Source organism: Bradyrhizobium sp. LTSPM299, from assembly GCF_000938235.1.
Classification (GTDB): domain Bacteria; phylum Pseudomonadota; class Alphaproteobacteria; order Rhizobiales; family Xanthobacteraceae; genus Bradyrhizobium.
This window is the reverse complement of sequence record NZ_JYMU01000081.1, coordinates 115,344-173,014: the sequence shown is the minus strand read 5'-3', so window position 1 is coordinate 173,014 and position 57,671 is coordinate 115,344. Positions and strand designations below refer to the sequence as shown.

50 protein-coding genes (2 of these 50 cut by a window edge) are annotated in these 57,671 nt (G+C 63.2%); 33 read left to right on the top strand and 17 right to left on the bottom strand.

Annotated elements, in window-relative coordinates; translation table 11 throughout:
• Together UP10_RS35620 and UP10_RS35615 are read left to right on the top strand one after the other, a co-directional pair.
• On the top strand, window positions 1-389 hold the final stretch of the coding sequence (locus UP10_RS35620; protein ID WP_044591849.1) for a TraB/TrbI/VirB10 family type IV secretion system protein. The gene continues 835 nt to the left of window position 1, outside the view; the window shows 389 of its 1,224 coding nt (coding positions 836-1,224); its start codon lies off the left edge, out of view; it ends in the stop codon at window positions 387-389.
• Between the two features lie 8 nt (window positions 390-397).
• On the top strand, window positions 398-649 hold the full coding sequence (locus tag UP10_RS35615; protein WP_044591848.1) for a DUF2274 domain-containing protein: 252 nt from the start codon (window positions 398-400) through the stop codon (window positions 647-649).
• Window positions 650-695: 46 nt separating this feature from the next.
• Here UP10_RS35615 and UP10_RS35610 read toward each other — a convergent pair whose 3' ends face one another.
• Window positions 696-1,640: a LysR family transcriptional regulator gene (locus UP10_RS35610; protein ID WP_044591847.1), complete on the bottom strand. Its 945-nt coding sequence runs from the start codon at window positions 1,638-1,640 to the stop codon at window positions 696-698.
• Window positions 1,641-3,276: 1,636 nt separating this feature from the next.
• Between UP10_RS35610 and UP10_RS43550 the strand changes: the two genes are divergently transcribed.
• From UP10_RS43550 to UP10_RS35595, 3 genes are all read left to right on the top strand, one after another.
• The gene (locus UP10_RS43550; protein ID WP_197086981.1) at window positions 3,277-4,497 is read left to right on the top strand and encodes a YadA-like family protein; all 1,221 of its coding nucleotides are present in this window, start codon (window positions 3,277-3,279) and stop codon (window positions 4,495-4,497) included.
• Between the two features lie 68 nt (window positions 4,498-4,565).
• On the top strand, window positions 4,566-5,243 hold the full coding sequence (locus UP10_RS35600) for an outer membrane protein (RefSeq protein WP_082077429.1): 678 nt from the start codon (window positions 4,566-4,568) through the stop codon (window positions 5,241-5,243).
• The gene (locus tag UP10_RS35595) at window positions 5,243-5,992 is read left to right on the top strand and encodes an invasion associated locus B family protein (protein ID WP_156180588.1); all 750 of its coding nucleotides are present in this window, start codon (window positions 5,243-5,245) and stop codon (window positions 5,990-5,992) included. The genes UP10_RS35600 and UP10_RS35595 overlap by 1 nt, the downstream gene beginning before the upstream one ends.
• A 70-nt stretch (window positions 5,993-6,062) precedes the next feature.
• On the opposite strand, the gene UP10_RS35590 is transcribed toward UP10_RS35595, so the two are convergent.
• The 3 genes from UP10_RS35590 to UP10_RS35580 all read right to left on the bottom strand — a co-directional run bounded on the left by UP10_RS35590 (window position 6,063) and on the right by UP10_RS35580 (window position 10,302).
• Window positions 6,063-6,491 carry a GlcG/HbpS family heme-binding protein gene (locus tag UP10_RS35590; RefSeq protein WP_044591843.1) on the bottom strand — a complete coding sequence of 143 codons (429 nt, stop codon included), beginning with the start codon at window positions 6,489-6,491 and terminating at the stop codon, window positions 6,063-6,065.
• A gap of 3 nt (window positions 6,492-6,494) precedes the next feature.
• A complete protein-coding gene (locus tag UP10_RS35585; protein WP_044591842.1) occupies window positions 6,495-9,461 on the bottom strand; it encodes an FAD-binding and (Fe-S)-binding domain-containing protein in 2,967 nt (988 codons plus the stop codon).
• Window positions 9,462-9,570: 109 nt separating this feature from the next.
• A complete protein-coding gene (locus UP10_RS35580; RefSeq protein ID WP_044591841.1) occupies window positions 9,571-10,302 on the bottom strand; it encodes a GntR family transcriptional regulator in 732 nt (243 codons plus the stop codon).
• Between the two features lie 132 nt (window positions 10,303-10,434).
• On the opposite strand from UP10_RS35580, the gene UP10_RS35575 reads away from it, so the two are divergent.
• The 5 genes from UP10_RS35575 to UP10_RS35555 all read left to right on the top strand — a co-directional run bounded on the left by UP10_RS35575 (window position 10,435) and on the right by UP10_RS35555 (window position 16,082).
• Window positions 10,435-11,637 carry a pyridoxal-phosphate-dependent aminotransferase family protein gene (locus UP10_RS35575; RefSeq protein ID WP_044591882.1) on the top strand — a complete coding sequence of 401 codons (1,203 nt, stop codon included), beginning with the start codon at window positions 10,435-10,437 and terminating at the stop codon, window positions 11,635-11,637.
• A gap of 117 nt (window positions 11,638-11,754) precedes the next feature.
• Window positions 11,755-13,038 carry an MFS transporter gene (locus UP10_RS35570; RefSeq protein WP_044591840.1) on the top strand — a complete coding sequence of 428 codons (1,284 nt, stop codon included), beginning with the start codon at window positions 11,755-11,757 and terminating at the stop codon, window positions 13,036-13,038.
• 154 nt (window positions 13,039-13,192) lie between these two features.
• A complete protein-coding gene (locus UP10_RS35565) occupies window positions 13,193-14,389 on the top strand; it encodes a pyridoxal-phosphate-dependent aminotransferase family protein (protein ID WP_044591839.1) in 1,197 nt (398 codons plus the stop codon).
• Between the two features lie 31 nt (window positions 14,390-14,420).
• Entirely contained in the window at window positions 14,421-15,218 is a 798-nt protein-coding gene (locus tag UP10_RS35560; protein WP_044591838.1) for an enoyl-CoA hydratase/isomerase family protein, read from the top strand.
• 162 nt (window positions 15,219-15,380) lie between these two features.
• Window positions 15,381-16,082, top strand: a complete 702-nt coding sequence (locus tag UP10_RS35555) for a glutathione S-transferase family protein (protein ID WP_044591837.1) — start codon at window positions 15,381-15,383, stop codon at window positions 16,080-16,082.
• 6 nt (window positions 16,083-16,088) lie between these two features.
• On the opposite strand, the gene UP10_RS35550 is transcribed toward UP10_RS35555, so the two are convergent.
• From UP10_RS35550 to UP10_RS35535, 4 genes are read right to left on the bottom strand one after another with little or no spacing between them, the layout of a single operon-like run.
• Window positions 16,089-17,075 carry an alpha/beta hydrolase family protein gene (locus UP10_RS35550; protein ID WP_044591881.1) on the bottom strand — a complete coding sequence of 329 codons (987 nt, stop codon included), beginning with the start codon at window positions 17,073-17,075 and terminating at the stop codon, window positions 16,089-16,091.
• Between the two features lie 45 nt (window positions 17,076-17,120).
• Complete coding sequence (locus UP10_RS35545) at window positions 17,121-18,047, bottom strand: GIN domain-containing protein (RefSeq protein WP_044591836.1); 927 nt, start codon at window positions 18,045-18,047, stop codon at window positions 17,121-17,123.
• A gap of 18 nt (window positions 18,048-18,065) precedes the next feature.
• Window positions 18,066-18,638, bottom strand: a complete 573-nt coding sequence (locus tag UP10_RS35540; protein WP_044591835.1) for a DUF1700 domain-containing protein — start codon at window positions 18,636-18,638, stop codon at window positions 18,066-18,068.
• Entirely contained in the window at window positions 18,638-18,961 is a 324-nt protein-coding gene (locus UP10_RS35535; protein ID WP_044591834.1) for a PadR family transcriptional regulator, read from the bottom strand. The genes UP10_RS35540 and UP10_RS35535 overlap by 1 nt, the downstream gene beginning before the upstream one ends.
• Window positions 18,962-19,351: 390 nt before the next feature.
• Between UP10_RS35535 and UP10_RS35530 the strand changes: the two genes are divergently transcribed.
• The 5 genes from UP10_RS35530 (at window position 19,352) to UP10_RS35510 (ending at window position 24,662) form a co-directional block, all read left to right on the top strand.
• Window positions 19,352-20,299, top strand: coding sequence for a Bug family tripartite tricarboxylate transporter substrate binding protein (locus UP10_RS35530; protein WP_044591880.1), 948 nt, complete (start codon window positions 19,352-19,354; stop codon window positions 20,297-20,299).
• A 148-nt stretch (window positions 20,300-20,447) separates the two neighbouring features.
• On the top strand, window positions 20,448-21,323 hold the full coding sequence (locus UP10_RS35525; RefSeq protein WP_044591833.1) for an S-methyl-5'-thioadenosine phosphorylase: 876 nt from the start codon (window positions 20,448-20,450) through the stop codon (window positions 21,321-21,323).
• Window positions 21,320-22,423: an S-methyl-5-thioribose-1-phosphate isomerase gene (gene mtnA / locus UP10_RS35520; RefSeq protein ID WP_044591832.1), complete on the top strand. Its 1,104-nt coding sequence runs from the start codon at window positions 21,320-21,322 to the stop codon at window positions 22,421-22,423. The genes UP10_RS35525 and mtnA overlap by 4 nt, the downstream gene beginning before the upstream one ends.
• A gap of 67 nt (window positions 22,424-22,490) precedes the next feature.
• On the top strand, window positions 22,491-23,033 hold the full coding sequence (locus UP10_RS35515) for a tripartite tricarboxylate transporter TctB family protein (RefSeq protein ID WP_044591831.1): 543 nt from the start codon (window positions 22,491-22,493) through the stop codon (window positions 23,031-23,033).
• Between the two features lie 123 nt (window positions 23,034-23,156).
• Complete coding sequence (locus UP10_RS35510) at window positions 23,157-24,662, top strand: tripartite tricarboxylate transporter permease (RefSeq protein WP_044591830.1); 1,506 nt, start codon at window positions 23,157-23,159, stop codon at window positions 24,660-24,662.
• 14 nt (window positions 24,663-24,676) lie between these two features.
• On the opposite strand, the gene UP10_RS35505 is transcribed toward UP10_RS35510, so the two are convergent.
• Together UP10_RS35505 and UP10_RS35500 are read right to left on the bottom strand one after the other, a co-directional pair.
• On the bottom strand, window positions 24,677-27,010 hold the full coding sequence (locus UP10_RS35505) for a xanthine dehydrogenase family protein molybdopterin-binding subunit (protein WP_044591829.1): 2,334 nt from the start codon (window positions 27,008-27,010) through the stop codon (window positions 24,677-24,679).
• 61 nt (window positions 27,011-27,071) lie between these two features.
• Window positions 27,072-28,265, bottom strand: a complete 1,194-nt coding sequence (locus UP10_RS35500) for a CaiB/BaiF CoA transferase family protein (protein WP_044591828.1) — start codon at window positions 28,263-28,265, stop codon at window positions 27,072-27,074.
• A 394-nt stretch (window positions 28,266-28,659) separates the two neighbouring features.
• On the opposite strand from UP10_RS35500, the gene UP10_RS42385 reads away from it, so the two are divergent.
• From UP10_RS42385 to UP10_RS44865, 3 genes are all read left to right on the top strand, one after another.
• Window positions 28,660-31,977, top strand: a complete 3,318-nt coding sequence (locus UP10_RS42385) for a S8 family serine peptidase (RefSeq protein WP_050043964.1) — start codon at window positions 28,660-28,662, stop codon at window positions 31,975-31,977.
• Between the two features lie 116 nt (window positions 31,978-32,093).
• On the top strand, window positions 32,094-32,780 hold the full coding sequence (locus tag UP10_RS35490) for an acetyltransferase (protein WP_245322102.1): 687 nt from the start codon (window positions 32,094-32,096) through the stop codon (window positions 32,778-32,780).
• Window positions 32,781-32,787: 7 nt separating this feature from the next.
• Window positions 32,788-33,705, top strand: a complete 918-nt coding sequence (locus UP10_RS44865; RefSeq protein WP_044591827.1) for a glycoside hydrolase family protein — start codon at window positions 32,788-32,790, stop codon at window positions 33,703-33,705.
• 17 nt (window positions 33,706-33,722) lie between these two features.
• Here UP10_RS44865 and UP10_RS35480 read toward each other — a convergent pair whose 3' ends face one another.
• Window positions 33,723-34,373, bottom strand: a complete 651-nt coding sequence (locus UP10_RS35480; protein WP_044591826.1) for a class I SAM-dependent methyltransferase — start codon at window positions 34,371-34,373, stop codon at window positions 33,723-33,725.
• Window positions 34,373-35,392, bottom strand: coding sequence for a glycosyltransferase family 2 protein (locus tag UP10_RS35475; protein WP_050043963.1), 1,020 nt, complete (start codon window positions 35,390-35,392; stop codon window positions 34,373-34,375). The genes UP10_RS35480 and UP10_RS35475 overlap by 1 nt, the downstream gene beginning before the upstream one ends.
• Before the next feature lie 398 nt (window positions 35,393-35,790).
• Here UP10_RS35475 and UP10_RS35470 point away from each other — a divergent pair, with 398 nt between their 5' ends.
• Window positions 35,791-36,678, top strand: a complete 888-nt coding sequence (locus UP10_RS35470; protein WP_044591825.1) for a right-handed parallel beta-helix repeat-containing protein — start codon at window positions 35,791-35,793, stop codon at window positions 36,676-36,678.
• A 72-nt stretch (window positions 36,679-36,750) separates the two neighbouring features.
• On the opposite strand, the gene UP10_RS35465 is transcribed toward UP10_RS35470, so the two are convergent.
• Window positions 36,751-37,521, bottom strand: coding sequence for a WbqC family protein (locus UP10_RS35465; protein ID WP_245322101.1), 771 nt, complete (start codon window positions 37,519-37,521; stop codon window positions 36,751-36,753).
• 78 nt (window positions 37,522-37,599) lie between these two features.
• Here UP10_RS35465 and UP10_RS35460 point away from each other — a divergent pair, with 78 nt between their 5' ends.
• The 4 genes from UP10_RS35460 to UP10_RS42375 all read left to right on the top strand — a co-directional run bounded on the left by UP10_RS35460 (window position 37,600) and on the right by UP10_RS42375 (window position 41,251).
• Window positions 37,600-38,517: a class I SAM-dependent methyltransferase gene (locus tag UP10_RS35460; protein ID WP_050043967.1), complete on the top strand. Its 918-nt coding sequence runs from the start codon at window positions 37,600-37,602 to the stop codon at window positions 38,515-38,517.
• A 397-nt stretch (window positions 38,518-38,914) separates the two neighbouring features.
• On the top strand, window positions 38,915-39,424 hold the full coding sequence (locus UP10_RS35455; protein ID WP_044591823.1) for a tetratricopeptide repeat protein: 510 nt from the start codon (window positions 38,915-38,917) through the stop codon (window positions 39,422-39,424).
• 43 nt (window positions 39,425-39,467) lie between these two features.
• Window positions 39,468-39,989: an acyltransferase family protein gene (locus UP10_RS42380; protein WP_050043961.1), complete on the top strand. Its 522-nt coding sequence runs from the start codon at window positions 39,468-39,470 to the stop codon at window positions 39,987-39,989.
• Between the two features lie 152 nt (window positions 39,990-40,141).
• On the top strand, window positions 40,142-41,251 hold the full coding sequence (locus tag UP10_RS42375; protein WP_156180578.1) for an acyltransferase family protein: 1,110 nt from the start codon (window positions 40,142-40,144) through the stop codon (window positions 41,249-41,251).
• A 21-nt stretch (window positions 41,252-41,272) separates the two neighbouring features.
• On the opposite strand, the gene UP10_RS35445 is transcribed toward UP10_RS42375, so the two are convergent.
• Complete coding sequence (locus UP10_RS35445) at window positions 41,273-41,824, bottom strand: prepilin peptidase (RefSeq protein ID WP_044591822.1); 552 nt, start codon at window positions 41,822-41,824, stop codon at window positions 41,273-41,275.
• A gap of 27 nt (window positions 41,825-41,851) precedes the next feature.
• Complete coding sequence (gspD, locus tag UP10_RS35440) at window positions 41,852-44,170, bottom strand: type II secretion system secretin GspD (RefSeq protein WP_502692373.1); 2,319 nt, start codon at window positions 44,168-44,170, stop codon at window positions 41,852-41,854.
• Window positions 44,171-44,355: 185 nt separating this feature from the next.
• On the opposite strand from gspD, the gene UP10_RS35435 reads away from it, so the two are divergent.
• From UP10_RS35435 to gspM, 9 genes are read left to right on the top strand one after another with little or no spacing between them, the layout of a single operon-like run.
• Window positions 44,356-46,044, top strand: coding sequence for a GspE/PulE family protein (locus UP10_RS35435; protein WP_044591820.1), 1,689 nt, complete (start codon window positions 44,356-44,358; stop codon window positions 46,042-46,044).
• A 4-nt stretch (window positions 46,045-46,048) separates the two neighbouring features.
• The gene (locus UP10_RS35430) at window positions 46,049-47,260 is read left to right on the top strand and encodes a type II secretion system F family protein (protein ID WP_044591875.1); all 1,212 of its coding nucleotides are present in this window, start codon (window positions 46,049-46,051) and stop codon (window positions 47,258-47,260) included.
• Window positions 47,261-47,285: 25 nt separating this feature from the next.
• Window positions 47,286-47,744 (top strand): type II secretion system major pseudopilin GspG, encoded by a 459-nt coding sequence (gspG, locus tag UP10_RS35425; RefSeq protein WP_044591874.1) that lies wholly within the window; start codon window positions 47,286-47,288, stop codon window positions 47,742-47,744.
• Window positions 47,707-48,207: a prepilin-type N-terminal cleavage/methylation domain-containing protein gene (locus UP10_RS35420; RefSeq protein ID WP_044591819.1), complete on the top strand. Its 501-nt coding sequence runs from the start codon at window positions 47,707-47,709 to the stop codon at window positions 48,205-48,207. The genes gspG and UP10_RS35420 overlap by 38 nt, the downstream gene beginning before the upstream one ends.
• On the top strand, window positions 48,179-48,583 hold the full coding sequence (locus UP10_RS35415) for a prepilin-type N-terminal cleavage/methylation domain-containing protein (protein WP_044591818.1): 405 nt from the start codon (window positions 48,179-48,181) through the stop codon (window positions 48,581-48,583). The genes UP10_RS35420 and UP10_RS35415 overlap by 29 nt, the downstream gene beginning before the upstream one ends.
• 14 nt (window positions 48,584-48,597) lie before the next feature.
• Window positions 48,598-49,302 (top strand): prepilin-type N-terminal cleavage/methylation domain-containing protein, encoded by a 705-nt coding sequence (locus UP10_RS35410; RefSeq protein WP_245322099.1) that lies wholly within the window; start codon window positions 48,598-48,600, stop codon window positions 49,300-49,302.
• A complete protein-coding gene (locus tag UP10_RS35405; RefSeq protein ID WP_245322098.1) occupies window positions 49,299-50,240 on the top strand; it encodes a type II secretion system minor pseudopilin in 942 nt (313 codons plus the stop codon). The genes UP10_RS35410 and UP10_RS35405 overlap by 4 nt, the downstream gene beginning before the upstream one ends.
• A 2-nt stretch (window positions 50,241-50,242) precedes the next feature.
• Entirely contained in the window at window positions 50,243-51,313 is a 1,071-nt protein-coding gene (locus tag UP10_RS35400) for a PilN domain-containing protein (RefSeq protein ID WP_245322097.1), read from the top strand.
• Window positions 51,310-51,870 (top strand): type II secretion system protein GspM, encoded by a 561-nt coding sequence (gene gspM, locus UP10_RS35395; protein ID WP_044591814.1) that lies wholly within the window; start codon window positions 51,310-51,312, stop codon window positions 51,868-51,870. Before UP10_RS35400 ends, gspM begins: the two co-directional genes overlap by 4 nt.
• 8 nt (window positions 51,871-51,878) lie before the next feature.
• Here the strand turns inward: gspM and UP10_RS35390 are convergent, their stop codons facing one another.
• Complete coding sequence (locus UP10_RS35390) at window positions 51,879-55,493, bottom strand: autotransporter outer membrane beta-barrel domain-containing protein (protein ID WP_044591813.1); 3,615 nt, start codon at window positions 55,491-55,493, stop codon at window positions 51,879-51,881.
• A gap of 363 nt (window positions 55,494-55,856) precedes the next feature.
• Here UP10_RS35390 and UP10_RS35385 point away from each other — a divergent pair, with 363 nt between their 5' ends.
• On the top strand, window positions 55,857-56,537 hold the full coding sequence (locus tag UP10_RS35385; protein WP_044591812.1) for a hypothetical protein: 681 nt from the start codon (window positions 55,857-55,859) through the stop codon (window positions 56,535-56,537).
• Between the two features lie 18 nt (window positions 56,538-56,555).
• Here the strand turns inward: UP10_RS35385 and rffA are convergent, their stop codons facing one another.
• Window positions 56,556-57,671: the 3' portion of a dTDP-4-amino-4,6-dideoxygalactose transaminase gene (rffA, locus tag UP10_RS35380; RefSeq protein WP_044591811.1), read on the bottom strand. The gene runs 27 nt beyond the window's last position; 1,116 of the gene's 1,143 nt are visible here — the last part of the coding sequence; its start codon lies beyond the right edge, outside the window; the stop codon is at window positions 56,556-56,558.

The following is a 57,671-nucleotide window of genomic DNA, read 5'->3' as shown; positions in this document are numbered from 1 at the left end:
GCCAATCCCGTGTCCTATTGGTTTGGACGCGCCTGCTGTTGCCGAATGGGCGGTCAATCGTGCTCGAACGTCAGCCAGGTTCCGACTCTGCTGGCTATGCCGGCTTGAACGACGATGTGGACAATCACTGGGGCGACGTGTTCAAGGCGGCAGCCCTTTCGACGCTCCTCAGCGTTGGTACTGAACTTGGATCTGGTTCAGATAGCAGCAACAGCAGCGGCAGCATTATCCAGGCACTTCGGCGTGGGGCCAGTGACTCCTTGAATCAGGTCGGCCAGCAGGTTGTTCGACGGAGTCTGAACATCCAGCCGACCCTTACAATCCGGCCCGGGTTTCCGGTTCGTGTGATCGTCAATCGCGACCTCGTCCTTGAGCGTTACAGAGGGTAGAAGTAAAGATGCCGAAACTCAAAATTGGGCTGCTTGCTGACGACAAGCCGGTCAAGCTATCACTAGAGCTGCCTGCGGCAATACATCGCGATCTTCTTACGTATGCTGATATCCTCGCCCATGAGAGCGGACAAGTGATCACTGATCCAACGAAGCTGATTGCGCCGATGCTGGCGCGCTTCATGTCCACGGACCGCGCATTTGCGAGATCACGGCGTCAGCGGGAGAGGGCAACTCCGCATCGCCGAGAGATCGCCTAGACGTTTGCAATTCTTGTTCCGCGCTCGTCGTCCGGTTCGATGGCAACTACACCTGATAGCGTTCGCGGAGCAGGCTGAGAAAGCTGAGCAAAGCAGGATTGTCGTTCTCCGTGCTCCATTGCGCCGAGTAGGCGATCGTGCTTGGACCCGTTCCGTCGCGGATTTCGCGATAGGTCAAACCCGAAAAAGTGATTCCCGCCTCACATTCGGCGACGAGGCTAATGCCAAAGCCAAGGCTCACGAGGCTTTTGACGATTGGGAGGCCAACGGACTGAACCGTGATATTTGGGCGTTCAGCAGGCGACGCTAGTTTGGTTGTAAGAAGGTCCTGGAACTCGCGTCCCATATCACACTGGCTCAAGAGAACAGTTTCGTTTCGCAGGTCGGTCCAGTAAATGGCTTGTCTCTGAGCGAGTGGATGGGTTTCAGCCAGCGCGACCATGACGCGTTCGTCCCAAAGTGGCAGCGATATCGTGTCGAGCGATGGCGACCCGTGCGTGATGATGGCAACATCCAGCGTTCCATTTCTGAGTGCGTTGGCCAAATATGCTTGCGATCGTTCAACCATGCAAAACTTGACTTCAGGAAATCGCTTAGCAAATTCAGCAATGGTCGCACGCAGATTGCCCGCTGAAAGTGATGAATAGAAGCCAATCGACAGGTATCCTGCCTCGCCACTGCCAGCTCGGTGCGCCGTTGTGATGAGGGTATCCATTTGCTCAAGGATCGAACGGGCCATCCGTAGCAAGTGTCGACCCGCCAGAGTTGCACGTACTCCTGCACTCGTTCGTTCAAATATAGTTATTTTTGCTGCGTGCTCCAGCTGATGAATGCCGCGGCTCAATGTCGATTGGCGGAGAAGCAAAGCATCCGCTGCCTTACGAAAGCTTGCATGAGTTGCGGCTGCAGCAGCAAACCGGAGATGACGTAACTCAATGACCTCGTCCGACCGTTGATGGCGAGCATATTTCTTGGCAGCGTTACGGTTCATGGTCGTGTCGCTCTCCTCGCCACCGAAATCTGGAATCGGAGCTCGCCAAGAGTATCCGATGAAATGCTCATTGACGCCCCTCCCAAATGTGAGGTGCGGCAGAGTGGACAGCCAGTTAAATAGCGGGAACTAGTCCGGTCGACGCCGGGAATGTTTGAATGCCCTGAACACATTCCGGGGGCCATTCATCACCTGGTGTAGCCATTTGGCCGTGAACGGGCATGCTGTTGGTGGCGCCGGAGCCAGCCCATCATGCTCCAACTCGAGACGGTTGAGCACCATCATCAGTGCAACATCCACGAAGCCTCGTGACGGCTCGTCGATCAACGCTGAGTTCAGGTGCAGACATGTCACGTTCGCAAAGCGTCGGCGCCGATGTTGCCAGAGGAATCGAGCAGCCGTGAGGCCGTGCTCACCCGCCAACTTTATCGCAGCTCTGACAAGGTGAATTGAACGAGCCCTCGAGATCGTTGTCGCGCTGGCCTTTTCCCAATTCGTCTTTGTCCCGCGGTGACGGTTTCGGACCAAAATATGGTTCAAACAGCTGCCCAGCGAAGGCTGCGTCGCGTCGCGGTGTTCATGGCATGTTGGGACGGATTTTTGTGAAAGAGCAGAGCTGTTTCCCGACGCAGCTGGCGACCTTCAGGCCTAGAGCGGCGTTGCCCAAATCGAATCGGTGCTTCGCCGACCGTTTCTCTTTCGACGCCAATCTACGATCAATATCAGTCCTTCATTGCGATCAGCCAAACGCTGCTTTCTCTAGTCACTCTATCGGAGGGCCATTCGTGCCCTTGTCGCTGGAGATAATGGTGGCGCTTCATTCTGTCGACCCAGAGGCGATCTCGCGGGACGCACGCTTGCGGCGCGGCACGCTTGGTCCTCCAATTAGCGACCATCTCAAGGGGGTCTCGAGCGTCGAGGTGATGCTCAATCCGGGGAGTTGTCGACCGATCGACCGATCGCCTGATGGTTTGACGTACACCGGTGAACGTCTCTCGGCGCCTGACGGTGAAACACATTGTTCGGCTGGCTGCACATCAACTCGGTGGCGAAGGTCGCCCTGGCAGGCGCTTCCACATCTTAGAGCGCGAGCTTCGGCGCTTCGGCCCTCTGGTCGAGTGGTGAACTCCGCACGCTTTGCTGTTGCACCGACTCCGCCGACAGAGACTGGCGCGACACGAGTCCTCGTGGGTCGGCCAGTGCGGAACAGAGAAAGGGGAGGTGATCGGAAGGATAACTAACGACGACAAGGTGCGAGGGCCGCCGGCCAGGGCGGCCCTCGCACCGGCAAAAAGCGCAAGCGCTCGTGCGGCCTGACGCAAGAGACGGTCAACGCCACGAGTCTAGCGCTGATTCATCCAGAAATTACGCATGGAGATTCGTGGAAATGAGACGAGGATTTGGCGCCTTTGCAGCCGGCACGGTGGTGGTTGCGCTAGCGGGTCCATCGAACGCACAGACAGCAGTCCCGCCGGTGGTGGGGGTGTTCGGTTGTGTCGGTCCGGCTAGCGGTGGGCACGATTACCGAAAACTAGACAATGTAGCGCCTTTGCAAGGTGCGCCCGGTCTGACGCCGACTTTGGACAGCGTTACTGGCTCGGGAGGAGGCGGATGCGTCGGGACATACTTTCCGACCTTGGATTCAGTTCAATCCGCGATCAGCACCCTAAGCCGGAACGCTGTTTCCGGCGGATCATCGGCAAACGCAGACAAAGTCGGGAAGTCTGTCGCATCCACGCTGGGCGGAACGACAACATACGATCCGACGACCCAGCAGGTCAGCGGTTTCTCGGCGCTGGTGAACGGCACGCCCTATTCGACAGTGACCGACGCCATCGTCGGCGTCGAGAGCCAGATCAGCCAGCTCGGAGCAACTGGTCCCGTGCAGTACTCAAGTGCGGGTGCACCGACGACCCCAGGGAGGGCAGCATCGCAGGATGCGACTCTGGTCGGCGGAACGGCCGGCGCGCCGGTCAGACTACACAACCTTATGGTTGCTGCCCCGTCGAGCACGTCAACGGATGCGGTGAATGGTTCGCAGCTCTACGCAACCAACCAGGATATCAGCAATCTAACGAACTCGATCGCCAACGGGACGATCGGGCTTGTGCGGCAAATCGGCGGACCGAACGGTATGATTACCGTCGGCGCCCAGACCGGCGGCGCGCCCGTAAGCGTCGGCGGGACCGCACGCAACCGTGTTCTGACCGGTGTCGCGCCTGGCGCGGTGAACGCGCGCTCCGTGGATGCTCTCAACGGCTCTCAGCTCTTCGCATCTGTAAGTTCGGTGGCAAATGCGCTCGGCGGTGGATCGACCGTCAATCCGGATGGCACAGTCTCTCGGCCAGCCTATGTGGTCGGCGGAAAGACCTATGGCAGCGTCGGGGACGCGCTGACTGCCGGTACCGCAGACTCGATCCAATACGACGTGGCCAACGGCGCGAGACAAAACTCGATTACGCTTCAAGGTGGCTCATCTGGGCCGGTGGCGATTCACAATGTTGCGGCCGGCGCTGCGCCGACCGACGCCGTGAACGTCCAGCAGTTGAACGATGGTTTGGCTTCGCTGAATCAGAACAGCCGGGCCTATACGGACCAGCGGGTTGGGCAGGCGATGGCCTTGGCACGCGATGCGGGCGCAACGAGCGCGGCACTGGCCGGTCTTAACCGCGTCGATCTCAAGACGAAGCAAGGCGCGCTCTCCATGGCCGTCGGCGGCTTCAGCGGAGCAACCGCATTCGCGGTTGGCTACGACTATCGCCTCACGCCTGTGCTGCAGGTTCACGCTGGTGGCTCATTCGCTCCGAACACGAGCGCGACGAGCTGGAACGCTGGCGCGTCGTACATCTTCGACTGACGGACGAAAGGTGCGTCGAGAGCCGACGCGCCTGCGAACCTTCTTCACACAACTGCGGAGTTACTCGAATGAAGCGAATTGCTTTTGGCGTCGCGGCCGTCGGTCTCGCGATCGGACTACTTACCCCAGCCATGGCCGCGGACATACCATCGCCGGCCTCCAGGAAATCGACCGCCGTTTATGTGCCGATCGACGACGTGATCGCGCGATGGACGGGCTTCTATGTTGGCGCGGGTACCGGCGCCGACTGGCTGGGTAGCAGTGTCTACACCGATCAGGGGCGCGCCTGGCCGGGCGGTCGCATCTTCGCTGGCTACGATCGCCAGTTCGGCAAGTCGTTCGTGGCCGGCCCGTACGCCGACCTCTCATACAGCGGAGCGCGCGCCGGCGTCACGCCGGACCTGGCGTCCGTTGGAGCGACTGGACTAGCCCGGAATGAGTGGGGCGGCGATCTCGGCGTTCGGGCGGGGTGGCTGGCGACCTCAAAGGTCTTGTTCTACGGCGAAGGCGGCGTATCGCTCGCACCCCTGCGCATGAGCTATGGCGAACCGAAGGTAGGCCCCGCCTGGTCCGCAAACCGTACAGCGTTGGGCTGGTACGCTGGCGGAGGCGCTGAGGCCTTCATTGCCAGCAAGGTCACGCTACGCGCTGAGTACCGCTATGGCGAACTGAACGCTGGATTGGGCGCACCCGTGCGCAGCATGCGCGACCAGACCGCGCTGTTCGGTATCGCTTGGCGGCCGTGATGCGCGCTCTTGCCTTCCTTCCCGTCATTACGCTGGCGATCGTCTTATGCCCGGGTGCGATGGGCGGCGACGCGAGGCCGCCTGCGCAGCCGGCTGGGGTAGCATTACCTCCAAGCCAGTCGGTGACAACGCAGGCGGCCCGCGAACCGTCGCAAATCGGTTCGCTCGGATTCGAATGGGCAAGTGTGTTCCAGCCGGGCGCGCAGGTTGCGCCCGGCGACTATACCCGCACCATTCGGCCGTTCCTGGACTGGACACAGATCTGCGACACCGTGCAGGGCGGGCGCCGCCTTTGCTACCTCGAGACTGTCGCCCGCGAGGCCGGCACCATGCTGAGCTGGCGGATTGCAATGACGAAGGACGGACGATCGATGGCACTCGTTATTCTGCCGCCAGGCAGCAATAGCGATGACGGCGCGACGGTCGAGTTCGGCGGCCTGGCGCGCGTAGCGAAACCGCTCACTTGCGACAAGCTCGTCTGCGTCGCGACGTTCCCGGTCGACGGCCCGACCGTTGGGCTGCTGGCGCGTGAACCGAGCGCCACGATTTCATTCAGGCGGGGCGCCCAGCCGGTCAGGCTCACCGTGGGCCTCCGCGGTATGGGCCAGGCGCTGTCGGATCTGATGCCTCGTCCCGAAGCCGCTCAACGACAGGCGACGCCACGGGTCGCCGCACGAAATGCCGCACCGAAGCGGGCGAATGCGAACCCCGCGAAGGCAGCTGGATCGCCCTGGGAGACCATGCGATGACAGAAGAGACCTCGGACGACGTCTCGCCGATCGGCAGCCTACCAAATGATCGGAATTTGGACGGGCTCCGTTATCCAGCATTGGCCTTCAGGCCGGCGGCTGCGATGCCGGCAAGGGCGCAGATCTCGTCATTGTCCGACGTGTCGCCGCTGACGCCGACCGCGCCGAGCAGGGTGGTTCCGTCGAGGATCAACACGCCTCCGGGGACCGGCACCAAGCGTCCCTGCGCCAGCGTATTCACGGAGTCGATGAAATAGGCCTGCTCCTGCGCGCGCTGAAACAGCGCTCGTGATCCCATGCCCAGCGCCAGTGCGCCATAGGCCTTGCCATGCGCAATTTCACCCCGCATCAGGCTGGTGCCGTCCTGCGCAGCTGTGACTTTCACGGCGCCGCGGGCGTCAAGGATCGTGATCACAAGCGGTTTGAGTTTCTTCTCGATCCCCTTGGCCAGCGCGGCATCGAGGATCTTGCGGGCAATGTCGAGGGTGAGTTCGGCCATGGGTTATTCCTTTGCGGGCGACAGATTGTTGGAACCGGATTTCGCACAATTAAGGCTCATCGCCAATACGCGTGCGACGTGAAGCGGGGTGCGGCCGCACCCGTCCTTGATCTGGTGCCGGCAGGAGGTCCCGTCGGCGACAATCAGCGTCGCCGGATCGGCGCGCCTGATAGCCGGCAGCAGCGATAGCTCGGCCATGTCGATCGAGGCCTGATAGGTCTCGGCGCCATAGCCGAAAGCGCCGGCCATGCCGCAGCAGCTCGATTCGACAGTTTCGACGTCGAGGTCGGGCACGAGACGCAGCACCTTCTCGACCGGCCTGAAGGCGCCGAACGATTTCTGATGACAATGACCGTGGACCATGGCCTTTGCGGCGACCGCCCCGAGCGGCAGGCTGAGGCGGCCGGCCTCGGCCTCACGCACCAGAAACTCCTCGAACAACAGCGCCTGCGCACTGACCTGTTTTGCGTTCGGATCCGACCGCAATGACAACAGTTCGTCCCGGAGCGTCAGAAGGCAGCTCGGTTCAAGTCCGACGATCGGCACGCCACGCGCGGCGAACGGCGCGTAGGTCGCAACCAGTCGGTCAAGCTCGGCGCGTGCCTGGTCAACGAGGCCCGCCGACAGGAACGTTCGCCCGCAGCACAGAGGGCGCGTGCTATCCGAAGGACGCGGCAAGTGCACCCGATATCCGCCGGCGATCAGCACCTCGAGCGCTGCATCGAGATTCTCACGCTCGTAGCCGCGATTGAATGTATCGGCAAACAGCACAACTTCGCGATCGTCAGGAGGACCAAACACCGCGGCGTCGGATCGGAACGTGTCGCGACGAAACGCCGGCAGCGTGCGCTTGGCGCTGATGCCAACAAATGTCTCGAATAGCGAACGCAACAGCGGGCTGTTGTTGCGCCAATTCGCGATTGGCGCAAAGCGAGACGCCAGATCCAGATAGCGGGGCAGATAACCCACCAACCGGTCGCGCAGCGACAGGCCATGTCTTGTCGCGCGCGCTGCCAGAACTTCGATCTTCATCTTGGCCATGTCGACGCCGGTCGGGCATTCGTGGCGGCAGGCCTTGCAGGACACGCAGAGCTTGAGCGTCTCCATCATCTCGTCGGAGGCCAGCGCATCCGGGCCGAGCTGACCGGAAATCGCGAGCCTCAATGTGTTGGCGCGGCCGCGGGTGACGTCCTTCTCGTTGCGGGTCGCGCGATAGGACGGGCACATCACGCCGCCTTCAAGCTTGCGGCAGGCGCCGTTGTTGTTGCACATCTCGACCGCGCCCTGGAAGCCGCCACCGCCGCCGGGATAGGCCGACCAGTCGAGCACCGTCTTCAACTCGCCGACGCGATAGTCGGGCGAGAAGCGAAACAGCGAGCGGTCGTCCATCTTGGGCGGATCGACGATCTTGCCCGGGTTGAGCGTGTTGCCGGGATCGAAGTGCGCCTTGACCTCGCGGAAATCGGCAACGATCCGCGCGCCGAACATCGCCTCGTGAAACTCGGAGCGCATCAGGCCGTCGCCGTGCTCCCCGGAGTGCGAGCCCTTGTACTCGCGCACCATCTCGAACGTCTCCTCGGCAATGGCGCGCATTGCCTTGACGTCCTTTTCGAGCTTGAGGTTGAGCACCGGGCGCACGTGCAGGCAGCCTTCCGAGGCGTGCGCGTACATCGTGCCGCGGGTGCCATGCTTGGCGAAGATGGCGTCGAGCCGCTCGGTATAGTCGGCGAGATGCGGCAGCGGCACTGCGCAATCCTCGACAAAGGAGACCGGCTTGCCCTCCTGCTTCATCGACATCATGACGTTGAGCCCGGCGGCCCGGAAATCGGCGATGCCGGTCTGCAGCGCGGGCTCGACGATCTCCACCACGCCGCCCCATTTGCGCTGCGGCTGGTCCCAGCCGAAGCCGAGATCGGCCATCAACTCGCCGAGTTGCTTGAGGCGGGCGAGATTGTCGGCCTGATCCTCCTCCGCGAACTCGACCACCAGGATCGCGTCCGGATCGCCGCGCACGGCCGCGGAAATGATCGGTTGGAACATCGCGATCTCGCGGCCGAGCGCGATCATGGTGCGATCGACCAGCTCCACCGCGATCGGCCGCAGCTTGACCAGATGCTGTGCCGCGTCCATCGCCTCATAGAAGCTGCCGAAATGACAGACGCCAAGCGCCTTGTTGCGGATCACCGGCCACAGCTTGAGCTCGACCTGCGTCGTGAAAGCCAGCGTGCCCTCCGAGCCGACCAGCAGATGCGCCAGATTGTTCGGCGCATTGCGCGGCACCAGCGCGTCGAGATTATAGCCGCCGACCCGGCGCTGCACTTTCGGGAATTTGTCGGAGATTTCGGCGGCCTCGCGTTTGCCGAGATCGAGCATGTCGCGGAACAGCTTCAGGCCGCCTTCGGGTGAATTCACCTGTGCAAGGTCACGCGGCACCTCGCCGAAATGCAGCAGCGTGCCGTCTGCGAGCGCCGCGTCCATCGACAGCGTGTTGTCGCGCATGGTGCCGTAGCGCAGGGAGCGGCCGCCGCAGGAATTGTTGCCGGCCATGCCACCGATGGTGGCCCGCGAGGCGGTGGAAACGTCGACCGGAAACCACAGCCCGTGCTTCCTGAGCTGGCGGTTGAGATCGTCGAGCACGATGCCGGGCTCGACGATGCAGGAGCGGTTCGCCACATCGAGCGAGATGATCCGGTTCAGATGCTTGGAGAGATCGACGACGATGCCGTCGTTGACGGTCTGTCCGCACTGCGAGGTGCCGCCGCCGCGAGGGGTAACAATTCGTCCATCGTCGCGCACGATCGCGAGCGCCTGCAGCGCCTCGTCCATCGTCCGGGGGACCACCACGCCTTCAGGCATGATCTGGTAGAACGAGGCGTCGGTCGCGTAGCGCCCACGGTTGAAGGCATCGAAAAAGACGTCGCCGGTCAGGTGTGACCGCAGGCGCTGTTCGAGCGATGAGGCGTTCTTCATCCCAAATCCGCGGTGATCCGAGAGGGCTATTCTAGCGCTCTCCAGGATTGTACATTCTTTTGCGTGGCTAGTTACATTATGAATTCAAAATCGGCAAGCTAGATCACCCTCACGTCGAGGCCGGTTCGGCTCCGGCTTCGCTCAGGTGCTCGATGGCGGCCGCCCGCTTGTTGCGCAGATGCTGGAACAGGATGTCGCTCAATTCGCTGCCGGCGCGTCGGCGCAGGGCGTCGAGGATGGCTTCGTGTTCGCGCATCGCCTCGGCCCAGCGCTGCCGCTTGCGGGCGAAATTGGCGGAGTAGCGGACGCCCCGAATGCGCCCGGCGAAGTTGCCGTAGGCGGTCTTTAGCGTCTCGTTGCGCGCGGCCGCGACGATGCTCTCGTGGATTCGTTGATTGACTTGAAAATAGCCGTGCATGTCGCGATGCAGATAATGGCCATACATCTCGTAATGCAGCTGCTCGATCGCGCTGATTTCCTCGTCGGTGATGGCCTCGCAGGCCAGTCGCCCAGCCAGGCCCTCAAGCCCGGCCATCACATCGAACAGCTCTTCGAGGTCGCGCTCGCTGAGTTGGCGCACCCGCGCGCCGCGATTGGGCAGCAGTTCGATCAGCCCCTCGGCGGCCAGCACCTTGAGTGCTTCCCGTAGCGGCGTCCTCGAAATGCCGAGCATCTCGCAGAGCTGCCGCTCGGGAACACGCGCCCCCTCTGGAATGTTGCCTTCGACAACATAGTCGCGAAGCCGCAACAGGATCTCCCCGTGCAGGGAGGCCTCCTGGCGGTCACTGCCGGCGGCCGGCTCGGCGATTGGAGTTCCGGCTTCGGGAATCGTGGATTTCATATTCACCACGGTAATTTAGCAGCCTGATCGCGTCGACGTCCACAATCGAATTATAAATATCTATTGAAAAGACAAAAAATGAATGCAAAATATCTTCGTCAGCTCGCCAAAATGCGCCGATGGGAGGTTTTCATGCATCAAGGACGCCATTTCCTGCAGATTCCAGGACCGAGTCCGGTCCCCGACCGCGTTCTTCGCGCCATGGACACGCAGGTCATCGATCACCGGAGCGCCGAGTTCGCCGAACTCGGGCGTGCCGTGCTCGAGGGCAGCCAGAAGATCTTTCAGACCGCAGGTCCGGTGGTGATCTTCCCGTCATCGGGGACCGGCGCCTGGGAAGCCGCGATCGTCAACACGCTGTCGCCGGGCGACAAGGTCCTGATGGTCGAGACCGGCCATTTTGCCACCCTGTGGCGTCAGATGGCCGGGCGCTTCGGCATCGAGGTCGACTTCGTTGCAGGTGATTGGCGCCGCGGTGCCGATCCCGCCCAGATCGAAGCCAGGCTCGCGGAAGACACTGCGCACACCATCAAGGCGGTGATGGTCGTGCACAACGAGACCTCCACCGGCGCGACCAGCCGCATCGCAGACATCCGCGCGGCGATCGACCGCGCCTCGCATCCGGCGCTGATGATGGTCGACACCATCTCCTCGCTCGGCTCGGTCGACTATCGGCACGACGAATGGAAGGTCGATGTCAGCGTCAGCTGCTCGCAGAAGGGCTTTATGCTGCCGCCCGGCCTCGGCTTCAACGCGATCTCGGAGAAAGCCCGCGCCGCGTCGAAAGCCAACCGGATGCCGCGCTCCTACTTCGATTGGGAGGAGATGTTGAAGCCCAACGAGAAGGGCTTCTTCCCGTATACGCCGGCGACGAACCTGCTCTATGGCCTGCGCGAAGCCATTGCGATGCTGCTGGAGGAGGGGCTCGACAACGTGTTCGCCCGCCATCAGCGGCTGGCCGCGGCCACGCGCGCCGCCGTCACTCAATGGGGCCTCGAGGTGCTCTGCCAGGAGCCGTCCGAGTTCTCGCCGGTGCTGACCGCGGTGCTGATGCCGCCCGGGCATGACGCCGATCAGTTCCGCAAGGTTGTGCTCGACAATTACAACATGTCGCTCGGCTCGGGCCTGTCAAAGGTCGCCGGCAAGGTCTTCCGCATCGGGCATCTCGGCGAATGCAACGAGCTGACGCTGCTCGGTGCGCTGACCGGCGTGGAGATGGGCTTGTCGGCCGCCGGCGTCCCGCACCGCTCGGGCGGTGTCGATGCCGCGATGAAGTCGCTCGAGCAGCGGACGCAGAGCAATTCGTCGCCGCCTCTGAAAGTGGTCAGCACCTAAAGCATGATCCGGAAAAGTGTGAAGCGGTTTTCCGAAAAGATCATGCTCAAACGATAAGGCGTTACGGTATCGCGAACGCACATAATTCAGAACATCGCGAATTCGGGAAGGGACACCATGAGGCTTCGGTTCAAGGCGACGCACGTCGTGCTGGCGCTGCTCTGCGTGATGTATTTCATCACCTATGTCGACCGGGTGAACATCGGCACCGCGGCAGGCGATATCCAGAAGGAGCTCGGTCTCAACAATACCCAGCTTGGTCTGGTGTTCTCGGCCTTCGCCTATCCCTATTTGCTGTTCCAGGTGATCGGCGGCTGGGTCGGCGATCGTTTCGGTCCGCGCAAGACCTTGTTCTGGTGCGGGATGATCTGGGCGGCGGCGACCATCATGACCGGCTTCGTTCATGGTCTCGCCGCGCTGTTTGTCGCGCGTTTTGCGCTGGGGTTCGGCGAGGGCGCGACCTTCCCGACCGCGACACGCGCGATGCAGTATTGGACGCCTGCGAGCCGCCGCGGCTTCGCACAAGGGCTCACCCATTCGTTCGCGCGGCTCGGCAACGCCATTACCCCGCCAGTCGTCGCGCTGCTGATCCTCTGGTTGACCTGGCGCGGCGCATTCGTGGTGCTTGGTTTCATCAGTCTGCTGTGGGGCATCGCCTGGCTCTGGTACTTCCGCAACGAGCCGAAAGACCATCCCTCCATCACCGCGGCCGAACTCGCGGTGCTGCCGGCGCGTCCGCAAGGCGAGAGGCCGACGGTGCCGTGGGGGCCGCTGCTGCAACGGATGTGGCCGGTGACGCTGACGTACTTCTGCTACGGCTGGTGCCTGTGGCTCTACCTCAACTGGCTGCCGCTGTTCTTCAAGAACAACTACAGTCTCGACATCAAGAATTCGGCGCTGTTCGCATCGGGCGTATTTTTCGCCGGCGTCATCGGCGACAGCCTCGGGGGCGTCATCTCCGATCGCATCCTCGTGCGGACCGGCAATGTGCGCCTGGCGCGGCTCAGTGTCACGATCGTGGGATTTGCCGGCGCGCTGCTGTCGTTGCTGCCGATCCTGTTTTTTCACGACATCACGGTCGTTGCAATCTGCCTGTCGGCCGGCTTCTTCTGTGCAGAACTCGTGATCGGCCCGATGTGGTCGATCCCAATGGACATCGCGTCGAAACATTCCGGCATCGCGTCGGGGATCATGAACACCGGGTCGGCGTTCGCGGCCATCGTCTCGCCGCTGGTCGCCGGCTTCGTTATCGACGCCACCGGGAATTGGTACCTGCCGTTCCTGATGTCGATGGGGCTGTTGCTGCTCGGCGGCTTCTCCGCGCTGCTGATGCATCCCGAGCGGCCGTTCGATGAGGCCGAGGAGCTGGCCTCCTCGGGAAAGGTGGTGGCCGCTCAATAAAGCCGCCGGCGCGCGCCGGCGGAGGGGCCAAGAGGGGCTTGGGATAGGGTCTTTGGATATGCATGACGGCCTCCCGTCCGGCGGGGGACAAACCCAGCGAATAGTGATATGCGAGCGGCTCAACAAGCCCACTGCAAGACCGGGAAGGACGCCTATGACCGTGCACTCTGGAAGGCATTTTTTGCAGATTCCGGGACCGACCAACGTGCCGGATCGGGTGCTGCGGGCGATGGATATGCCGACCATGGATCATCGCGGTGCGGAGTTTGCCGAGATCGGCTTTGCGGTTCTTGCCGCGATGCAGCGCGTGTTCCGCACCAAGCAGCCGGTCATCATCTATCCCTCGTCCGGGACCGGTGCCTGGGAGGCCGCGATCGTCAACACCTTGCAGCCGGGCGACAAGGTCCTGATGTGCGAGACCGGGCAGTTCGCGGTGCTGTGGCACGGCATTGCCGACAAATTCAAGCTCGACGTCGACTTCATTCCGGGCGACTGGCGGCATGGCGCCGATCTCGAACAGATCCAGGCGCGGCTGTCCGCCGACAAGGCGCACAAGATCAAGGCGGTCTGCATGGTCCATAACGAGACCTCAACGGCATGCGTCACCTATCCGCGCGACGTGCGCAAGATCATGGATGATCTCAAGCATCCGGCGCTGCTGATGGTCGACACCATCTCCGGCCTCGGCTCGCTGGAATACGAGCACGACGCCTGGGGCATCGACGTCTCCATCGCCGGCTCGCAGAAGGGACTGATGCTGCCGCCGGGCCTCGGCTTCAACGCCGTCTCGGAGAAGGCGCTCGCCGCGGCCAGGGCCAATCCGGCGATGCGCTCCTATTGGGACTGGCAGGAGGTCATCAACATCAACAAGGCCGGGACCTGGCCCTATACGCCGGCGACCAACCTGCTGTTCGGCCTGAGAGAGGCCGTGAAGATGCTTGAGGAAGAAGGCCTCGACAACGTCTTCGCCCGTCACAAGCGCCACAGCGAGGCGACGCGCGCAGCCATCAAGAATTGGGGCCTCGAGACGCAGTGCCAGGAGCAGGGCGCACATTCACCGGCGTTGACCGCGGTGCGGGTGCCCGAAGGGCATGACGCCGACCATTTCCGCAAGGTCGTGCTTGATAATTTCGACATGTCGCTCGGCACCGGCCTCAACAAGGTCAAGGGCAAGGTGTTCCGGATCGGACATATCGGGCACTTCAACGATCTGATGCTGATGGGTACGCTGTCGGGCGTCGAGATGGGCCTCGATCTGGCCAAGGTGCCGCATCGCGCCGGCGGCGTGCTGGCGGCGATGGACGTCCTGAAGGGACGAGAGGCCGTGCAGAAGCAGGCCGCCGTTGCCTGACATTGAATCCTCCAAACAGAAAGAGCGAGACATGAACGCGCCCGTCACTCCAACCGAAGACCTGACCTACTCCGTCGAGGACGGGATCGCGCGGATCACATTCAACCGGCCGCAAGCGCGCAACGCGCTGACCTTCGCGATGTACGAGCAGATGGCGTCGATCTGCGAGGCCATCAACCAGGATCATGCGATCAAGGCGCTGATCCTGACCGGCGCCGGCGACAAGGCATTTGCCTCGGGCACCGACATCTCGCAGTTCCGCGCCTTCAAGACCGCGCAGGATGCGCTCGACTATGAGGCGCGGATCGACCGCGTGCTCGGTACGCTCGAGCAATGCCGCGTGCCCGTCATTGCGGCGATTGCCGGCGCCTGCACCGGCGGCGGTGCGGGCATCGCGGCCTGCTGCGACATCCGCATCGGCACCGAGGCGACCCGGATCGGCTTTCCGATCGCGCGCACGCTCGGCAATTGCCTCTCGATGTCCAACATCTCGCGTCTGGTGTCGCTGATCGGTCCGGCGCGCACCAAGGATTTGATCTTCAAGGCGCGCCTGGTCGAGGCCCCGGAAGCACTGGCGCTCGGGCTGCTCAACGAAATCGTGCCCGACGTCGCGACCTTGCAACGCCGCGCCGAAGAGACCGCAAAGCTCGTCGCCAGCCATGCACCGATCACGCTCGAAGTGACCAAGGAAGCGGTGCGCCGCATCCGCCGCACGCTGTCGCGTGACGAGGGCGAGGACCTGATCCTGCGCGCCTATATGAGCGAGGATTTTCGCGAGGGCATGGACGCGTTCCTCAACAAGCGGGCGCCGAGCTTCAAGGGCAAGTAGCGGCCGCTGGGTCCAATCGATTCCAGGCGCGCGCTTTGCACGCCTTGGAATGACATGGGTAGCATCGGGCCAGGCCGTGGACCCACAAAACCGTAGACGTCGGCGTTTCCGACTGACCACTTTTGAAGTAGCCTGTCGCCATCTCGAACGTGACGGGCCACCATGCTTACGCTCTATTCCTATCCGCCGTTGTTCGGCGTCGCCGACAATAATGGCTACGGTCTGAAGGTATTCGCTTTTCTGAAGCTCGCCGGCGTGCCGTTTCGGCACGAACACATCTTTGATGCGTCAATGGCGCCGCGCCAACAGTTGCCCTATATCGTCGACGGCCACGACAGCGTCGGCGATAGTGAGACCATCCTCGCCTATGTCACCGAAAAATACGGAGTGAAGCTGGATTTGGCGCTGACGCCGGCGCAGCGCACGACCAATCTCCTCGTCACACGTACGCTCGACGATCTCTACTGGGTGATGTCCTATTCGCGCTGGAAGGACGAGCGCTACTGGCCCCAGTTCCGCGATGCGCTCAAGCGCGAGCATCCCAGCCTCACCGATGACGGGTTGATGAAAGCCAAGGAGTTCAACGCTCAGCGCTATTATTACCAAGGCATTGGCCGCTTCGAGGCCGGCGCCGCGATGGCCCGCGGGCTCGCCGATCTCACCGCACTCGCGAACTTGATCCCGAGGCAAGGCTATGTGCACGGCGACAGACCGACGACGATCGACGCCGGCATGTATGGCTTCGTCGCCAACATCTACTTCTACGACATCGAGACGCCGTTGAAGAGATTCGTAGTCTCGCACGAGGGGCTGGCACAACACTGCCGTACCATCCACGCCGCAGTCAGTGCACCGTCACCGTAGTCGGCCTTACTCCGCTGGCCGGATCAGCCATTTCCGGAAGAATGCGAGCACGTCGCCGTTGAATTCTGCGTGGAACGCGACGCGGTCGAAACCCGGCGCATCGACGCAGATTTCGGGCCGCGCCCTGAGCAGCGCTGGTGGACAGGGCGCCAGGAATGAGAAATGCCAAGAGTTCGGAACCACGCGATATTCGTGCTTGGCAAGAAGATTTGCGTCCGCGGCGGCCACATCGCGGGGAAGCACGCCGTCGCCGCCATACTCCGAGGCCCACAACTGGACCGGCACCTTGACCGCTGAAAGGCTTTCCGCGGTGAAGGTGATGGCGAGCGGATCTGCGATGACGGCTGCCTTGATCCGCGAATCGTGCGCGAGGGGCTGCGCGGGATATTCGCCTCGTGAGATCTGCGCGCAGGCGTGGCTCGCCGAATGTTGGCAGAAGGCGGTGGCTTTGGCCCAATCCGAATTGGCGCCGATCACTACCAGGCCGGTGTAGCCGCCCCGCGAAAAGCCGAACAATCCGATCCGTTCGCGATCGATGGCCGCGCTGAACGGCGATGCGACCAGCATGAAATCGAGCAGGCGCTTGATGTCTTGCGGTCGCTCGACATAAACGGACAGGTCGTCCGAACGGCTCAGATCGAAGGAGTTGTCGCCGGGATGACTGATGGCGGCAACGATGAAGCCGGCGTCGGCGAGCACTTCACCGATGTCGTGATGGCCGGCGAAGTTACCGCCCCTGCCGTGCGAGACGACGACCAGCGGCATCCTGCTGCCGAACAACGGGCAATCCTTCACGCCCGGCAAGGCAAAAATGTCGAGACGAACTACTCCCGGGGGTTCGGCGCAGGGAGACCAGATTGCGCCGTGAATGGCCGGGCCATTGGCGTCGGCGGGAATATCGAACGATCGCAGGCCGGCGGCCTGCGCCAGGGTTGCGGTAAGGCAGAAGCCGACGGCGGAAAGCAATCTGCAAACGTGGCTGGAAGCGTGCATCGGCATCTCCTCCGTATTTCGCTGGGCTGCCTGGTTGCAACAAGCCTACGGCAGCTGCTTGATCTCTCCTGAACCTGATACGTGCGAATTAATCCGCGCCACGGCGCCATGCAGTTTGACGACGGCACTGCCGGAGACCGAGATATCGGCATCCTGGCGCGGCGCGAGATCGACGTCGGTGCTGCCGTGGATTTGCGCGCTGGCTCGTTCGGTGATCAGCCGGCCAAGGTCGGCGCGGCCGGAGCCGGCGGACTCGAGCGACACCTCGCGGGCCGCTCCGCTGGCGGTGACGACGCTGCTGCCGTGCATGGTGATGCGCAGCACATCCTGCTTGATGTCGGCGAGCTTCAGATCAGCGCTGCCCTTCATGTTCACGCTGGTCTTCTGGGCGACGAGCCGGCCGAGGTCGGCGCGGCCGGAGCCTGCGGACTCGAGCGATACCTCCTTGGCCTCGCCGCTTGCCGTCACAGTGCCGCTGCCGTGCAGGGTGATGCGCAGCGCATCCTGCTTGATGTCGGACAGGTCGAGTTCGCTCGAGCCGTTCAATGTCCATGCCGCGACCGCGGGGCCGGCGAACTGGACGACGAGATCGCCCGCCGGAAAACAGTCGACCAGGCGGTCCCACTCCACCGTGTCCCACTCCAGCGTGCCATCGCGCAGGCGCACATGGCTGACTAGGTCCGCGTCGCCGCTGACGCTCGCCTGTGGCTTGGGTGAGGGCTGGTAGTGGACCTGCGCCGGAATATTGATCTTGACGACGTCGCTGCCGAGCCACCCGAGATCGACGGTGCGGCGCTCGCCCGAACCGGCCTTTTTCGTCGATGGCAGCGCCGCGCAGCCTCGCAACGTGCCGGCCCAGGATCGGGAATCACCGTCGATCCAGTCCGTTGCTGAAATCAGAATCGTGAATATCCCGCACGCCGCTGCAATGCTCAGTGACACCGCCGCGATCCCCGCAAGACGTCTGTTCATGACGCACCTCCTACCTTGTTAAGCCAGATCCTGTTCCGGCTTGAGCAGCCGGTAGTGCAGCCGGGCGTAACTCCCGAGCATCTTCACCACGCTGTTGAGCGCCAGCAGCAGCAGCGCGCCGCCCCCGACGCTGCCGGCGATCAGCCCGATGCCGGCGACCGCGCGCAGCAGCATGGCGGCGATCGAAGCGAAATGCCCGAGCTTGACGAGGCTCAGCAGCAACCCGACGCCGACGATGCCGAGCACGACGATGATGAGGCCCGTCACCAGCATGATCAGCATTGCCGCGAACAGCAGCGGCAGCAGGAACAGAATGTCGACCGTTGCCAATCCGCCCAGCGCCAGCAGGGCGGTGGCGGAATTACCCAGGCTGCGATGATTTTCCCAGTGGCGCAGCCCGGTTTCGGCGCGCAGTTCGCGCGCCAGCCGCCGGGGGTCGCCGAGCGCCGCAGCCACCTCGGCCTCGCTTCGCCCGGAGGCCTCGGCTTCGTCGAAATAGGACATGTAGTCGGCGAGGATATCGTCGATCTCCCGCGCCGGAAGTCCGGCGAGCCCATCATTGAGAATGGTCAAGAAGGCAACGCGGTTCATCAGCGTTCTCCCAGCAACTGGTTGACGGCATCGGTGAACGTCCGCCACTCGCGTTTCTGCGCTGCAAAGGCAGCGCGGCCGGCCGGGGTCAGCCGATAGTATTTGCGCGGCGGGCCGCTGTTCGATTCAGCGAGCCGGGTTTCGACGAGCCGGTCGTCCTGCATGCGCCGCATCAGGGGATAGATCGTTCCCTCTCCCATGCCGACGCCGGCCGCGAGCGCGCTGGCAATCTCGTAGGCATAGCTCTCGCCGCGCGCCAGCAGCGCCAGCACGCACAATTCGAGCGCGCCTTTCTTGAGCTGGACCTGGTTCTGTTCGGTCATGGCAGTCGCGCGGTTGGCTTGGTTCGCAGACAGTCTATTACAAGGTATCTGTTATTGCAAGGTACAAGTTTATGAAAGGTAGTCCTCGGAGATCGCGAGCGCAGCCAGAGCGATGACGTTTCCTTAGTGGGAAGGAAAAAATGCTTTCGCAGGGACGATATCTTTGCGCGGAGACCTTCCCGCGATCACGTAAGGGGAAGCGCGCGAACATGACCGCCAGCCTCATTCCAAAGTCATGCGCGATACGGTAGTTCGCAGCTTGAACTCATCGGCATTATCCGCACACAATGACGGCAACCAGCCATCCTTGCGGGTTTTATCAGCCCGAACAAATGGATAGGGAAGAAACACGTGGGACAGATTGTGAAAACCACGGCCGCCATTGCCGCGATGCTGCTCAGCACGCCGGCCTTCGCCGCTTGGGAACCGAGCAAGCCGGTCGAGATCGTGGTCGCGGCCGGCGCGGGCGGCGCGTCTGACCAGATGGCGCGCATGATGCAGGCGGCGATCCAGAAGAATAATCTGATGAAGCAACCGATCGTGGTCTCGCTGAAGGGCGGCGCGTCGGGTGCGGAAGCGCTGATGTACATGAAATCCAGCGAGGGCGATCCCAACAAGGTGCTGATCGCCTATTCGTTGATCTACATGCTGCCGCTGTCGGCCAAGATTCCGTTCGACTGGCACGAGCTCACGCCGGTGTCGGTGATCGCGCTCGACCAGTTCGTCCTTTGGGACAATGCGTCGGGCCCTAAGACGGTGAAGGACTTCATCGCGGCGGCGAAGGCCGCCAGCGCGCCGTTCAAAATGGGAGGCACCGGGTCCAAGCGCGAGGACCATGTGCTGACCGTTTTCGTCGAACAGAAGACCGGCGCAAAGTTCTCCTATCTGCCGTACAAGTCCGGCGGTGAGGCTGCGACCCAGCTGGTCGGCGGCCACACCGAGTCCAACGTCAACAACCCCAGCGAAAACCTTGAGGTCTGGCGCGCCGGCCAGGTCCGCGCGCTTTGCGTGTTCGACAAGGAGCGCATCTCCTACAAGACCAAGGTCACTGAGACGCAGTCCTGGAACGACATCCCGACCTGCAAGGAAGAAGGGCTCGACGTTCAGTATCTGATGCTGCGCGCGATGTTCCTGCCGGGTAAGGTTACGCCGGAGCAGCAGGCGTTCTATGCCGACCTGTTCCAGAAGGTCACGCAGACGGCCGAGTACAAGGACTACATGGAGAAGCAGGCGTTGAAGCCGATCTTCCTCACCGGCAAGGACATGCTGGAGTTCCTCGAGGACGACGACAAGCTTAACGCCACGCTGATGAACGAAGCAGGTTTCGTCGCAAAATAACTCGCCCCGCTATGGCGGCAATCGCTTTACCTTCAGCGCGGAATGGCCTTGCAACTCGCCGACACGCGGTGATTATTGCGCCGCATTATGGTCGAGCGTGCGGGGTGCCCAATCGGCTGTCGCCGCCGCAGGACCGAGAGGAGCGATCATGACCAAAGCCGTTCTCGGGATCATCGGCGGATCCGGAATTTACGACCTGCCGGGTCTGGAAAACGTCCGCGAGGAGACGATTCTGAGCCCGTGGGGCGAGCCGTCGGCGGCGCTGCGGCGTGGCGAGATGGCGGGATTGCCGATCGTGTTCCTGCCGCGGCACGGCAAAGGGCATGCCTTGTCGCCGTCTGATATCAACTACCGCGCCAATATCGACGTCTTGAAGCGGGCAGGGGTCACGGACCTGGTCGCGCTGTCCGCTTGCGGCTCGTTCAAGGAAGAGTTGCCACCGGGCACCTTCGTGCTGGTCGACCAGTTCGTCGACCGCACTCACAAGCGCGAGGGCTCGTTCTTCGGAAAAGGTTGCGTCGCGCATGTTTCGATGGCGCATCCGATATCGCCGCTTCTCGCGGCGCATCTGGAGGCTGCAGCCGAAGCCGAGGGCATCAATTTCGCGCGCGGCGGCACCTATCTCTGTATGGAAGGACCGCAGTTCTCTTCGCTGGCGGAAAGCCTGACCTACAAGGCGCAGGGCTATTCGGTGATCGGCATGACCAACATGCCGGAAGCCAAGCTCGCCCGTGAGGCCGAAATCTGTTACGCCAGTGTGGCGATGGTCACCGATTTCGATTGCTGGCACCCGGCCCACGATGCGGTGACGGTGCAGGATATCATCCGGGTGCTGAGCTCGAATGCCGAGAAGGCAAAGACGCTGGTCGCACGTCTGGCGCAGGATTTCCCGCGCCAGCACGAGCCGTGTCCGATCGGCTCCGACCGCGCACTGGATACCGCGCTGATCACGGCGCCCGAGGCGCGTGATCCGGAGCTTCTCGGGAAGCTCGATGCCGTCGCCGGACGGGTGTTGCGGTCGTGAAAGTCGACGGACAGCATTTTCGCAGCATCTGGCTCGAGCCCGATGGCTGGTCGGTCGGCGCGATCGATCAGCGGCGGCTGCCGCACGAGTTCATTGTCACCAGGATCACGACTGCTGACGAGGCCGGCGAGGCGATCCGCTCGATGCTGGTCCGCGGCGCGCCGCTGATCGGCGCCACCGCCGCCTACGGCATGGCGCTCGCGATGCATGACGATGCCTCCGACGCGGCACTCGAGCGCGCGGGCAAGATGCTGATCGCGACCCGGCCGACGGCGATCAACCTGAAGTGGGCGCTCGACGAGATGCAGCACGCGCTTGCGCCGCTTACGGCCGCGGCGCGCGCGGAGGCGGCTTACGTCCGCGCACGTGAGATCGCCGACGAGGACGTCGCGATCAACAAGGACATCGGCCGCCACGGCCTCGGCCTGATCGAGGCGATATCAGCGACAAAGAAGCCGGGTGAACGGGTCAACGTCCTGACGCATTGCAATGCCGGCTGGCTTGCAACCGTGGATTGGGGAACGGCGACGTCGCCGATCTATCAGGCGCATGATCGCGGTATTCCGGTTCACGTCTGGGTCGACGAGACGCGTCCGCGCAATCAGGGCGCCTCGCTCACCGCGTGGGAACTCGGTCATCACGGCGTGCCGCATACAGTGATCCCGGACAACACCGGAGGTCATCTGATGCAGCATCGCATGGTCGATCTGGCCATCGTCGGGACCGATCGGGTCGCGGCCAATGGTGACGTCTGCAACAAGATCGGGACCTATCTGAAAGCGCTCGCCGCGCACGACAATGGCGTGCCGTTCTATGTTGCGCTGCCGTCGCCGACCATCGACTTCAGTATCGATGATGGCATCAGGCAGATTCCGATCGAGCAGCGCGCGGCGAGCGAAGTGACGCACCTCACCGGGCGCACCGCGGATGGACGGATCGAGACCGTGCGCGTGGTTCCGGACGGTTCGCCGGTCGCCAATTTCGGTTTTGACGTGACGCCTGCGCGGCTGGTGACCGGATTGATCACCGAGCGCGGTGTGCTCAGGGCGGACCGTGCTGCACTTGCGAGTGCGTTTCCCGAACGCTCTGCCGCCGGCTGAAGGTTACATTGACGCCGGTAACACGGGCACTGTATCCAGCGTGCCAGCCTTGAGCAGATAAACCTCCATGTCCAAGACCGATATTGAAATCGTCGTCGACGATCCGACCACGCCCAAGGCCAACTCGCCTGCGGTCGTCAGTACCGGCGTTGTCGACGTCGTCGTGTCGCTGCTGCTGCTTGCGCTCGCGATAACGCTCGGATGGGACAATTGGCGCGCTGGCGCGTCATGGGACTCGACCGGACCGCAAGCGGGCTATTTTCCGTTCTATCTCTCGGTCATCCTCTGCGCCGCCAGCCTCTACGGTCTCGGCGTCGCATTTGTCTCGCGCCGCGAAGCCGCTGAACCCTTTGTCACCCGCGCCCAGCTTCGCCGGGTGATGGCCGTGTTCGTGCCGACATTCCTGTTCTGCCTCGCCACGCAATTCCTCGGGCTGTATGTCGCGAGCTTTCTCCTGATCGCAGGCTTCATGCGGCTGGTCGGAGAGATCGCGCTGTGGAAGTCGCTCTCGACCGCCTTCATCTTCACCGCCGTGATGTTCGTGACCTTCGACATCGCGTTCGACGTCATCATGCCGAAGGGCCCGCTCGAGGCGGCGTTCGGCTACTAAAGCATGATCCGGAAAAGTGTGAAGCGGTTTTCCGAAAAGATCATGCTCAGACAAGGAGCTAAACCGCGATGACGATTCACCCCAATCTCATCGCGCTTTAGCTGATCGACAGGATTTCGAGATATGGAAGCCTTCGGTCTCTTGCTGCACGGCTTTGCCGTGCTGCTGACCTGGAAAACGCTGCTGCTGATGATGGTCGGCCTCGTGCTCGGCATCTTCGTCGGCGTGCTGCCCGGGCTAGGCGGACCGAATGGCGTTGCGATCCTGCTGCCGCTGACCTTCACGATGGACCCGACCTCGGCCATCGTGATGCTGTCCTGCATCTATTGGGGAGCGCTGTTCGGCGGCGCCATCACCTCGATCCTGTTCAACATCCCCGGCGAGGCCTGGTCGGTCGCGACCACATTCGACGGCTATCCGATGGCGCAACAGGGCCGGGCGGCGGAAGCGCTCACCGCGGCGTTCACCTCGTCATTCATCGGCTCGCTGGTCGCCGTGCTCCTGATCACTTTCCTGGCGCCGATGATCTCGTCGTTTGCGCTGAAGTTCGGCCCGCCGGAGTTCTTCGCCGTCTATCTCCTGACCTTCTGCTCATTCGTCGGCCTCGGCCGCGAAGCCAAGCACAAGACTGTCATCTCGATGTCGCTCGGGCTTCTGCTCGCCGGCGTCGGCATGGACACGGTGTCGGGCCAGCTTCGCATGACGTTCGGCTCGGCCGACCTGCTTCGCGGCATCAACTTCCTTGTCGCTGTGATCGGTCTGTTTGGCATCAGCGAGATCCTGCTGACCATGGAAGAACGTCTGGCGCTGCGCGGACACGCCGCCGGCATCAGCCTGCGCGTGGTGCTCTCGGTCTGGAAGGACCTTCCGAAATACTGGGTGACGCTGTTGCGCTCGTCCCTCATCGGCTGCTGGCTCGGCATTACGCCGGGCGGTGCGATCGCGGCCTCGTTCATGGGCTACAATCTCGCCAAGCGCTTTTCCAAGGACCCGGAAAGCTTCGGCAAAGGCCGTATCGAAGGCGTGTTCGCGCCGGAGACCGCGGCGCATGCCTCGGGCACCGCTGCGCTGCTGCCGATGCTCGCGCTCGGCATTCCCGGCTCCGGTACCGCGGCGATCCTGCTCGGCGGGTTGATGGTGTGGGGCCTCAATCCCGGGCCGCTGTTGTTCGTCGAGCACAAAGACTTTGTCTGGGGCCTGATCGCTTCGATGTATCTCGGCAACGTCGTCGGCCTGGTGCTGGTGCTGACCACCGTCCCAATTTTTGCCTCGATCCTGCGTGTGCCTTTCGCCGCCGTTGCGCCGATGATCGTGGTGTCCTGCGCGATCGGTGCCTATGCGATCCAGAATGCGATGTTCGACATCTGGCTGATGCTGAGCTTCGGTGTCGTCGGCTATATCTTCAAGAAGATCGACATCCCGCTCGCGCCGTTCACACTCGCATTGGTGCTCGGCAGCCGCGCCGAGGACGCGTTTCGGTTGTCGATGATTGGATCGGGTGGCGACATGACGGTGTTCTGGTCGAACGGTCTCGTCGGCTCGATCACGACGCTTGCGATAGCGCTGTTGTTCTGGCCCGTCATCGACTGGGCGGTTGGCAGCGTCGGACGACTGCTGCGACGAAGCTAGATTGGGCCGCTTGTTCATTCAAGCGGCCCATCTGGCGATCGCAGCCGTGCCGTCTGGATCGCTTGCCAGACGCGGCAGGGCGTTACGGGCATGTCGAGATGGCGCACGCCAAGCGGCCCCAGTGCGTTCATCACGGCGTTCATGATGGTGGGGGGTGCCGCGATAGCACCGGCCTGACCGCTTCCTTTAACGCCCAGCCGGTTGGCGTGGCTCGGAAAGTCCGACGTCAGCCGGCCCTCGAATGAAGGAATATCGCCGGCGCGGGGCAGCGCGTAATCCATCAGCGAGCCGGTCAGAATCTGGCCGGTCTCCGCATCGAAGCAGGCGTGCTCGAATAGCGCCTGGCCGATCCCCTGAACCACGCCGCCATGAACCTGCCCCAGCGTCAGGCGCGGATCGAGCAGGCGGCCGTAGTCATCGAAGATGGAATAGCGGTCGAGCGTCACGTGGCCGGTCGCGGGGTCGATCTCGACTTCGGCAACATGGCAGCCGTTGGGAAAGGTGTAGCGGTCGCAGAGGTGGGTTGCCTGGTACACGAGGCCCGGCGCGAACTCGTCACGGGGCATCTGGTACGAGGCTCGCGCCACATCGTCGAGGCTGATCTCCTGGCCGGTCGTCGCCACCCGCAGTATGCCCGCCTCGTAATGGACAGCGTCGACGGTAGTCTGCAGCAGCCGCGCCGCGAGTTTTCGGCCGTTTTCGATCAGGCCTTCGGCCGCCATCACCAGCGCGGTGCCGCCCTGGTGCATGGAACGTGCGCCGCCATGCCCGCCGCCGCGGTCGAGATCGTCGGTGTCGCCCTGCCGGAATCGAAATCGCTCGATCGGCAGGCCAAGCGCGTCGGCTGCGATCTGGGCGTAGGTGGTCTCGTGGCCCTGGCCGTTGGAGTGCGTGCCGACTTTCAGATCGATCCGGCCGTCTTCGCCGAAACCCAATTCGGCCACCTCATTGGGTTGGCCGCGCGCGGTTTCGAGAAAGCAGGCATAGCCGAGCCCGCGCAGCAGTCCGCCCGCGCGCGAAGTTTTCCGGCGCGCCTCAAATCCGGTCGTGGTGGCGATGGCGTGATCAATCGAGTAGGCAAAGCTGCCTTGTTCGACCGTAAGCCCCATTGCGCTCGGATGCGGAAAGCGACGAAAGATATTCTTGCGCCGCAGTTCTAGCGCATCCATTCCGAGCTCGGCGGCGGCGATGTCGATCAGGCGCTCGATCAGGTAATTCGCCTCGGGCTTGCCGGCGCCGCGATAGGCGTCGACCGGCGTCGTGTTGGTGAACACGCCCCTGGTCTCGAACGCGATCAGCGGGATGTCGTAGACGCCGCCCATCGCGCTCGCCATCGCCATGGTCGGCACGAGAGGCGCCACCGTTGAGACATAGGCGCCGAGATTGGCCAGCACCCTGGTTTCGAGCGCCAGCAACCGGCCATCGCAATCGAGCGCCAGGCGGGCGTGGGCGATGCTGTCGCGGCCATGCGCGGAGGCAAGGAAATCCTCGCTGCGGTCTCCGATCCATTTGACAGGACGGCCGAGGCGACGTGCTGCCCATAGCACCAGCACCCATTCCGGATAGAGCACGTTCTTCATCCCAAAACCGCCGCCGACGTCGGGAATGCTGACGCGTAGCTTTTCACGCGGGATACGAAAAACGGAGTCGGCGAGCTGGTCGCGGATCCCATGCGCGCCGGCGGCCGAGGCGGTCAGGTGCATACGGTTGCTGGCGGCGTCGAATTCGCCGAGCGCGCCGCGTGTTTCCAGCGGCGCGGCCACGACGCGGTTGTTGATCAATTCGCATTCCACAATATGGGCGGCGCTACGGATCGCTGCTTCGACCGGGCCAATCTCGCCGCGGTTGAACTGGAATGCGATGTTGTTGGTCGCCTCCGGCCAGATGCGCGGGGTTTCCGGCAGAACCGTATCGGCCAACGCGATCACCGGCCGCAGCGGCCGATAGTCGACGACGACGGCCTCGGCGGCGTCGCGCGCACTTTCGGCGTCTTCCGCGACCACGAAGGCGATGGGCTCGCCGACATAGCGAACCGTATCACGCGCCAGCGCGTGATACGGCGGGATCACGAGCGGCGTGGTCATCGGAATATGGGTCGCCGCACAAGGCAACGAGCCGATATCGTCGGTAGCCATGTCCATTCCGGTGAGCACGGCCACAACGCCTGGTATTTGCTTGGCCGACTCGCTCTGGATAACAACGATGCGCGCGTGCGCATGGATCGAGCGCACCACCATGCCGTGAAGTGCGTTTGGCGCCGCATGATCGGCGATGTAGTGGCCGCGACCTCTCACGAAGCGCTCGTCTTCGAGGCGGTTGATGCTGCGCCCCAACAAAGGTTCGGTCATGGGACGGTCGCATCCGATAGGCGCGTGCTCGTTGGATTGCAGCCGCTCACGAGCGGCTTTCTCACACCACCTTGCGCTGCCTGAGCTCGGCGATCTCGTCCTTGTCGAAGCCGAATTCGGCCAGCACTTCCTCGGTCTGCTCGCCGAACTCCGGCGGTCGTGCGGCCATTTTGCTTGGCGTCCGCGACAGCGTCACCGGTTGTCCGACCAGCTGGATATGCCGGTTCTCGTCATTGGGAACGTGCTGGGCAATGCCGAGATGCTTGACCTGGGCATCCTCGAACATCTGGTCGATGGAGTAGATCGGTCCGCAGGGCACGCCGGCCTCGTTCAATTCCTTGACCCAGGTCTCGGTGGATTTTGTCTGGGTGAGCTTGTCGATGGTCGCATTCAGCGCATCGCGGTTCTTCGAGCGCAGGGGAGCAGTGACGTAGTCGGGATGGTTGAAAAGCTCGGGCGCGCCGAGAGCCTGCGCGCAGCGTTCCCAGATCCGCCCGCCTGTCGTTGCGATGTTGATGTAGCCATCGGACGTCTTGAACACGCCGGTCGGGATCGAGGTCGGATGATTGTTGCCGGCCTGCTTTGCCACGTCCTTTTCCATCAGCCAGCGCGAGGCCTGGAAATCCAGCATGAAAATCTGCGCTTGCAACAGCGATGTCTGCACCCACTGGCCCTCGCCGGAGACGTCGCGTTCCAACAGCGCGGTCAGGATTCCCATCGCGCAGAACAGTCCGGCGGTGAGGTCGGCGACGGGAATGCCGACCCGCATCGGTCCTTCACCGGGCGCGCCGGTGATCGACATCAGCCCGCCCATGCCCTGCGCGATCTGATCGAAGCCCGGCCGCTTGTGATACGGGCCGTCCTGCCCGAACCCGGAGATGCTGCCATAGACGATCTTCGGGTTGATCCGGCGCAGGCTGTCGTAATCGATGCCGAGCTTTGCCTTGACGTCGGGACGGAAATTCTCGACCACGACATCGGCCTGTTCCGCCAGGCGCTTGAACACGGCCAGACCCTTCGGGTCCTTCAAATTGAGGGTCATCGCGCGCTTGTTGCGATGCAGGTTCTGGAAATCGGATCCTTGGCGGGCGCCGCCGAGCTGCTCGCCGCCGGCATCCTCCAGCAGCGCATCGATCTTGATGACATTGGCGCCCCAATCCGCGAGCTGGCGGACGCAGGTCGGTCCGGAGCGGACACGGGTCAGATCGAGCACGGTGAAACGGGACAGGGCTTGGGACGCGTGCGGAAAGGGCATTGAGAACACCTCTTGTTTGGCGGGCCACTCCGGAAATCGGTTCGGTCTGACTTAGACAATTTGCCAAGCCTTTCCAACTGTTAGGCGTTGGAATTGCCCGGAAACGACCGATTCGTCGGGGCCCGCTCCCGGATACGGCTGGGTGGACACGATAACCGCAAATCTACGGCGGCGTCGACCGGGGGCACCGGGCCTGTGGCTGGCATTTGACCAAGCCGCGGCTGCAGGTTGACCCGTGCGCTTTAATGATTTTCCAATGCTGTTTCTGCAAAATTGCAGGAGACGAAATGTCATTGGGCCATGTTATTCTCGACCCCTCTTTGGGTGATCCATCCAAGAAGCCCGCAAGGGACCAAATGAGGCAATTCTTTTGAGTAAGATTTTCGGCTAAGCGATGAAGCGCCCTCACGACGGTTTCGACGCGTTCGGCGACAATTTCCTTGCGAACTGGGACGGCTTGGATCCGACCGGGGACGCGATGGATTCGTCGGGGTCGATGACACCAACTACGCCTGTCGCCGGGACGCTGCTCGCCCATTCTACTCCGGCCCAGGTGCTTGGCGGCGAGGTCTCGGACCTGAATGCAGGTTTGGCAGCGCTGACCCAGCCGGCCGCATCCGCCTTTGAACCGATCGCGACCTTGGCCAGCTTGGCCAATCCGATATCGGGGACGGGCGGGGGCGCCACAAGTTCTGCCGTCAGTTCGGGGGGCGCCACCGCGGCGCAGGTTCAGCAGGCTCTGAACGAGAGCGGTCTGAGCGTCAACGGCTCCGGTATCAAGGTCGGCGTGATCTCGGACAGCTTCAACAATCAGGGCGGCGCCGCCGCGGACGAGGCCAGCGGTGCGTTGCCGTCCGCCGCAAATATCCAGGTGCTGGAGGACCGATCGTCGGGCGGAACCGACGAGGGCCGCGCGATGATGCAGATCGTGCATGACATCGCGCCGGGCGCCAGCCTTGCGTTCTACACCGCCGATATCAGCGAGCAGGATTTTGCCAACGGCATCCTCGCGCTTGCGGCCGCCGGCTGCAAAGTGATCTGCGACGACGTCAGCTATTACGACGAGCCGTTTTTCCAGAATGGCGTCGTCGCGCAGGCCATTCAGACCGTAGAGGCCGAGGGCGTCACCTACATCACGGCCGCCGGCAACAATGCCAGCAACGCCTATCAGGCGGCATGGACGCCGATTTCCGGCGTGTTCGACGGATACGGCTTCGCGGACGCCGAGAGCTTTGGCGGCAGCATGGCGCTGAACATCACGGTCACCGCCAGCGCAACCAATCCATCTCCGCTGTTGCTCGAATGGAACCAGGCCTACGGCTCGGCCACGGCCGATCTCGTTCTGAACGTCTTCCAGAACGGAATCTATCTGGGCTCGATGTCGAACAGGTCCGTCGGCTCGTCCACCAATCCGTGGACAGCACTGCAGTTCACGGCTTCCGGCACTTACCAGATCGTGATCGACAACCTCTCGTCGATACCCAATTCCGATCCGACCTTGATCAAGCTGATCTCCGCCGCCGACGGCCTGCCGGTCACCATCAGCGGCGCCAACGGCGGCACGGTGTACGGGCATGCGATGACGCCCGGCGCGATCACTGCGGGTGCCGTCAGCGCGGCCTCGACGCCGGCCTTCGGCACCAGCCCCGCGCAGAGCGAAGTATTTTCGTCGTCGGGCGCCGGAACCGAGCTGCTGTTCGCCAACAATGGCACGGCGCTGTCGTCGCCCGATCTGTTGAGTCCGGTCGTCGTTTCGGGGCTGGACGACATCGCGACGACGGTTTCGGGGAATCTCAGCGACTTCTACGGCACCTCGGCCGCATCGGCGAGCCTCGCCGGCGTTGCGGCGCTGATGCTGGCGGCCGACCCGAATCTCACGCCGGCGCAGGTCGAACAGATCATGGAGCAGACTGCGCTTCCGATGGCCAATTCGGCCGTCAGCGGAGCCGGTCTGGTGCAGGTCAACGCGGCAGTTGCCGCGGCGATGGCGCTGAACCCTGTTGTGATCGAGGCGTTCGGATCGACCGAGCTGGTGCGGATCGCGAATGTCTATGACCTCAATCCTGTCGGCGGCGGTACCGGGCCGACGCTGAAGTATCAGGGGGCAGCGATCACAGTTGGCGAATTTGCCGGCTGGTCGCCGATCGGCGCTGAGGCGACGTCAACCGGATATGATGTCGCCTGGAAGCTTGCCGGGGCAGATCAATATACGGTCTGGGCCACTGACGCCAACGGCAATGACACCGTCAAGCTGGTCGATTCCGTCTCCGGCAGGAGCGCAGCGCTGGAAGCGCTGGAGGCGACTCTCCATCAGGATCTCAATGGCGATGGTGTGATCGGCATTGTTTCGATGACGATCGAGTCTCAGGGATCCACGAGTCTGGTGCAGGTTGGAAGTGTATACGATCTCAATCCCGTCGGCGGCGGCACCGGGCCGACGCTGAAGTACCAGGGATCAGCGATCACAGTCGGCGAGTTTGGCGGCTGGTCGCCGATCGGCGCTGAGGCGACTTCAACCGGATATGACGTGGCTTGGAAGCTTGCCGGGGCGGATCAGTATACGGTCTGGGCCACCGACGCCAACGGCAATGACACCGTCAAGCTGGTCGATTCCATCTCCGGCAGCAGCACAGCGCTGGAGTCGCTGGAGACGACCCTCCATCAGGATCTCAATGGCGATGGTGTAGTCGGTATTCCCTCGACAACGATCGAGTCTCAGGGATCCACGAGTCTGGTGCAGGTTGGAAATGTATACGATCTCAATCCCGTCGGCGGCGGCACCGGGCCGACGCTGAAGTATCAGGGGGCAGCGATCACAGTTGGCGAGTTTGCCGGCTGGTCGCCGATCGGCGCTGAGGCGACTTCAACCGGATATGACGTGGCTTGGAAGCTTGCCGGGGCGGATCAATATACGGTCTGGGCCACCGACGCCAACGGCAATGACACCGTCAAGCTGGTCGATTCCGTCTCCGGCAGCAGCACAGCGCTGAAATCGCTGGAGACGACCTTCCATCAGGATCTCAATGGCGATGGTGTAATCGGCATTGTTTCGACGACGATCGAGTCGCACGGATCAACGAGTCTGGCGCAGGTTGGAAATATCTATGACCTCAATCCTGTCGGCGGCGGTACCGGGCCGACGCTGAAGTATCAGGGGGCAGCGATCACAGCTGGCGAGTTTGTCGGCTGGTCGCCGATCGGCGCTGAGGCGACTTCAACCGGATATGACGTGGCTTGGAAGCTTGCTGGGGCGGACCAATATACGGTCTGGGCTACCGACGCCAACGGCAATGACACCGTCAAATTGGTAGATTCCGTCTCTGGAAGCAGCACGGCGCTGGAATCGCTGGAGACGACCTTCCAGCAGGATCTCAATGGCGACGGCACGACAGGGATTCCCGCGAATCAATCTAGCGTATATCCCGTGCAATCGTTCGCGCCTGCGGCACTGACAGGCGAGCCGCTCAGTGGCAGCTCCTTCTTTTTCCGCGCCGAGCCTGTTGTGAATACCATCGATGCCGACCTGTTGGGATTCATTGGTTCAGTTCCCAGAGGCAGTCAGCCGTCGGCATTTTCGGAGATTGCCGCTTTGGATGCGCCATCGCCGGCGGACCACCTGGGGCATGAGTTCTTCGGCGGCCTTGGCGATCTGAGTACGGCGGCGAACATCAAGGTCGCCGATCTACATTCGAGCGCGACACTTATCCACTGAGTCGAAGAGCGGATTGCTTTGGCTGAAACCCGCCGGTACGATCATACACGCCAAAATCCGCCGAACCGACCCTAGGGCATGGGCGAACCGCGAATGTTGCGCTACAAGCATTTCCCATGATGGCACACGACCGATCGAAAAAGCACCGGATCGTCGTTTTTGGCATCGGCGAAATCGCCGAGCTAGCGGACTTCTACTTCACGCATGATTCCGAATACGAAGTGGTAGCGTTTACCGTCGACAGTGCGTTCCTCAAACAGACGGAATTTCGCGGGCGTCCAGTGGTGGCATTCGAGCGGGTCGACGAGGAATTCGCGCCCCAGGAGTTCGGGTTTTTCGTCGCCGTAAGCTACGCACGGATCAACGCAGTACGCGCCGAGAAGGTCGCTGCCGCGCGTGCCAAGGGATATCGGCTGGTCTCCTATTTGAGCAGCCGCGCTACGGTATTTCCTGATTTTCAACTCAGAGAGAACTGCCTCATTCTCGAAAACAACACCATCCAGCCCTTCGCAACTGTGGGTGCGAACGCCACGCTATGGAGCGGCAATCACATCGGTCACCATTCCAGGATCGAAGATGATGTCTTTCTCGCATCGCACGTTGTGGTATCCGGCGGAGTAACGATTGGGCAGGGGAGCTTCGTCGGGGTGAACGTCACGATCCGTGATCACGTTACGATCGGGAAGAAGTGTGTGCTCGGCGCCGGCGCGCTCGTCCTGGAAGATCAGCCGGACCTTGCGGTGGTGGCGCCGCGCGGATCCGAGCGATCACCGGTACCGAGCACTCGTCTCCGAAGCCTGTGAGAGCGGGATGCCCTGGAAGCGCCTTGGTCGTGTTTTTGCACCTGATGGCCAACATGCCTTCGCGCGCAGCCACGCCGCGCTGCCGGTGCCCATGCATCTCGACGGGGATATTTTCCGCGTGTTCTACAGTTCGCGAGATATCGAGAGGCGGTCATACGTCGGATGGGTCGACGTCGAGGTATCGGAAACGCCGCGTGTTATGCAGGTGGCGCGCCAACCTGCGTTGTCGCCGGGTGAAGACGGCACCTTCGACGACAGTGGAGTCGGAATTGGCTGCATCACGGCAACCGATGACGGCTTTGCGCTATACTACATGGGATGGAATTTGGGCGTTCGCTCGCCGTGGCGCAACGCGATCGGTCTGGCGCGATCGCGAACACTGCAAACGCCGTTCGAGCGATTTTCGCCGGGACCTATCCTCGATCGGTCGCCCGAAGACCCTTACACGCTGTCATATCCTTGCGTATTGCGATTGGCTCCCAGAGATTGGCGGATGTGGTACGGTTCAAACCTGAGGCCAGCGGTCGGGAATGCTGATATGCAGCATGTGATCAAGATGGCCCGATCGAACGATGGCATTCGTTGGACGTGTGACGGTGCAACCAGCCTCGGATTCGCGAACAACGATGAATATGCGCTGGCCCGGCCAAGCGTTGTCAGATGCGGCGACAGATTGTTGATGTGCTTTGCTTGTCGCGGGGACCATTATCGCGTCGGAGCCGCATCAAGCAGCGATGGAATAAATTGGACCCGTCTCGATGCAGTTCTCGGACTTCTCCCCTCTTCCAGCGATTGGGACGAGGAAATGACATGTTATCCGGCGCTGTTCTGGCATCGCGACCGGTTATGGCTCGCCTACAACGGCAATGCATATGGTGCGACCGGATTCGGTCTTGCGGTGTGGGACGGCGCCTTGCCGATTTAAACGCCCGCTGGTCGGGCCTATTCGATCGGTGGTGCAGAATGTCGGATCAGGACCGTAAATTCGTAAAGGCCATAGTCCTGCAGGAGGGCAACAGAACGGCCATAGCGCGAGAGGCAGTGCGCTAAGGTTTCTACGGGATCGGCATAATACAGGTTCGGCCGGCGGCGATCTGCATCGCTCGACAGACTCAACACGTTGAAAGCAAAACCCCGCCGCCCGCATTTTGCGAGCAGATCGATGGTGTGGTGCACATAGCGTGTCCAGTCATCCCTTGCGAAGTCGCCCCTGACGTTGAAAACGCCGCTGGCAATCGCGAAGTCTGCGGTTTCCGTGGGGACGGCTCCGATCCTCCATTCGTTGTCAGTGGTCTCGCCATAGAGTTCGCGCGCTTTTTCGATCATGGTTGGCGCGATGTCGTAACCAACGAAGCGGCCGTGATGGCCGTTGGCGCGGAGGAACCCAAGAAAATCTCCGAAACCGCAGCCGAGGTCCATCACGCTCGCGGCCGGATCTCCGTCGAGCAGGCGAAGAAACTGGCGGTGCCGCAGTTGATGTGAATCAACTCCGTTCCAATCGACGCCCTGCGGCGTCGCTCCGTACACCTTGAGCTTTGAAGCATAATAGGACGCAACTTCCGGCAAAATCCTGGACTGAACGATGTCGTTCATCAACGAAAGCTCTCGTCTGGGCTGGACGTCGGGGTTCGGGGCTCGATGATATTGTCAGGCGGATCGCGCGTGACGTCCGTCTTGTGGACTCGGCGTATGACAGTGTACGGCCGCCGCTTCGTCTCCGCCATAATATTGGAGATATAGATGCCGAGTATTCCGAGAATGAGGGTGATGAAACCGCCCAGAAACCAGATCGAGATGATTTCCGAGGTGAAGCCGTTCACGCCGATGCCCGAGGTGAAATACCGGGCGAGGTAATAGAGGATCACGACAACGGAGAGGCCAAAAATCGCGATGCCGGCAAACAAAATAAGATAGAGCAATCGCGTGGACGTCGTAGTCACATGTTTGACCGCCATTTCGATCCGTCGCCAGGTCGAATAGGTTGACGGGGAAAGGGATAGTTTACCGACGGTCAACGGCTGCTGTCGAAATCCCGTGATGTCCCACAGGTGAGCTATCAGGAAGTCGCGATCGCGGTGTCGTACCAGCGCGCGAACATACGCGCGCGTCATCAACCGCGACGTGACGAGATTGCGGGGGAGGGGATGATCGCTCAGCGCGGCGACCAAGGTGAAGAAGGCCGCGCCCGTAAAGCGCTCGATTAGCCCTCCGCGTCGGCTTTGCTGTACGCCGTAGACGACGTCGCAATCGCCTTTCGCGAAGCGTTGGTAGAATAGCTTGATATCCTCGGGCTTCTCTTCGAGGTCACTGTCGATAAGAAATACCAATTCTCCGTTGGCGTAACCGAGGCCGGTCATCATCGCTTTGTGGTGGCCAAAATTGCGAGCCAGATCGACAATGACGACGCGCGGATCCTTGCGTTGCAACTCCAACGCAACGTCGAGGCTGTGGTCGGGAGAGCCATCATTCACGATGATTAGCTCGATGTCAGGGAAAAGCTCCCCTGCGGTTTTCATCGTCCGATGATAGAACTCTTCGATCGTCGAAGCCGACCGGTACAACGTTGTCACGACGGAGATTTTCACGATTCTCTCTTGCGGATCGCCAGACATTAGAAGTTCCAGTAGCGTGCGGCGGCTGGCTCGGTCCGGGCCGGATTGTCTGGCACAGGCTCCGTCGCGTTCCGCGGCTTCGTCGCATTGCAACGTCCGCGAGTTGGATTAAAAATCGCACAAATCGGTTGAACCGGTTTGTTGCCGAGGGGACATACTCTCAGGGAGGGGGCGCCTACTGCTTGCATGCTCAGATTTCCGTAAGACCCCACGATTGGCCACATCTTTAGTTGCTCTGTGTGGCGGGATACTGCAAATAGCGTAACTTAGAAAGTGCACGACCTTGGATGACCGGTACGCGTTCGGTAGTGCGGCGCGTGGATTTCTAGTCGTTGTTTCTTCTCTCATTTTTCTCGCTTTTTCTGCCAGAAAACTCAATTAGGACAAGGAGGTAGGTCATGTATCGGTTTCGTTCACTTGCTCTTTTGGTTGGATTGTTGCTTCCCGCAGTCTTATCGGCTCCTGCCCATGCCCAAGCGACCAGGACGTGGGTTTCGGGTGTCGGCGATGACGTCAACCCGTGCAGCCGCACCGCACCCTGCAAGACGTTTGCCGGTGCCATTTCGAAGACGGCGGCGGGCGGTGAAATAAACTGCCTCGATCCGGGCGGTTTTGGTGGCGTCACGATCACCAAGGCGATGACCCTCAACTGCACAGCGACCCTTGGTTCGATTCTTGTGGCCGGCACGCCGGGCGTCACGATCAATGCTGGTGCAACCGACCGGGTCACTTTACGCGGAATCCAGATCCAGGGACTCAATCAGACTCCGGCGCCCGGAACCATCGGCGTTCGAATCATTGGTGCAGCTGTGGTCTCGATTGAAGACTGTGTGATCACCGCGTTTGGGCAGCAGGGAGTTTCCGATGCGCGAACAGCCGGTAACACCAAGCTTCTCATCAGGAACACCATTATCAGTAACAACACATCGACCGGTGTTGCCGGTGTCGCAACAGGCCCCAACAACATCGAGCTTGAGAACGTGAGCTTGATCAACAACCTCTTCGGTGTTGCTGCAGGCACCGGCAACAATATTGTGGCCAAGCGGTCGGTCTTCTCCGGCAACACGAGCGCAGGGGTCGAGGCCGATTCGGGAGGGTCTGTCAGCGTCGACGACAGCGCGATCAGTGGCAACACGACGGGTATCCTGGGCACCGGCAATCTCCGCGTGTCGAACTCCGATATCGTCTTCAATGGAACTGCGTTCGGAGGGGCTTCTGTGACGTACGGGAACAACAGGGTCGTTGGTACGCTCGGAACAACTCCGACGCCCGCGAGTCAGCAGTAAGGCATTTAGGTTCTTTCCCAATCCTGCGAGCAAGTGATCCTGAAGCCTCGGGCCCCTTCGGCCCGAGGCCTATTATTTCGCGCGAAGATTGTCGTCGGCTTGGTCCCCGGCAAGCCTCCTCAGGTATTGCGGCGCTTCCGGACCGGTGTTGAACAGCAGATCCAGCACCGTGACCGCATGTTCGAAGCCGCCGTGAAGCTGCGGGTACTCGTGATACCCCTCGTAGCTCATCCATTCCGCCGTGATCCCGGCATCGGCGAACATTGCCTCATCGAAGTACCCTCGCGCAGAGGGACCGCTAAGATAGCGGTTTGCGCCGGCCGCGCGAGCGATTCCCAATAGCCGTTCAGTCTTTGTGCCTTCCACCGGATAAATCGTATCGACGACAATACGGGTTCTGAATCCGAAAAGCGTCGCGATATTGCGAAGGAAGATCGCGTTGACGTCGGTCAACCGCGATTGCTGGTCAGCAGCCTCGTACCAGCTCCTTACCAGGGGCGCGAACTGCTCGAAGAATGTCGCGTGCTTGTAGGCATGCTCGATCGCGTGCCAGTGCTTGTCAGCCCACTTCTTTTCGATCTCGACCTCATTGATCGGCTGTTCGAACCGTCCCTTGGTGATCACCGGGATGGTGAGCCATTGGGGGCCGTTAGCGGTCTTGATCAGGTTGCGGTTATGCCAATGCCGCTTTGCGTACTGCACGCTGTCGAATATCACGTATTCGTCGCATTGCCCGATCAGGTCGAAAAAACCCTTCCAGGGAATGTAGCAGGATTGGATGATGCAAACGCGCACGTGTGACTTACCGGGAAATTGATGACGCTGATCGCTGCTGGCCAGCAATCCTTTCGATGCTTATAATCATCCGATGGTCAAATTACCAAATATCCCGATCATTTTCGACTGTTGCGCTCGTTCATCATGACCGCTTCAGTTCGCCCCCGGCGGCGGTGTCTTGCCTGCGCGGCCGGAGAGGATCTGCCTGCGAACGAGCCTGTTTGGCCCCTCGGTTGGCAATGTCGAGCCTGCGGGCACCAAGTTGCCGAGCAGGACGGGATTCCGACTTTTGCGCCGGAGCTTGCCGACACGATCAGCGGTATGGATCCCAAAAATTTCGAGATGCTTTCCAAGGTCGAGGCCGAGCATTTCTGGTTTGTCGCGCGCAATGAGCTCATTGTTGGCCTTATCGACAAGTTTTTTCCTGACGCGCGACGCTTTCTCGAGATTGGCTGCGGCAACGGAGCCGTACTGAGCGCTGTGGCTCGATCGCGAGACTGGGAGCGTCTGGTCGGCTCCGAATTGCACCCGTCGGGGCTGGCCTATGCGCGGCAGCGCATGCCGACCGGCGTCGAGTTCGTCCAGATGGATGCGCGCAACATCCCAGCCGTCGGCGTATTCGATCTCACCGGCGCCTTCGATGTGATCGAGCATATCGCCGACGACGAGGGCGTGCTGCGCGGGATGCGTGCCGCGACGCGTACCGGAGGCGGCATTATCATCGCCGTGCCCCAGCATCCCTGGCTGTGGAGCCACGCGGATGACATCGCCTATCACCAGCGGCGCTACCGCCGCGGAGAACTGGAAGCCAAGCTTCGCCACAACGGCTTCGAGGTGCTGTTCTCGACATCCTACACCTCCGTCCTGCTGCCGTTGATGATCGTGAGCCGTCTCAAGAGCCGCGGCAAGGGTGGCAACGACGACATCGAGCGGGAGTTCACGCTGGACCCGCGGATCAATGGTCCGTTGACCGCCGTCCTTCGCGCCGAGGTTCGTCTGACCCTGGCTGGATGGCGATGGCCGGCCGGCGGCAGCCGCGTCGTGGTTGCCCGCGCGGTGTGAGCCCAACCGGATTGAGCGAAGAAGCGGTCGTGAGGGTGGGACGGGGGACATCTATACACTGATTTGCGATTTCGATAAACCGAAATATTTTTGCCGCGGGCTCTTGCCATGTCGGGCAAATCGGCGCTAACGGCCCGGCCGCTCGGTGCAGGCAGCGCTGCGGTTCTGATTCCAATCAGAGCCGAAAATGCTCTAGCTAGAGCGTTTTCGAGCCAACGGGTCGCGCGAATGCGCACCCGATGACAGGCTCCGTGGATACCGGTTCGCGTGAAGAAAACGCATCAAAACAAGAATCTAGAGCTCCGTTCCGATTCCATCGGAACGGAAATCGCTCTAGTGTCCGCGCCAGAGCCACGCGATGGGATTGATGATGACCCGCCTTGAGGATTTGAGCCGAATGAGACGCAGCCTGCCGTCACAGCTTGCTGTCATCGCCGCCGCGATGGCCCTTCTCACAGTCACGACCGGCAGCGCACCGGCGCAATCGCTGAGCCAGGGCGTCTCAGCCGTCAATCGCCAGGACTATCAGCGGGCGTCGCGGATCTTCATTCCGCTGGCCGAACACGGCAATGCTTCGGCGCAGGCCTATCTCGGCTTCCTGTTCGAGACCGGTCGCGGCGTGCCGCAGAACTACACGGAAGCCGCGATGTGGTATCGCCGTGCCGCGGAGCAGGGCGACAGCCTGGCGCAATACTCGCTCGGGCTGCTCTACGACCGCGGCCAGGGCGTGCCGCGCGACATCGTGGAAGCCGGCAAATGGCTCAATTTGTCGACCGCGGCCGCACCGCCCAGGGCGCGCGAGGCGCGGCAACGCATCCGCGACGCCGTCACCGGCAAGATGTCCCGTGGCGAGATCGCGCAGGCGCGGCAGCGGGCGTTGGAATGGGCGCCCACCCGGGAGCGATGAGATAATACAGTCGCTTTGAACGAATCAAGAAGTCCGGTTGACTATGACGCCCAAATATCGTGCCGATATTGATGGTCTTCGTGCCGTTGCCGTCGTGCTGGTGGTCGCGTTCCATGCGTTTCCCGACGTCGTACGCGGCGGATTCATCGGCGTCGACGTTTTCTTTGTAATCAGCGGTTATCTGATCACCGGCATCATCCTAGCGGATCTGGAGGCATCCAAGTTTACCTTCCGCGGCTTCTACACGCGGCGAGCGCGCCGGATCGTTCCGGCGCTCGCCCTCGTCATCGCGGCCACATTGGTCATTGGATGGTCGCAGCTTCTGCCGACGACCTATCAAGGCCTGGCGCGGCACGCGTTCGCCGGCGCGCTGTTTTTTCCGAACTTCCTGTCGTGGAGCGAGGTTGGATATTTTGACGGAGCGGCGGAGACCAAGCCCTTGCTGCACCTCTGGTCGCTCGGCGTCGAGGAACAATTCTATCTGGTCTGGCCGCTGTTCCTGCTGCTGCTCAAGCGGCTGTCGATCCGGCTCGTCCCGATTCTCTCAGTCGTCGTGGTGGCATAGCTTATCATCCCACCGAGGCCTTTTATGCGCCCTGGTCGCGACTGTGGGAGCTCGGAATAGGGGGAGTCCTCGCGTGCCGCCCTCAGAACGTGACGAGCCGCAACCCAATCTCTTATATCGGAATTGCACTCATTGTTGGAGGTGCGCTGGTCTTGACAAAGGCTAGTCCTTTTCCGGGCGCACTTGCGCTTTTCCCCGTCATTGGAACCGTGCTTGTTATCGTCTTCGGTTCGGACCTGCTTGGCCGGAAGGGCCCCGAATTCGTCGGGCTGATCAGTTACCCGCTTTATCTCTGGCACTGGCCTCTTCTTTCGTTCGCGGCGACTGCAGGCGCGACGTCGCTGGCGACAAGGGCGGCCGTGGTTGTGGCGAGCTTTGCGCTGGCAACACTGACGATGATCCTCGTTGAGCGTCCTGTCCGGTTCGGGTCCCTGCGGAAATGGGGGGGGCCGCTGGCGGTCACCGCGATGACCCTCGTCGTCGGTCTGTCGGGCATAATCTGGCGAAGCGGCGGACTGCTTTGGCGATATCCTGACGAAATCCAGAAGGTGCTTACGACCCTGCGATACGACGGCGCGTCAAATGCAAGAGTGTCGAAGTGCTGGCTGGACACGGAAGGGAAGTTTGCAGACTACAGCGCCGAATGCAACCGGGGCGCTACGCTGATCTGGGGCGATTCATATGCCGGCCGGCTCTATGCGGGGCTCAAGCGGGACGGCATCGACATCGCGCAATTCACGCGGGATTCCTGCCCTCCGTCCACGATCGGCAGCTACGAGAATTGCGAGAATAGCAACCTCGCCGTGCTTCGAAAGATAGCCGAGCTGAAGCCGAAAACAGTGATTCTGTTCGCGAGTTGGGCCAGCTACAGGAACTATCAACAGGACAACGTGCAAGACGAAGGGCTCGTGGCTGTGCTAAAGGAGCTCAAACAGCACGTCGATGATGTCGTCGTTGTCGGGCAGGCTCCAAACTGGGCGCCCGACCTTCCCACCGAAGTCTACGGCTTCTGGCATTCGACCGGCAGGCTTAGTGACCGATTGCCGCCGAAGCCGTTACCCTATGACAAGATCAACCAGGCGCTCGCCGGCATGTCGGCCAACACGCACGTGCGCTCCGTTTCACCGTTTATCGCGCTTTGCAATCAACAAGGCTGTCTCACGCACAGTCCGAAATCTCAAGCGGAATTGCTGTCGTGGGATTCCGGCCACCTGACGGCCGCGGGCGCGAGGCTAGTGGGAGCACTCTTACAGTTGGATTGAGTTCACACGGCCGTAATCCGGCTAGCCAAGGATGGCTTCCGCCAGCCAGCCGAACCAGATCGCCGGCGCCAGGAACAGGCCGAAGGGCAGGAAGGCGTTCGATCGCAGCGGCCGCTTCAGCAGCACGCCATTGGCGACATAGGCCGCCAGCGCAGCCAACGTTGCGGCCTCAACCACGGCAAACACGGTGACCAGACCGAGCCAGGCGCCGGCAACGGCGGCGAGCTTGATATCGCCGAGCCCGAGCCCGTCGCGGCCGCGCCAGGCGCGGTAGCCGGCCATCAGCGCCAGGAACGGCAATGCGATCGCAAGCGCCCGGCCGGCTGCCCAGAGCAGGGTGTACCAGCCGGCGTCCGGACCCACGGTCGCGGCTCTGAGCAGCGCCAGCGCGGCTGCGGCACCCGCCAGCTCGTTCGGAATGATATAGCGTCGTGCATCGGTGGCGGCGATCGCCAGCATCAGGGCCCCGAGCAACGCGCCCAGCACGCCATCCGGGCCGGGCACGGTCAGCAAGCTGGCCGCTACGACGGCAACCAGGACAATGGCGAGACCGAATTGGCGGAGTGGCTCCATTGTCACCGGATCAGGCACGGCCACAAACTAGCGCGCTGGCACCCCGGGCGGGGTGGTCACGACGACGGGATTGCTGGTCCCGACCAGCCGGCTGTTCATCTTGCTGCGCATCTCCTCGGCGATCACATGCGCATCGACCGCGTCGCGCACCAGCGTCGGGCGGATGAACAGGATCAACTCGGTACGCGTCCGCGAGGTGACCTGGTGGGAGAACGCATCGCCCACGCCGGGGATCGAATCCAACCCCGGAATGCCCTGGCGCTGCTTGTTCTCGGTCTCGGTGATCAGGCCGGCCAGCAGCACGGTCTGGCCGCTGGTGACGGCGATCGAGCTCTTGACGCGGCGCTGCGCGATGGTCGGCGTCAGGCCGCCGGCGCCGGCGGAGGAGACGCTGGAGATCTCCTGTTCGACGTCGAGCACGATGTGGCCGTTGGCGTTGGCGCGCGGCAGCACACGCAGGATGATGCCGGTGTTCTTGTAGTCGATGGTGTTGACCACGGTGTTGTTGGCGGTCAGCACGGTGGCGGTGCCGGTCGAGTAAGGCACCTGGTCGCCGACCTGCAGCGTCGCCGCCTGGTTGTCGAGCACGACCAGCGACGGATTGGACAGCACCTTGACGTCGGTGACGTTATGCAGCGCGTCGAGGATGACGCGCGGCGAGTTCTCCGAACCGATCAGGAAATTGAAGCCGGGCAAAGCGCGGTTCAGCAGCGCGTTGGCGGCGGCGTTCACGGCGTTGCTCGGCGGCTCGGTGGTGTTGGTCGAGCCGGCGCCGGTCGAAACCGTGTTGGAGATCGAGCCTTTCTGGCTCGCCAGGAAGAACTGCACGCCGTAGTTCAGCTGATTGTTCAGCGTCACTTCGGCGATCGTCGCCTCGATCGCGATCTGGCGCTGCGGCCGGTCGATCTGGCGGATGGTCTGTTCGATGACGCGCTGCGAGTCGCCACTGGCGTAGACCAGCACAGCATTGTTGGTGATGTCGGCGGTGAGGCGGACATTGGGCAGGAAGCTGCTGTTGCTCGCCTTGTTGCCTTGCGCTCCGAGATTGCCCGACAGCTGGTCCGTGCCTGTCGCGGAGGGGGCGGCGCGCGCGTTCAGCGGTGCGCCGCCGGCGCCAGTGACCTGCGTCGCCGCCCCGGACGCCGCGGTCGGCATCGCGCTGAGCGCGGCGACTGGGTTGCTGCCCGACGAGGACGTCGTCACGCCCGAGCCCGGCGCGATCTGGCTGGTGCCGTTGTCGAGGGACGAGGTGCCGCTGGAGGGGGCGATCAGCATGTCGTTGAGCAACGCCACTACCGTCTTCGCGTTGCCGTAACGCAGCGGATAGGATTTCAGATTCACCGCCTCGGTGTCGGAGCGGTCGAGCCGTGCGATCCAGGTGGCGGCGCGTTTGAGATAGTCGGGCTTCTGGCTCACCACGAGAATGGCGTTGAGGCGGTTGATCGCCTGGAACTTGACGACATTGGCGCTCAGCCCGCCCTCGCCGGAATCCATCAGCTTCTCGAGCTCTGTTATCAGCGGCTCTGGCGATGAATTGTGGACCGGGAAGATACCGGCCGATTGTCCGCGCATCCAGTCGGCGTCGAAGCTCAGGATGGTGTCGATCGTCGCCGCGCGATCGGATCCGCTGCCGGTGACGATCAGCGTGTTGCGCCCGTTGTCGGGCCGCAGCGTGGTGGCCTTCGCGCCGAAGCCGTCGAGCAGCTTGAAGATCGTCTGGGCCGAGACGTAGCGCAGCGGCACCACGCTGATGCCTTGTCCGGCCTCGGCGGTGTCGTTGCGGTCGATGCTGCCGGGGCCTGCTTCCGCCGCGGGCAACAGCCGATAGCTGCCACCGCGGTCGCGCACCAGGGCGACGCCCGACATCCGCAGCGCATTCTCGAGAACGTAGATCGCGTCCGCTTTCGGCACCGGCCGGACCGAGGCCAGCGTCACAGTGCCCTGCACGCGCGGGTCGATCGTGTAGCCGACGTTCAATACGTCACCAAGGATGACCTTTGCGACGGACGCGACCGGCGCGTTCTCGAAATTGAGATCGTAGCCGTTGCCGCCGCCATCGCGATCGGCGATTGCGCCGCCGGTGGGTGTCGTGCCGTCGCTGAGATAGATCGCCGGCCGTGACGCGTCCTGCTGCCGCAAGCCGCCCGCGCCCGTATCCGTGGTTTGACGGGGCAACAGGTCGATCGAATTGACCTTCTCGGCGATGTCCTGCGGGCGGGGGTCTTTTGGGCTCTTCTCGACCGATTGGTCGGCGGTGACGATGCACGCGGTCAGCGCGAAGGCGGACAAAAATAGAACGAGCGTTCCAGCCAACCCTGAACGCAGGCGCGAAAGCGGGTGCACCACTTTGAACAAAATACGCCTACCGATACGCAGTTAAAACTGAAAGTAGGTCCGGTCCGCCACGGCCCGGACTTGCTAAATTTGCGCCACGATTATGTTTTTGCTACTAGAAGAGTCAAGCGCTAAGGCCCTGTTGCTACAGGCAATCGCTGTTGTATTCCAGTAACAAGGTTAGCGGTGGGAATTCGATGCGCGACCTGTCCGCAGAGACCTTCCGACAGCATCTCCTCGAAAAATACTCCCTGCCGCCGCGCGCACGCGCGCGTGCCCAGCATGCCGCCAATTCAACCCTGGCGCGTCCGTTGCGCGAATTGTGGGAAGCGACCGACCTGTCGGCCGCCGAATTCGCCGATGAGGTCTCCAACTATTTCGGCGTGGTGCGCCTGACCCTGCCGCAACTGCTCGCAGCAACGCCATGCCTTGACGGGTTCTCGCGCCGCTTCCTGCGGGAGTCCACGATCTTCCCGTTCCGCGCACCGAACGGCGGCTATCGCATCGCGGTCGCCGATCCCTCCGACACCGCCGCCATTCGCGCCGCCGAGATCGTGTTCGGCGAGCCGGTCGAGGTCGCCGTGGCATCGTTCGAGGATGTCACGACCGTGCTCGACCAGCGCATCGAGGCCGACGGCGCCGGCACTGAGGAGAGTGCGAAAGGATCGAGCCAGCAATCCGACGACGATATCGAAAGCCTGCGCGATCTCGCCAGCGGCGCGCCCGTGGTGCGCGCGCTCAACGATCTGCTCGAGCGTGCCGTCGAGCTGCGCGCCAGCGACATCCACATCGAGCCGTTCCGCACCGGTCTCGTGGTTCGCTTCCGCGTCGACGGCCTGCTGCGCGCGATCCCGTCGCCCTCGGGGATTCCGCCACAAGCCTTGATCTCGCGCGTGAAGATTCTCGCAGGGCTGAACATCGCCGAGCGCCGCCTGCCGCAGGACGGCGCGGCGCGCGTCCGCGTCAGCCGCGCCGAACTCGACGTTCGCGTCGCGACGATGCCGACGCAGGCCGGCGAAAGTGCTGTGATCCGCCTGCTGCCGCGCGACCGCGGCCTGCTCGAGATGAGCAAGCTCGGGCTGGCTTCGCGCGACGAGAAGACCATGTCGCAGCTATTGGCGCTGCCGCACGGCATGATCGTGGTGACGGGCCCGACCGGCAGCGGCAAGACCACGACGCTGGCCACCATGCTGTCGATCCTCAACGAGCCGACGCGCAAGATCCTGACCATCGAGGACCCCGTCGAATACGAGATTCCGGGCATCAACCAGTCGCAGGTGAAGCCGGCGATCGGGCTGACCTTTGCCTCGGCGATGCGCTCCTTTGTCCGCCAGGACCCCGATGTGATCATGGTCGGCGAAATCCGCGACGCCGAGACCGCGCATATCGCGATCCACGCGGCGCTGACCGGCCATCTTGTTCTGACCACGCTGCACACCGAGACCGCGGCGGCCGCGGTGCCGCGGCTGATCGATCTCGGCATCGAGGGCTTCCTGCTGAAGTCGACGCTGCGCGCAGTGGTAGCGCAGCGGCTGGTGCGCGTGCTGTGCGACCGTTGCAAGGTGCCGCACACGCTATCGAGCACCGACATCGACAAGGACCCGCGCTTTGCCGTGATCGGCTTCAAGGCCGGCGAAGTGGTTCACGAGGCCGGTGGTTGCGAGCGCTGCGGCGGCACCGGCTATCGCGGCCGCAACGGCGTGTTCGAGATCCTCGAAATGACCGATGAAGTGCGCAGGCTGATCGGACCGCAGACCGATTCTCACTCGATCGACCAGGCTGCGATGGCCGGCGGCATGACCACGATGCTGGTGGATGCGGTCGCCAAGTGCCGCGCCGGCATGACCACCGTGCCCGAGGTATTCCGCGTCACGACGATCCGGTGATGTGATGCCGAGCTACCGCTATCGCGCAATGAACTCTGACGGCGAGCTGGTCTCCGGCGCGATCGCGGCGCCCGCCGCCGGTGACGTCGCGGCGAGGATCGAGCGGTTGGGTCTGGTGCTGGTCGACAATGTCACGCTGGAGGAGGGCAGCCCAGCGGGCCGCGCCTTCAGCCTGTTCAACCAGCCGAAACCGGAGGACGTCACGATCTTCACCCGCGATCTCGCGCTGCTGCTGCGCGCCGGCGCGCGGATCAATGACGGCCTCGAGCTGCTCGCGGCCGACCGCGATTTCGGCCGGCTGCGACCGGTGGTCGCCGACATCCGTTCCCGCGTTGTGGCCGGCGAGAGCCTTGCCGAGGCCATGGCGCGGCATCAGGGATTGTTTCCGCCGATGTATGTCGCGCTCATTCGCGTGGGCGAGGCGTCCGGCTCGCTCGACCGGGTGCTGGAGGTGCTGGCCGATGAACGCAGCCGCACCGAGACGCTGAAGCGCCGGCTCGGCGATGCCGTGCGCTATCCGCTGTTCGTGCTCGGCGCCGCCAGTTGCGTGCTGCTGTTCTTCCTGACCTTCGTGCTGCCGCAGTTCGCCAATGTGCTGCAGGATTTCGGCGCCAAGGTCGATCCGTTCGTGCTCGGGTTCCTCAACCTTTCGACCTTCCTGCGCGCCAATTCGGATGCGGTGCTGGCGATCCTTGCCGCCGTGATTGCGATCGGCTGGCTGTCGCTACGGCGGGAAGGCGTCCGCCGCAGCCTGATGACCGCGCTGACGCGGCTGCCGGCGATCCGCGAGGTGATGAAATATTACCGGACGTCGCTGTTTTGCCGTAACCTCGGGCTGCTGCTCGGCAGCGGCGTCCATTTGACGACGACCTTGCGCATCCTAGTCGACATGATGGCCTCGATCGGCTCGCCCACGGTGTGGATCGACGCCGCCGATCGGGTCCGGCATGGCGCCAAATTGTCGGATGCGATGGCCGATACCGAGGCGCTGCCGGCGATGGCCGTGCGGATGCTGCGGCTCGGTGACGAGACCGGGCAGTTGCCGATGCTGGCGGGCCGGGTCGCGGAGTTTTATGAGGCCAAGCTGCAGCGCACGCTGGATCGCGTGGTCGGCATCGCCGGTCCCGCGGCGATCATCGTGATCAGTTTCGTGGTCGGTGGATTGATTGTGTCCGTGATGACGGCGCTGATGTCGGTCAGCCAGCTGGTCGATTGAGGTTTGTTGATTGAGGTTGTTCGAGATGAAGATATTGCAGACATCCGTCACGAGGCCGGCGCGACGCCGGCGCAACGGCGAGGCCGGCTTCACGCTGGTCGAGATCCTCGTCGTCATCACCATTATCGGCCTGATCATGGCGCTGGTCGGGCCGCGGGTGCTCAACTATCTCAGCGAGTCCAAGGCCAAGGCGGCGAAGATCCAGATCGAGAGCTTTTCCAGCGCGCTCGATCTCTATTATCTCGACCTCGGCCGCTATCCGAACAGCAATGAGGGACTGACCGCATTGGCGCGCAGCAACAACGCGGCCGGTTGGAACGGCCCCTATCTGCGCGGCGGCGTCGTGCCCAACGATCCCTGGGGCCACGGCTACATCTATCGCTCACCGGGCGAGCGCGGACCCTATGACATCATCTCGCTCGGTTCCGACGGCCAGGAGGGCGGCAGTGGCACGGCAGCCGACATCATCAGCGGCACACGCTGACCGAGCGCGAGGCGAGGCGGGTTTCGCGCTGATCGAAATCCTCTGCGTGCTCGCGATCATCGGCCTGCTTGCGGCCATCATCCTGCCGGCGATCCCGCGCGCCACCTCGCGGGCGCGGCTGGAAAGCTATGCGGTCGCGACCGCGGCGCTGCTCAAGGCCGACCGCAGCGCGGCATTGCGCCGGCACGTCCAGATCGCGACGCTGGTCGATGCCGAGGCGCGCGCGATCCGCTCCGGGGCCACCGGCCGGATCGTCCGGTTGCCTGATGATGTCACCATCAACACCGCGCTGGCGTCGCGCTGCGCGGACCGTAGCGCCGGCCGCTCGATCGATTTCTTTCCGTCAGGCATGTCCTGCGGTGGGGCGATCGCGCTGGCACGGCCCGGCATCGGCTACGAGGTCCGCGTCAACTGGCTGACCGGGGGGGTCGACATTGTCGTGCAGCCGCAAAAGATCCTCTAACGGCGAGCGGGGCTTTACGCTGATCGAGGCGCTGGTGGCGCTGGCGATCATCGCGGCTGTGCTGGGCTCGATCGGTGGCGTGATCGCCACCACGGTGCAGGGCACCCGCGCGATCGACCAGAAGCTGGCGCTGAGCGGCGCCGCCGAAACCGTGCTGGCCGGACTCCCGGCGCGCAACGCGCTGAAGGTGGGAAGGCAGTCCGGCGCGCTGGCCGGGCATCGCTGGCGCATCGACGTCGCGCCGATCAATGCCGCGGCCGCCGATGCTCCGTCGAGCCGCTTCGTGCCGCTCGCGGTCAACATGCGGATGCAGGGGCCAGGCGGGGCGCAGATCCAGGTCACGACCGTGCGGCTGGTGCCGAAGGCCGCCGAATGAGACCGCGGCGGTCATTGCGTAGATATCGGCGTAATTTTTGGCGCGATGAGGCCGGCTTCACGCTGCTCGAGGTGTTGCTGGCGACGCTGTTGATGACGGTGATCCTCGCCGCGCTTGCCACCGTCACGGCGCAATGGCTGCCGAACTGGAACCGCGGCATCATCAGGGTGCAGCGCGCCGAGCGGCTGGCGATCGGGCTGGAGCGGGCGCTCGCCGATCTCTCGGTCGCCGAGATGGTACCGATGAGCGGGGATGGCAAGCGGCCGCTGTTCGAGGGCTCCGAGCTCTCCGTCACCTTCGTGCGCACGGCGGTCGGGCCCAATACCCGTCCCGGCCTCGAGATCATTCGCTTAATGGAGAAGGCCGACGCCCAGGGGCTGGCGCTGGTGCGTGAGCGCGCGCCGTTCAGCCCGATGCCGGCGGATGCGCAGATTCGGTTTGCCGATCAGGTGGTGCTGATCCGCGCGCCGTTCCGCGTGACCTTCGCCTATGCCGGGCCCGACCAGGTCTGGCAGCCGAGCTGGCGCGACCAGGTTCAGTTGCCGAGCATGGTCCGCGTCTCCGTGCGCGATACCGGCACCGGGCAGGTGCTGGCGGTCTCGAGCGCCGCGATTGTGCATGTCAATGCGCCGGCGGAATGCGCGCGCGCGAAGAACGCCGTGGCCTGTCTCGCGGCGCGGAGCAATCCGGCTGTCGACAAGAAGGAGGAGCAGCTTTGACCGCCGCGCCCCACGATAGCGTGCGAGGCCAAGGATCGGAGCATGGATCGGAGCGTGGCTTCATCGTGATCGCGGTGCTATGGATCCTTGCCGCGCTCGCGGCGCTGGTGCTGGTCTATCTCACCTACGTTACCAACACCGCCGTGGTCGTGGCCGGCAGCACCGACCGGATCCAGGTCGAGGCGATGGTCACCGCCGGCGTCGAGCTGACCGCGCTGAAATTGTCTGCTTACAGCAATGTCGCGCGCCCGAGCAGCGGAACTTTCAACGCCCGGGTCGGCCCCGGCCGGGTGTTCGTGACCTTCCGTTCTGAGGCGGCGCGGATCGACCTCAATGTCGCGTCGAAGCGGCTGTTGTCGGGCCTGATCGCGGGGCTCGGCGTCAGCCCGTCCGATGCGGCCAGCTATGCCGACCGCATCCTGGCCTGGCGGGCGCCGACCGAGCTCGGCGACAGCGATCCCGAGACGGCGTTCTACAAGACCTCGGGCGTTGCCTATTTGCCGCGGCACGCGCCGTTTCCGGCACCGGAGGAGCTGTGGCTGGTCTACGGGATTCCGCGTGCGGTGATCGAACGCATGCTGCCGTTCGTGACTGTGTTCAGCAACCTGCCGCAGGTCAACGTGCTCGACGCCGCGCCGCAGGTGCTGGCCGCGCTACCGAACATGACGCCGGAGACGCTGCAGGCGGTGCTGTCGCAGCGCGCCGACCCCACGGTTGATCCGCGCGCTTTGATCGGCACCAGCGGCGGCGAGGGGGCGACGATCGCCGCATCCACGGCCTACCGCGTCACCGTCGATGCCGAGTTCGGTGACGGCAGGCGCCGCGGCAGCGAGGTGGTGATCCTGCTTCTCGACAGCGGCGACGAGCCCTATCGTGTATTGTCGTGGCGCAACAATTCCGACGGCAGCACGGCGCCGCAGAGGGCCTCTTCGAGATGACCATGTTTTCGACCATCGGCGCGACCGTGAGCGCCTGGACCGGAAGCGTCGCGAACGCGATCATCGCCTGCGTCAATCGCATCGTCTCGCCGCGCGTGGTGCGTCTGGTCGAGGCCGACGACGGCGGCTTCGCAGTGCAGGTGACCGGCAAGATCGACAATCTTCCCTCGCACATCGCGTATGCCGACGGCGCGCTGACGGCGCCCAATCTCGCAGCCCTGTTCCGCGGCAGAAGGGTCGAGATCATCCTGCAGCCGAAGCGTTTCCTGTTCCGGCCGCTGGAATTGCCGGCACGGGCGGCCGACTTCATCGAAGGCATCGTGCGCGCGCAGATCGACCGGCTGACGCCGTGGAGTGCAGCTGAGGCGGTGTTCGGCTGCACCGCGCCGGTTGCCGGCGGCAGCGACACCATCTCTACCATGATCGCCGCCACCACGCGCAAGGTTGCGACTACCTACACGCAGGCCGTGGCTGCGTTCCATCCGTCGGCGGTCGCGGTCTGCACCGGCGTCGAAGGCCAGGCGAACCCCGTCAAGGTGTTCGAGCAGAGCGCGCGCGGCCATCTCGATGCGGCACGGCTGAGCCGGGTGCTGCAGCTGGTGCTCGGCGTTGTCGCCGTGGTCGCGGTCCTGGCGATCGGCGTGTCGGCCTATGTCGGAAGCAGCCTCGGCGCCCAGGAGGATGAGCTGGCGCGGCAGATCTCGACGCGGCGCGCGGCGATCCGCGCCGGGGGCGACGGCGGCGATCGCTCACCGGTCGCGGCGCTGGAACGGCGCAAATACGAGACGCCGGCGAGCGTGATCGTTCTGGAGACGCTGAGCCGGCTGCTGCCCGACCATACCTACGTCACCGAATTGCATCTCGCCGGCAACAAGCTGCAGATCTCGGGCATCACCACCGATGCGCCGTCGCTGATCCCGCTGATCGAGCAGTCGCAGCACTTCACCCGCGCGACTTTCTACGCGCCGACCACGCGCGCGCCGTCCGATCCCGGCGAGCGCTTCCACATCGAGGCCCGGGTCGAGCCCAAGAACAACATGGGCAACGCTGTCGGCAACACGGTGGCGCCATGAGCGCGGGCAACATCGTGACGCGCACGCTGGCGCAGTCGCCGCTGATCGCAGTGGTGCTCTATCTCGTCGTGCTCGGCGGGCTCGTGGCCGCAGGTGCGGTCGCGGTCGCCGACATCTTCGACCACCAGCGCGCGCTGGCGCAGACCTCGGACATGCTGGAACAAATGCGCGGGCGCAAGCCGCGCAGCCCGGCCGCGCTGTCGGCCGAGCATCCCGGCACGCCGTTCCTCGAAGGGCCGACGGTGACGGTTGCGGGGGCGGCGCTGCTGCAGCGGGTCGCGGCCGCGGTCGGCAATGTCGGCGGCACGGTGCAGTCCTCGCAGGTCGACGTGCTCGGCACCCAGGCCAAGGACGGCTACGTCGGCCTCGTCGTCAGCTGCGAGATGGAACAGCCGGCGCTGCAGAAGTTGTTGTACGACCTCGAGGTCGGCATGCCCTATTTGTTCGTCGATCAGCTCGACGTCCAGGTGCCGCAGACCACGGCCATCAGCGACACCAACAACGGCCGCATCCGCGTCGTGCTCGGCGTCTCCGGGCAGTGGCAGGGCAGTAAGTAGCGGACGCTCTACCAACTATACTTCGCGACGCCCTTGCCGGCGTAGCTTGTGACGTTGCCGGAGAACTCGCCTTCGAAGGTGGCGGCGAGCGAGAAGCCGCTCAGCCATTTCAGCTCGGCGCCGGCGCTGACCAGTGCGGCGTCCGGATTGGGGTGCGCGCCGTTGACCACAAAGCTCGCGCCCGGCAGCGACTGGAAGATCGCGGTCACCGAGTTGGCGTTGTCGTAGTCATGCGCCCAGGCGGCGCGGCCGCGCAGCGTCAGCATCGCGTCCTGCAACGCATAGGATTTGTCGGTGCGCAGGCCGAGCTCGGTGCGAGCAGCGGTCGTGGTCTGGCCCGCATAGTTCAGCGCGAACATCGGCGTACCGATGACAGCGGTTTCGGCGTAGGACGGCAGGTGGAAGCTGATCACTTGAGCTGCCGCATAGGGCGTGATGCCGACCAGCGGCATGGCAAAGCGGTAGCCGCCCTCGAACCGGGCCGAGAAGGTTTCAGCGCGGAAGCGGCCCTGAAGCTGGTCGAAGCCGGCGAGTGTCACGGTGCGGTTGGTGGTGACGTCGTGCCAGCCATAGGCCAGCGCCGCCGACAAATAGGCCGCGCCGATGTTGTGACGGCCGTACACGCCGGCCTGGAACAGGTCGGCCGAGCCGTTGCCGAGACCGTTCGCCAGCGAATAATTGGTGCCGCCGCCGCCGAGCGCGAAACCGATCAACGTGTCCGGCGAGAGCTTGTAGTCGGCGCCCGCAGCGACGCCCCAGACCTGCGACGTGGTGTCCTGCGAGCCGACCACCGCGTTGCCGTCGGTCTTGGCCGATCCGCCATAACCCGCCGCCCAGACGCTCCAGCGGTTGAGGGGCTGCTGTGCAAACAATGGAGCCTTGGTCGCCATCGCGTAGGCGTCGCGCTCGCTGGCCGTCGCCGGGCGCCGGTCGGCATAGGCGTCCCCATCGTCGGCAAAGTGCGAGGCACTGCCCGGTGCGGTAAAGCCTGCACCGCGGCCTGCGATCGTCGGATCGAGCAGCAGATTGAGGAACTGGCTGTCGGCATTGATCGAGGACTGGATCACACCGGTGCCGAGCTCACCCGAGGCGATCGTCAGCCCGGCCGCGTTCAGCGAGGCAAACGTCGCCGGAACCGAGCCGGTCGCGGTGAAGAAGCCCGTGATCGCGTTGGCGACGTTCTGCTGGTTGACGTTCAGGCCGCCCGGCGGATTGAACAACAGCTTGATGTTGAGATAGGCGTTGTTGGTGTCGTAGCTCAGCGACGTCTGCAGGTTCGCATTGTTGGACGTGACGGTTGGATCGAAGGTCCCGCTGACGCCGGCGGTTGCATTGAGGATGGTGTACTGCCGGTTGACGTAGCTACCAGGCAGGAACACCGCGCTCACCTTCGCGCTGCCAAGGCCAAGGTTGGCGGTGCCGGTCACATTGGTGCGGCCGGAATTGGCCGGCGAGACCTGGATCATGTAGCTCGAGGCGGCGGTGAAGGAGAGGTTGCCTTGCACCGTGAGCGGCCCGAACACACTGACGCCGGTCGAGCCCGGCGCCAGCGTGCCGCCCGCGATGGATGTGGTGCCGACGATGCCGGAGCCGGCCAGCGTGGCGCCAGTATTGACCGTCGTCAGGATCGAGCTCGCGATCGAGCCATCGACCACCAGCGTGCCGGCATTGACCGTGGTGTTGCCGGTGTAGGTGTTGATGCCTGACAGCACCTGCGTGCCGCCCGCGAGGACGAAGTTGCCGCCAGCGCCACCGTCGCCGATCACGCCGGCGAAATTCCCGTTCGCGTTGGTGATCGTCAGCGTGTTGTTGCCGAGATTGACCGAACCGGTCGCTCCCCCCGACAGCGACTTGATCAACGTGCCGCCGTTGGTGAGGCCCGAAATATCGAAGATGCCGTTGTTGATGACGCCGCTGGAGGTGGCAATGCTGCCGTTAAGGCCAAAGAGGGTAACGAGATCGAGTTCGCCGCCGGCTGCGATTGTCGTCGAGCCGGTATAGGTGTTGGTGCCGGCCAGCTGTTGTACCGCGCCATTGGCGATGACGAGATTGCCGCCCGCGCCGCCGCCGATGCCGCCATCCTGGATGACGCCCGCGAAGATGGCGCCACCCGTGATGGTTAGCGTCTTTGAACCAAGCGCGACCACACCAATGCCGAATGGCTCAAACAGGCCGAAGACCGATCCACCCGAGGTGGTCTGCGAAATGTCCAGGGTGCTGTTCAGGCCCCTCGGAACATAGAGAGAATTCGGGATCGAGCCATCGCCTTTCAGCGCCAGCGTCGCGTTGGCATCGACAAACGTGTTGCCGCTGAAGACGTTGAAGCCCGTCAGTGTTTGCGTCCCGCCGGCGATTTCGAGCCTGAAGGTGCCCTGGATCGAGCCTGCGAATTCGGTCGAACCGTTGGTGATCGTGAGATTCTCGCTGCCGAGGTTGACCAAGCCGGTTGCCGCGCCCGATAGCGACTTGATCGAGGTGCCGCCGTTGGTGAGGCCCGAAGTATCGAAGGTGCCGTTGACGGTGACGCTGCTGGAGCTCGAAATGCTGCCGGAGCTGGATAGCGCCAGCGTGCCACCATTGACGATGGTGGCGCCGGTATAGGTGTTGATGCCGGTCAGCGTCAGCGTACCGGTGCCGACCTTCGTCAACCCGCCGCCGGTGCCGGAGATCACGCCGTCGACCTGGGTGGAGAGATTGTTGCTGCCGGTGGTCAGCGTTTTCGCACCGAGAACATAGCTGCCGGCGCCTTCGATTGAGCCGGCGGTCATGCCGCCCGAGGTGAGGCCCGAGATGTTGAAGGTGCCGCCCGCATTGGTAATAAAGCGCGCGCTGCCGCCGGTGCTCGTGCCGCTAAAGGTCGTCGTGGCGCCGTTGTTGGTCGTGATGGTCGCGTTGCCCGCGGTCGAAGAGTTGTTGAACTGCAGCGTTCCAGCGTTGGTGATCGTTGCAGTGGCGGCGGTCGCCGTGTTGTTGAAGGTCATCGTGCCGGAGGCGGCGTTGCCGATCGTGGCGCTGCCGGCGGACGCGTTGTCGAAGAAATCCATCGCCAAATTGTTGGTGATGTTGGCGCTGCCCGCGGTGCTGCTATTGTTGAACTGCACAATGCCGTTGTTGACGATCGTCGCCGTGCCGGCCGTACTGGTGTCGGTGAAGCTCATCGAGCCGCCGCTGACGTTGTACGTCACGGGCGCGCTGCCTCCGCTCGCGGTGCTCGAATTCGTGAACACCATTGAGGAACCGACGTTGAAGGTCTGCGTGTTGGTCGAATTGTTGGAGATCCCGACGCCATTCACCACGAAGATGTCGTTGGTGTTGATGGTGTAGGCTTGGGCATTGGGGGTGGCCGTGAACACGACGCTGCCGATATTGACCAGACCGCTGCTGTCGAGATTGGCCGGACCGGTGTTCGTAAATGTCGCGACGCCGTCCGGCACGTTCGGGTTGGAGGTCCAGTTGGTGCCATCCGTCCACTCATTGCTACTGGCGCCGGTCCAGATGCCATCGAGCGCATGTGCGGAGACGACGCCCAGCGCCGTGGTCGCGAGCAAGACCGCGATCGAATGGCGCGTCACGGACTGCAATCCGCGCTGCGCGTCCCGGCTGAGCAATTTCAGGTCGGCCATGGTGCTGTCTCAAAAATCTTTAGGTCAATGCGTCGAGCAATTCGCAAATCAGCGCCACGAACTGCACCGATTTTCGCCATGTTCTCACAGCGTTACGACGGTAGGCAACGCGCCGGGGCGGCCCGTGCCGGTGTTTTGGACTCACTTGCCAGTGTATTTTGGCGGGCGTGACTGTTTGGCAACATTTGGCAGCCGAACGCGGGCGACGATAGCCTTGGGAAGCCGGTCTCACCGTACATGGCGGGCGCGAAGCGGGGGCGTGGCCGCGAATCGCGTCTGGTTGCTGGAATGAACCGCCGCGGGTAGGCTACCGGCCAGTCGGTTACGCCGCGATCGTGTCGAGCGGCTGGTGTTGGGATCAGAATGGTCAGGTGGCCCAAAATCACGGCCCTCGCGCTGCTGTGCGAAGCGATTGTTTCGGTCGGTGTCCCGCCCGAGCTTCGGGCAGCGACCTCGTCGCTCGAGGTTCTCCCGGCCGACCGGGCCGGCGATGGCTCCGATTCCGTCGATGTCGGTGGTTTGAAGCCGCTGGCGCGACCGGTTCGGGAGCCGGCAACACCCTTGCCGGGCGGGAATCCGCTGTGGGCGGTGCCGTTGTCGGCGCTGACGGCGACCGAAGCCAGGCCGATCTTCTCGGCCTCGCGGCGTCCGCCGCAGCGTGCGGTGGTGGCCCCGACCGCCGAGTCTGCCGTCGCACCGCCGCCGGCTCCGGCTCAACCCGAGCGCCCGGCGCTGGCGCTGATCGGGGCGGTGGTCGGCGATGGTGATGCGATAGCGGTGTTTCTCGACCAGACCACGCAGCAGGTTGTCCGCCTGAGGCAAGGCGACAGCCACGCCGGCTGGCAACTCAGCGTCGTCCAGCCCCGCGAGGTGACCTTCAAGAGGGCCGACCGCAGCGAGGTTCTCGCCCTGAAGCGTCAGGAAGCCACGACGGCCCCGGCGGCGGGCGTCCCTCCAATGCCCGTGGCCGGTGCGCTCGACGGCTCCTACGCGCCCTTCACGCCGCGCTCGACGCCAAAGAATGGCGAGCCGGACGGGCTGTGAGCCTGTCCGAAATGGCCGTCATTTTCCGAGGATCTGATCCAGAAGCTCGCAAACCCGCTGCTGCTGGCTTTCCGTCAGGCCGATCCACATCGGCAGCCTGATCAATCGCTCGGACAGCGACGTCGTCAGCGGCAGATCGCCATGCGCGCGCCCGAAACGCAGGCCTGCCGGTGAGGAGTGCAGCGGGACGTAGTGGAACACCGAATGGACGCCGTTGTTCTTCAGTTTTTGCAGGACCGTTTGGCGATCAATGCCGGGCGCCAGCAGCACGTAGTACAAATGGCCGTTGTGCCGGCAATCCGCCGGTACGATCGGACGGCGAAGCAGGCTCCGCCGCTCCAGATCTTCGAGCCCGGCATGGTAACGCTGCCACAGCGCGATCCGTTCGCGCGTGATGCGTTCGGCCTCTTCGAGCTGCGCCCACAGGAATGCCGCGTTGATCTCGCCCGGCAGATAGGACGAGCCGACATCCTGCCAGGTGTATTTGTCGACCTCGCCACGGAAGAAGCTGGCGCGATCGGTGCCTTTCTCGCGGATGATCTCGGCGCGCTGCACCAGCGCGGGGTCGTTGACCAGCAGCGCGCCGCCTTCGCCCGCGATGACGTTCTTGGTCTCATGAAAGCTGAAGCTGCCGAGGTCGCCGATCGCGCCGAGCGCGCGGCCCTTGTAGAAGGCGGTCACGCCCTGTGCGGCGTCCTCGACGACAGCGAGCCCGTGCCGTCTCGCGATCGCCATGATCGCATCCATCTCACAGGCAATGCCGGCATAGTGCACCGGGACGATCGCGCGGGTGCGCGGCGTGATGGCGGCCTCGATCAGGCGTTCATCCAGGTTGAGCGTATCCTCGCGGATGTCGACGAATACAGGCATGCCGCCGCGCAGCACGAACGCATTCGCCGTCGAGACGAAGGTGTAGGATGGCATGATGATCTCGTCGCCGTCGGCGATGTCGAGCAGCAGCGCCGTCATGTCGAGTGCGGACGAGCAGGAATGGGTCAGCAGCGCCCTGGCGCAGCCGGTCTGCTGCTCGATCCATTGATGGCAACGCCTAGTGAAGCCGCCGTCGCCGGACAAATGCAAGGCGCGCTGCACCTCGGCGATATTGTCGAGCTCCTTTCCGGTCATGTAGGGCCG

Excerpts from the sequence above, each read along its gene's own strand:
- gspG (WP_044591874.1), top strand. The coding sequence starts at position 47,286 with ATGAAGATATTGCAGACATCCGTCACGAGGCCGGCGCGACGCCGGCGC.
- UP10_RS35475 (WP_050043963.1), bottom strand. The coding sequence starts at position 35,392 with ATGTCTGGCGATCCGCAAGAGAGAATCGTGAAAATCTCCGTCGTGACA.
- UP10_RS35610 (WP_044591847.1), bottom strand. The coding sequence starts at position 1,640 with ATGAACCGTAACGCTGCCAAGAAATATGCTCGCCATCAACGGTCGGAC.
- UP10_RS35575 (WP_044591882.1), top strand. The coding sequence starts at position 10,435 with ATGCATCAAGGACGCCATTTCCTGCAGATTCCAGGACCGAGTCCGGTC.
- UP10_RS35585 (WP_044591842.1), bottom strand. The coding sequence starts at position 9,461 with ATGAAGAACGCCTCATCGCTCGAACAGCGCCTGCGGTCACACCTGACC.
- UP10_RS35455 (WP_044591823.1), top strand. The coding sequence starts at position 38,915 with ATGAGACGCAGCCTGCCGTCACAGCTTGCTGTCATCGCCGCCGCGATG.
- UP10_RS35535 (WP_044591834.1), bottom strand. The coding sequence starts at position 18,961 with ATGACCGAACAGAACCAGGTCCAGCTCAAGAAAGGCGCGCTCGAATTG.
- UP10_RS35525 (WP_044591833.1), top strand. The coding sequence starts at position 20,448 with ATGACCAAAGCCGTTCTCGGGATCATCGGCGGATCCGGAATTTACGAC.
- UP10_RS35430 (WP_044591875.1), top strand. The coding sequence starts at position 46,049 with ATGCCGAGCTACCGCTATCGCGCAATGAACTCTGACGGCGAGCTGGTC.
- UP10_RS35460 (WP_050043967.1), top strand. The coding sequence starts at position 37,600 with ATGACCGCTTCAGTTCGCCCCCGGCGGCGGTGTCTTGCCTGCGCGGCC.
- UP10_RS42380 (WP_050043961.1), top strand. The coding sequence starts at position 39,468 with ATGACGCCCAAATATCGTGCCGATATTGATGGTCTTCGTGCCGTTGCC.
- UP10_RS35565 (WP_044591839.1), top strand. The coding sequence starts at position 13,193 with ATGACCGTGCACTCTGGAAGGCATTTTTTGCAGATTCCGGGACCGACC.
- UP10_RS35580 (WP_044591841.1), bottom strand. The coding sequence starts at position 10,302 with ATGAAATCCACGATTCCCGAAGCCGGAACTCCAATCGCCGAGCCGGCC.
- UP10_RS35510 (WP_044591830.1), top strand. The coding sequence starts at position 23,157 with ATGGAAGCCTTCGGTCTCTTGCTGCACGGCTTTGCCGTGCTGCTGACC.
- UP10_RS35615 (WP_044591848.1), top strand. The coding sequence starts at position 398 with ATGCCGAAACTCAAAATTGGGCTGCTTGCTGACGACAAGCCGGTCAAG.
- UP10_RS35385 (WP_044591812.1), top strand. The coding sequence starts at position 55,857 with ATGGTCAGGTGGCCCAAAATCACGGCCCTCGCGCTGCTGTGCGAAGCG.
- UP10_RS35555 (WP_044591837.1), top strand. The coding sequence starts at position 15,381 with ATGCTTACGCTCTATTCCTATCCGCCGTTGTTCGGCGTCGCCGACAAT.
- UP10_RS35540 (WP_044591835.1), bottom strand. The coding sequence starts at position 18,638 with ATGAACCGCGTTGCCTTCTTGACCATTCTCAATGATGGGCTCGCCGGA.
- UP10_RS35570 (WP_044591840.1), top strand. The coding sequence starts at position 11,755 with ATGAGGCTTCGGTTCAAGGCGACGCACGTCGTGCTGGCGCTGCTCTGC.
- UP10_RS35470 (WP_044591825.1), top strand. The coding sequence starts at position 35,791 with ATGTATCGGTTTCGTTCACTTGCTCTTTTGGTTGGATTGTTGCTTCCC.
- UP10_RS35490 (WP_245322102.1), top strand. The coding sequence starts at position 32,094 with ATGATGGCACACGACCGATCGAAAAAGCACCGGATCGTCGTTTTTGGC.
- UP10_RS35505 (WP_044591829.1), bottom strand. The coding sequence starts at position 27,010 with ATGACCGAACCTTTGTTGGGGCGCAGCATCAACCGCCTCGAAGACGAG.
- UP10_RS44865 (WP_044591827.1), top strand. The coding sequence starts at position 32,788 with ATGCCCTGGAAGCGCCTTGGTCGTGTTTTTGCACCTGATGGCCAACAT.
- gspM (WP_044591814.1), top strand. The coding sequence starts at position 51,310 with ATGAGCGCGGGCAACATCGTGACGCGCACGCTGGCGCAGTCGCCGCTG.
- UP10_RS35545 (WP_044591836.1), bottom strand. The coding sequence starts at position 18,047 with ATGAACAGACGTCTTGCGGGGATCGCGGCGGTGTCACTGAGCATTGCA.
- UP10_RS35445 (WP_044591822.1), bottom strand. The coding sequence starts at position 41,824 with ATGGAGCCACTCCGCCAATTCGGTCTCGCCATTGTCCTGGTTGCCGTC.
- UP10_RS35600 (WP_082077429.1), top strand. The coding sequence starts at position 4,566 with ATGAAGCGAATTGCTTTTGGCGTCGCGGCCGTCGGTCTCGCGATCGGA.
- UP10_RS35550 (WP_044591881.1), bottom strand. The coding sequence starts at position 17,075 with ATGCACGCTTCCAGCCACGTTTGCAGATTGCTTTCCGCCGTCGGCTTC.
- UP10_RS35390 (WP_044591813.1), bottom strand. The coding sequence starts at position 55,493 with ATGGCCGACCTGAAATTGCTCAGCCGGGACGCGCAGCGCGGATTGCAG.
- UP10_RS35530 (WP_044591880.1), top strand. The coding sequence starts at position 19,352 with ATGCTGCTCAGCACGCCGGCCTTCGCCGCTTGGGAACCGAGCAAGCCG.
- UP10_RS35590 (WP_044591843.1), bottom strand. The coding sequence starts at position 6,491 with ATGGCCGAACTCACCCTCGACATTGCCCGCAAGATCCTCGATGCCGCG.
- UP10_RS35480 (WP_044591826.1), bottom strand. The coding sequence starts at position 34,373 with ATGAACGACATCGTTCAGTCCAGGATTTTGCCGGAAGTTGCGTCCTAT.
- UP10_RS35515 (WP_044591831.1), top strand. The coding sequence starts at position 22,491 with ATGTCCAAGACCGATATTGAAATCGTCGTCGACGATCCGACCACGCCC.
- UP10_RS35435 (WP_044591820.1), top strand. The coding sequence starts at position 44,356 with ATGCGCGACCTGTCCGCAGAGACCTTCCGACAGCATCTCCTCGAAAAA.
- UP10_RS35595 (WP_156180588.1), top strand. The coding sequence starts at position 5,243 with ATGCGCGCTCTTGCCTTCCTTCCCGTCATTACGCTGGCGATCGTCTTA.
- UP10_RS35500 (WP_044591828.1), bottom strand. The coding sequence starts at position 28,265 with ATGCCCTTTCCGCACGCGTCCCAAGCCCTGTCCCGTTTCACCGTGCTC.
- UP10_RS42385 (WP_050043964.1), top strand. The coding sequence starts at position 28,660 with ATGAAGCGCCCTCACGACGGTTTCGACGCGTTCGGCGACAATTTCCTT.
- UP10_RS35560 (WP_044591838.1), top strand. The coding sequence starts at position 14,421 with ATGAACGCGCCCGTCACTCCAACCGAAGACCTGACCTACTCCGTCGAG.
- UP10_RS35400 (WP_245322097.1), top strand. The coding sequence starts at position 50,243 with ATGTTTTCGACCATCGGCGCGACCGTGAGCGCCTGGACCGGAAGCGTC.